Annotated in this window: 53 protein-coding genes and 1 tRNA gene (1 of these 54 only partly in view); 30 read left to right on the top strand and 24 right to left on the bottom strand. The window is 65.9% G+C overall.

Going from position 1 to position 55,241, the window contains the following annotated elements:
- Window positions 1–18 precede the first annotated feature (18 nt).
- On the top strand, window positions 19–1,308 hold the full coding sequence (locus CHX26_RS02505; RefSeq protein WP_104941008.1) for a histidine kinase: 1,290 nt from the start codon (window positions 19–21) through the stop codon (window positions 1,306–1,308).
- The gene (locus tag CHX26_RS02510; protein ID WP_104941009.1) at window positions 1,301–2,056 is read left to right on the top strand and encodes a LytR/AlgR family response regulator transcription factor; all 756 of its coding nucleotides are present in this window, start codon (window positions 1,301–1,303) and stop codon (window positions 2,054–2,056) included. The genes CHX26_RS02505 and CHX26_RS02510 overlap by 8 nt, the downstream gene beginning before the upstream one ends.
- 233 nt (window positions 2,057–2,289) lie before the next feature.
- On the opposite strand, the gene CHX26_RS02515 is transcribed toward CHX26_RS02510, so the two are convergent.
- Window positions 2,290–2,592 carry a UrcA family protein gene (locus CHX26_RS02515; RefSeq protein ID WP_172449656.1) on the bottom strand — a complete coding sequence of 101 codons (303 nt, stop codon included), beginning with the start codon at window positions 2,590–2,592 and terminating at the stop codon, window positions 2,290–2,292.
- A 250-nt stretch (window positions 2,593–2,842) separates the two neighbouring features.
- On the opposite strand from CHX26_RS02515, the gene CHX26_RS02520 reads away from it, so the two are divergent.
- The 3 genes from CHX26_RS02520 to CHX26_RS02530 all read left to right on the top strand — a co-directional run bounded on the left by CHX26_RS02520 (window position 2,843) and on the right by CHX26_RS02530 (window position 4,208).
- Window positions 2,843–3,115 (top strand): hypothetical protein, encoded by a 273-nt coding sequence (locus tag CHX26_RS02520; RefSeq protein ID WP_104941011.1) that lies wholly within the window; start codon window positions 2,843–2,845, stop codon window positions 3,113–3,115.
- Between the two features lie 7 nt (window positions 3,116–3,122).
- Window positions 3,123–3,899 (top strand): metallophosphoesterase family protein, encoded by a 777-nt coding sequence (locus CHX26_RS02525; protein WP_233997243.1) that lies wholly within the window; start codon window positions 3,123–3,125, stop codon window positions 3,897–3,899.
- A gap of 111 nt (window positions 3,900–4,010) precedes the next feature.
- The gene (locus tag CHX26_RS02530) at window positions 4,011–4,208 is read left to right on the top strand and encodes a hypothetical protein (RefSeq protein ID WP_233997244.1); all 198 of its coding nucleotides are present in this window, start codon (window positions 4,011–4,013) and stop codon (window positions 4,206–4,208) included.
- Between the two features lie 78 nt (window positions 4,209–4,286).
- Here the strand turns inward: CHX26_RS02530 and rpsI are convergent, their stop codons facing one another.
- From rpsI to CHX26_RS02555, 5 genes are all read right to left on the bottom strand, one after another.
- Window positions 4,287–4,802: a 30S ribosomal protein S9 gene (rpsI, locus tag CHX26_RS02535; protein WP_104941013.1), complete on the bottom strand. Its 516-nt coding sequence runs from the start codon at window positions 4,800–4,802 to the stop codon at window positions 4,287–4,289.
- A complete protein-coding gene (gene rplM, locus CHX26_RS02540) occupies window positions 4,802–5,281 on the bottom strand; it encodes a 50S ribosomal protein L13 (protein ID WP_104941014.1) in 480 nt (159 codons plus the stop codon). Before rplM ends, rpsI begins: the two co-directional genes overlap by 1 nt.
- Before the next feature lie 170 nt (window positions 5,282–5,451).
- Window positions 5,452–6,189 carry a hypothetical protein gene (locus CHX26_RS02545; protein WP_146107628.1) on the bottom strand — a complete coding sequence of 246 codons (738 nt, stop codon included), beginning with the start codon at window positions 6,187–6,189 and terminating at the stop codon, window positions 5,452–5,454.
- Between the two features lie 29 nt (window positions 6,190–6,218).
- A complete protein-coding gene (cutA, locus tag CHX26_RS02550) occupies window positions 6,219–6,569 on the bottom strand; it encodes a divalent-cation tolerance protein CutA (protein WP_104941016.1) in 351 nt (116 codons plus the stop codon).
- Window positions 6,569–7,642, bottom strand: a complete 1,074-nt coding sequence (locus tag CHX26_RS02555; protein WP_104941017.1) for a COX15/CtaA family protein — start codon at window positions 7,640–7,642, stop codon at window positions 6,569–6,571. The genes cutA and CHX26_RS02555 overlap by 1 nt, the downstream gene beginning before the upstream one ends.
- Before the next feature lie 135 nt (window positions 7,643–7,777).
- Here CHX26_RS02555 and CHX26_RS02560 point away from each other — a divergent pair, with 135 nt between their 5' ends.
- The 4 genes from CHX26_RS02560 to CHX26_RS02575 all read left to right on the top strand — a co-directional run bounded on the left by CHX26_RS02560 (window position 7,778) and on the right by CHX26_RS02575 (window position 10,193).
- A complete protein-coding gene (locus CHX26_RS02560; protein WP_104941018.1) occupies window positions 7,778–8,167 on the top strand; it encodes a MerC domain-containing protein in 390 nt (129 codons plus the stop codon).
- Window positions 8,168–8,232: 65 nt separating this feature from the next.
- Window positions 8,233–9,207 (top strand): sulfur carrier protein ThiS, encoded by a 975-nt coding sequence (thiS, locus tag CHX26_RS02565; RefSeq protein WP_104943208.1) that lies wholly within the window; start codon window positions 8,233–8,235, stop codon window positions 9,205–9,207.
- Between the two features lie 160 nt (window positions 9,208–9,367).
- Window positions 9,368–9,880, top strand: coding sequence for a hypothetical protein (locus CHX26_RS02570; RefSeq protein ID WP_104941019.1), 513 nt, complete (start codon window positions 9,368–9,370; stop codon window positions 9,878–9,880).
- Window positions 9,881–9,959: 79 nt separating this feature from the next.
- Window positions 9,960–10,193 carry a ribbon-helix-helix domain-containing protein gene (locus tag CHX26_RS02575; protein WP_104941020.1) on the top strand — a complete coding sequence of 78 codons (234 nt, stop codon included), beginning with the start codon at window positions 9,960–9,962 and terminating at the stop codon, window positions 10,191–10,193.
- A gap of 104 nt (window positions 10,194–10,297) precedes the next feature.
- Here CHX26_RS02575 and murA read toward each other — a convergent pair whose 3' ends face one another.
- Window positions 10,298–11,578: a UDP-N-acetylglucosamine 1-carboxyvinyltransferase gene (gene murA / locus CHX26_RS02580; protein WP_104941021.1), complete on the bottom strand. Its 1,281-nt coding sequence runs from the start codon at window positions 11,576–11,578 to the stop codon at window positions 10,298–10,300.
- 157 nt (window positions 11,579–11,735) lie between these two features.
- Here murA and CHX26_RS02585 point away from each other — a divergent pair, with 157 nt between their 5' ends.
- Window positions 11,736–12,614, top strand: a complete 879-nt coding sequence (locus CHX26_RS02585) for a UTP--glucose-1-phosphate uridylyltransferase (RefSeq protein ID WP_104941022.1) — start codon at window positions 11,736–11,738, stop codon at window positions 12,612–12,614.
- 38 nt (window positions 12,615–12,652) lie between these two features.
- Here CHX26_RS02585 and CHX26_RS02590 read toward each other — a convergent pair whose 3' ends face one another.
- The 8 genes from CHX26_RS02590 to glnE all read right to left on the bottom strand — a co-directional run bounded on the left by CHX26_RS02590 (window position 12,653) and on the right by glnE (window position 23,111).
- Complete coding sequence (locus tag CHX26_RS02590) at window positions 12,653–14,374, bottom strand: flotillin family protein (RefSeq protein ID WP_104941023.1); 1,722 nt, start codon at window positions 14,372–14,374, stop codon at window positions 12,653–12,655.
- Window positions 14,375–14,427: 53 nt separating this feature from the next.
- Entirely contained in the window at window positions 14,428–15,057 is a 630-nt protein-coding gene (locus tag CHX26_RS02595) for an OB-fold-containig protein (protein ID WP_104941024.1), read from the bottom strand.
- Between the two features lie 103 nt (window positions 15,058–15,160).
- The gene (locus CHX26_RS02600; RefSeq protein ID WP_104941025.1) at window positions 15,161–16,453 is read right to left on the bottom strand and encodes a cytochrome P450; all 1,293 of its coding nucleotides are present in this window, start codon (window positions 16,451–16,453) and stop codon (window positions 15,161–15,163) included.
- A complete protein-coding gene (locus CHX26_RS02605; protein ID WP_172449874.1) occupies window positions 16,450–17,985 on the bottom strand; it encodes an acyl-CoA synthetase in 1,536 nt (511 codons plus the stop codon). The genes CHX26_RS02600 and CHX26_RS02605 overlap by 4 nt, the downstream gene beginning before the upstream one ends.
- Before the next feature lie 234 nt (window positions 17,986–18,219).
- Entirely contained in the window at window positions 18,220–18,957 is a 738-nt protein-coding gene (locus CHX26_RS02610; protein ID WP_104941027.1) for a M23 family metallopeptidase, read from the bottom strand.
- A gap of 113 nt (window positions 18,958–19,070) precedes the next feature.
- Window positions 19,071–19,862, bottom strand: coding sequence for a ferritin-like domain-containing protein (locus tag CHX26_RS02615; RefSeq protein ID WP_104941028.1), 792 nt, complete (start codon window positions 19,860–19,862; stop codon window positions 19,071–19,073).
- 7 nt (window positions 19,863–19,869) lie between these two features.
- Entirely contained in the window at window positions 19,870–20,343 is a 474-nt protein-coding gene (locus CHX26_RS02620; protein ID WP_104941029.1) for a peroxiredoxin, read from the bottom strand.
- Window positions 20,340–23,111 (bottom strand): bifunctional [glutamate--ammonia ligase]-adenylyl-L-tyrosine phosphorylase/[glutamate--ammonia-ligase] adenylyltransferase, encoded by a 2,772-nt coding sequence (gene glnE / locus CHX26_RS02625; RefSeq protein WP_104941030.1) that lies wholly within the window; start codon window positions 23,109–23,111, stop codon window positions 20,340–20,342. The genes CHX26_RS02620 and glnE overlap by 4 nt, the downstream gene beginning before the upstream one ends.
- 149 nt (window positions 23,112–23,260) lie before the next feature.
- Between glnE and CHX26_RS02630 the strand changes: the two genes are divergently transcribed.
- The 3 genes from CHX26_RS02630 to CHX26_RS16145 are packed head-to-tail and all read left to right on the top strand — an operon-like array spanning window position 23,261 to window position 26,130.
- Window positions 23,261–24,964 (top strand): M28 family metallopeptidase, encoded by a 1,704-nt coding sequence (locus CHX26_RS02630; protein WP_172449657.1) that lies wholly within the window; start codon window positions 23,261–23,263, stop codon window positions 24,962–24,964.
- 6 nt (window positions 24,965–24,970) lie between these two features.
- Entirely contained in the window at window positions 24,971–25,960 is a 990-nt protein-coding gene (locus CHX26_RS02635) for an agmatine deiminase family protein (RefSeq protein WP_104941032.1), read from the top strand.
- 35 nt (window positions 25,961–25,995) lie between these two features.
- The gene (locus CHX26_RS16145; RefSeq protein ID WP_257790848.1) at window positions 25,996–26,130 is read left to right on the top strand and encodes a hypothetical protein; all 135 of its coding nucleotides are present in this window, start codon (window positions 25,996–25,998) and stop codon (window positions 26,128–26,130) included.
- A gap of 1 nt (window position 26,131) precedes the next feature.
- Here the strand turns inward: CHX26_RS16145 and CHX26_RS02640 are convergent, their stop codons facing one another.
- Both CHX26_RS02640 and thrS read right to left on the bottom strand, forming a co-directional pair.
- Window positions 26,132–26,875, bottom strand: coding sequence for a sulfite exporter TauE/SafE family protein (locus tag CHX26_RS02640; protein ID WP_104941033.1), 744 nt, complete (start codon window positions 26,873–26,875; stop codon window positions 26,132–26,134).
- Window positions 26,876–26,887: 12 nt separating this feature from the next.
- The gene (gene thrS / locus CHX26_RS02645; RefSeq protein WP_104941034.1) at window positions 26,888–28,888 is read right to left on the bottom strand and encodes a threonine--tRNA ligase; all 2,001 of its coding nucleotides are present in this window, start codon (window positions 28,886–28,888) and stop codon (window positions 26,888–26,890) included.
- 341 nt (window positions 28,889–29,229) lie between these two features.
- Between thrS and CHX26_RS02650 the strand changes: the two genes are divergently transcribed.
- The 3 genes from CHX26_RS02650 to CHX26_RS02660 are packed head-to-tail and all read left to right on the top strand — an operon-like array spanning window position 29,230 to window position 30,721.
- Complete coding sequence (locus CHX26_RS02650; protein WP_146107629.1) at window positions 29,230–29,652, top strand: hypothetical protein; 423 nt, start codon at window positions 29,230–29,232, stop codon at window positions 29,650–29,652.
- Window positions 29,649–29,852 (top strand): helix-turn-helix transcriptional regulator, encoded by a 204-nt coding sequence (locus tag CHX26_RS02655; RefSeq protein ID WP_104941036.1) that lies wholly within the window; start codon window positions 29,649–29,651, stop codon window positions 29,850–29,852. The genes CHX26_RS02650 and CHX26_RS02655 overlap by 4 nt, the downstream gene beginning before the upstream one ends.
- Entirely contained in the window at window positions 29,849–30,721 is an 873-nt protein-coding gene (locus CHX26_RS02660) for an alpha/beta fold hydrolase (RefSeq protein ID WP_104941037.1), read from the top strand. Before CHX26_RS02655 ends, CHX26_RS02660 begins: the two co-directional genes overlap by 4 nt.
- On the opposite strand, the gene CHX26_RS02665 is transcribed toward CHX26_RS02660, so the two are convergent.
- The gene (locus tag CHX26_RS02665; protein ID WP_104941038.1) at window positions 30,718–32,382 is read right to left on the bottom strand and encodes an alkaline phosphatase D family protein; all 1,665 of its coding nucleotides are present in this window, start codon (window positions 32,380–32,382) and stop codon (window positions 30,718–30,720) included. The two genes, CHX26_RS02660 and CHX26_RS02665, sit on opposite strands and share 4 nt — an antisense overlap.
- Window positions 32,383–32,463: 81 nt before the next feature.
- On the opposite strand from CHX26_RS02665, the gene CHX26_RS02670 reads away from it, so the two are divergent.
- The 5 genes from CHX26_RS02670 to CHX26_RS02690 all read left to right on the top strand — a co-directional run bounded on the left by CHX26_RS02670 (window position 32,464) and on the right by CHX26_RS02690 (window position 41,237).
- Window positions 32,464–33,198, top strand: a complete 735-nt coding sequence (locus CHX26_RS02670; RefSeq protein ID WP_172449658.1) for an alpha/beta hydrolase — start codon at window positions 32,464–32,466, stop codon at window positions 33,196–33,198.
- A gap of 8 nt (window positions 33,199–33,206) precedes the next feature.
- Complete coding sequence (locus tag CHX26_RS02675; protein WP_233997246.1) at window positions 33,207–34,070, top strand: tetratricopeptide repeat protein; 864 nt, start codon at window positions 33,207–33,209, stop codon at window positions 34,068–34,070.
- Window positions 34,067–35,062: an LLM class flavin-dependent oxidoreductase gene (locus tag CHX26_RS02680; RefSeq protein WP_104941040.1), complete on the top strand. Its 996-nt coding sequence runs from the start codon at window positions 34,067–34,069 to the stop codon at window positions 35,060–35,062. Before CHX26_RS02675 ends, CHX26_RS02680 begins: the two co-directional genes overlap by 4 nt.
- A 125-nt stretch (window positions 35,063–35,187) precedes the next feature.
- Window positions 35,188–39,906 carry an NAD-glutamate dehydrogenase gene (locus CHX26_RS02685; protein WP_104941041.1) on the top strand — a complete coding sequence of 1,573 codons (4,719 nt, stop codon included), beginning with the start codon at window positions 35,188–35,190 and terminating at the stop codon, window positions 39,904–39,906.
- 86 nt (window positions 39,907–39,992) lie between these two features.
- Window positions 39,993–41,237 carry an NAD(P)/FAD-dependent oxidoreductase gene (locus tag CHX26_RS02690; protein WP_104943210.1) on the top strand — a complete coding sequence of 415 codons (1,245 nt, stop codon included), beginning with the start codon at window positions 39,993–39,995 and terminating at the stop codon, window positions 41,235–41,237.
- Here the strand turns inward: CHX26_RS02690 and queG are convergent.
- Window positions 41,221–42,276 carry a tRNA epoxyqueuosine(34) reductase QueG gene (gene queG, locus CHX26_RS02695; protein ID WP_104941042.1) on the bottom strand — a complete coding sequence of 352 codons (1,056 nt, stop codon included), beginning with the start codon at window positions 42,274–42,276 and terminating at the stop codon, window positions 41,221–41,223. The genes CHX26_RS02690 and queG overlap by 17 nt on opposite strands.
- Before the next feature lie 46 nt (window positions 42,277–42,322).
- Here queG and CHX26_RS02700 point away from each other — a divergent pair, with 46 nt between their 5' ends.
- The 4 genes from CHX26_RS02700 to msrB all read left to right on the top strand — a co-directional run bounded on the left by CHX26_RS02700 (window position 42,323) and on the right by msrB (window position 46,616).
- Window positions 42,323–43,351, top strand: a complete 1,029-nt coding sequence (locus tag CHX26_RS02700; protein ID WP_104941043.1) for an ABC transporter ATP-binding protein — start codon at window positions 42,323–42,325, stop codon at window positions 43,349–43,351.
- Complete coding sequence (locus CHX26_RS02705) at window positions 43,348–44,601, top strand: ABC transporter permease (protein WP_104941044.1); 1,254 nt, start codon at window positions 43,348–43,350, stop codon at window positions 44,599–44,601. The genes CHX26_RS02700 and CHX26_RS02705 overlap by 4 nt, the downstream gene beginning before the upstream one ends.
- 103 nt (window positions 44,602–44,704) lie before the next feature.
- Entirely contained in the window at window positions 44,705–46,057 is a 1,353-nt protein-coding gene (locus CHX26_RS02710) for a cytochrome P450 (RefSeq protein WP_104941045.1), read from the top strand.
- Between the two features lie 70 nt (window positions 46,058–46,127).
- Window positions 46,128–46,616 (top strand): peptide-methionine (R)-S-oxide reductase MsrB, encoded by a 489-nt coding sequence (msrB, locus tag CHX26_RS02715; protein ID WP_104941046.1) that lies wholly within the window; start codon window positions 46,128–46,130, stop codon window positions 46,614–46,616.
- Here the strand turns inward: msrB and CHX26_RS02720 are convergent.
- From CHX26_RS02720 to CHX26_RS02735, 4 genes are all read right to left on the bottom strand, one after another.
- A complete protein-coding gene (locus CHX26_RS02720; protein ID WP_104941047.1) occupies window positions 46,613–47,260 on the bottom strand; it encodes a PilZ domain-containing protein in 648 nt (215 codons plus the stop codon). The two genes, msrB and CHX26_RS02720, sit on opposite strands and share 4 nt — an antisense overlap.
- Window positions 47,261–47,411: 151 nt before the next feature.
- Window positions 47,412–47,496, bottom strand: a tRNA-Leu gene (locus CHX26_RS02725).
- A 199-nt stretch (window positions 47,497–47,695) separates the two neighbouring features.
- Window positions 47,696–47,974 (bottom strand): integration host factor subunit beta, encoded by a 279-nt coding sequence (locus tag CHX26_RS02730; protein ID WP_104943211.1) that lies wholly within the window; start codon window positions 47,972–47,974, stop codon window positions 47,696–47,698.
- A gap of 210 nt (window positions 47,975–48,184) precedes the next feature.
- Complete coding sequence (locus tag CHX26_RS02735) at window positions 48,185–48,529, bottom strand: GntR family transcriptional regulator (protein ID WP_172449659.1); 345 nt, start codon at window positions 48,527–48,529, stop codon at window positions 48,185–48,187.
- Between the two features lie 300 nt (window positions 48,530–48,829).
- On the opposite strand from CHX26_RS02735, the gene CHX26_RS02740 reads away from it, so the two are divergent.
- From CHX26_RS02740 to CHX26_RS02760, 5 genes are all read left to right on the top strand, one after another.
- Window positions 48,830–50,497 (top strand): peptide MFS transporter, encoded by a 1,668-nt coding sequence (locus CHX26_RS02740; protein WP_104943212.1) that lies wholly within the window; start codon window positions 48,830–48,832, stop codon window positions 50,495–50,497.
- Between the two features lie 154 nt (window positions 50,498–50,651).
- The gene (locus tag CHX26_RS02745; RefSeq protein ID WP_104943213.1) at window positions 50,652–52,016 is read left to right on the top strand and encodes an amidohydrolase; all 1,365 of its coding nucleotides are present in this window, start codon (window positions 50,652–50,654) and stop codon (window positions 52,014–52,016) included.
- A complete protein-coding gene (locus tag CHX26_RS02750) occupies window positions 52,013–53,332 on the top strand; it encodes an amidohydrolase family protein (protein WP_104941049.1) in 1,320 nt (439 codons plus the stop codon). Before CHX26_RS02745 ends, CHX26_RS02750 begins: the two co-directional genes overlap by 4 nt.
- Window positions 53,332–53,820 (top strand): FKBP-type peptidyl-prolyl cis-trans isomerase, encoded by a 489-nt coding sequence (locus tag CHX26_RS02755; protein ID WP_233997247.1) that lies wholly within the window; start codon window positions 53,332–53,334, stop codon window positions 53,818–53,820. The genes CHX26_RS02750 and CHX26_RS02755 overlap by 1 nt, the downstream gene beginning before the upstream one ends.
- 32 nt (window positions 53,821–53,852) lie before the next feature.
- Window positions 53,853–54,530, top strand: coding sequence for an NnrU family protein (locus CHX26_RS02760; protein ID WP_104941050.1), 678 nt, complete (start codon window positions 53,853–53,855; stop codon window positions 54,528–54,530).
- Here the strand turns inward: CHX26_RS02760 and CHX26_RS02765 are convergent, their stop codons facing one another.
- Window positions 54,531–55,241 carry the 3' portion of a crotonase/enoyl-CoA hydratase family protein gene (locus tag CHX26_RS02765; RefSeq protein ID WP_104941051.1) on the bottom strand. The gene runs 96 nt beyond the window's last position, so only the last 711 of its 807 coding nucleotides appear in the window; its start codon lies beyond the right edge, outside the window; its stop codon occupies window positions 54,531–54,533.

Raw genomic sequence — 55,241 nt, forward strand, 5'->3', positions numbered from 1 at the left:
GTATCGCTGGTCGACATAATGACCACGACCTTGTCCAGCGAAACCGCATCCGGTGAATCCGCCGCCACCGTGCCTTTCCGCATGGTGCTGTTCTCGATGGTGGTGCTGTGGGCGACCTATTTCGCGCTGGCCACCGTGCGCAGCCTCGTGATGGATTTCGATTTCCAGTTCGAACTGGGCTGGAGACGGCTGGCGGTAACCGCGGCGGGCGTGGCGTTTACCGTGGTGTTATGGCTGTTGCTGCGGTTGTTCGACAATCGGGCGCTGTGGCTCAAGATTTCCGCCGCGATTGCTCTGGCTCTGCCGGTCGCGCTGGCCATCGGGCAGATCAATTACCTCGTCTTCAGGGACATGGGGTCGGCCTACGAGAAGGCTTACGCCGACCGGCTGAACCTCAATGTCCGGCGCGACGAGGCCGGCAATCTGCTGGTTGATGTGCCAGTGCGCCGCTTCGGCGCGACCGTGCCGGGGACGGCTCCGTCCGCCAACGACCAAGGCGAGGTGGTGGATTCGCAAAGCGTGATCATCGCCCCTGCCGAAACCTATGCCGATTTCTGGCGCAAGCTGCTCGACGTGGCGCTGGGACGCTATTTCCTGCTGCTGGCATGGGCATCGACCTATTTCGCCCTGCTGGCAGGCGTGCAGGCCCGCGCGGCCCAGCGCCGTGAAGAGCAATTCCGTTCCGCCGCCAAGGCCGCCGAATTGCGGAGCCTGCGCTATCAGGTGAACCCGCACTTCCTGTTCAACACGCTGAATTCGCTTTCCGCGCTGGTGATGACCGGCAAGGCTGACCGGGCCGAGCGGATGATCCAGACCATCAGCCGCTTCTACCGCCACAGCCTCGCCAATGAGCCGACTGCGGACGTCGCGCTGAAGGACGAGTTCGACCTGCAAAAGCTCTATCTCGATATCGAGGCGGTGCGCTTTCCCACCCGGCTGGTGAGCGAATTCGATCTTCCGCCTGATCTGGAGGAAGCGCGCGTGCCGGGCATGATCCTGCAACCGCTGGTCGAAAATTCGGTGAAGTATGCCGTCTCTGCCGTATCGCGCCGGGTGAAGATCACGCTGGCCGCGCGCGAGGAATTCGATCGGCTGGTGGTGACGGTCAGCGATGACGGGCCGGGTGTGCCGCCAGGCGAGCGCCATGGTTTCGGCATCGGGCTTGCCAATGTGCGTGACCGGCTGGAGGCGCGCTTCGGCCCCGATATCGGCTTCACCTCCGGCCCCGTGCCGGACGGCTATTGCACCGAGATCCGTATCCCGCTTACCCTGCCGCTCACCCCGAGGCTTGCAAACCACAATGCCTGAGACCGAGACCGAAACAGCCGCCCTTCGCACCCTTATCGTCGATGACGAACCGCTCGCGGTGGAGCGCGTGCAGGTCATCTGCGCCGAAATCCCTGCTGTGCGCGTGGTCGGCACCGCCAGCGATGGCGCCGCGGCCCTGCGGCTGGCCGAAAAGCTCGCGCCGGATCTTGTGCTGCTGGACATGACCATGCCCGAAATCGACGGGCTGGGCGTGGCACGTCGATTCGCCGAGCAGGAACAGGCCCCCGTGGTGATCTTCGTCACCGCGCATGATCATTTTGCGGTGGAGGCCTTCGATCTGGAGGCGGTGGATTATGTCCTGAAACCCGTTTCCGCCGACCGGCTCGAACGCGCGATCGAACGTGCTGTCGCTCGCCGCGGCCAGCGCCGCCAGAAGGCGAGCCGTTACCTTGACGAATTGTGGGTGCCACATCGTTCCGAGCTGCTGCGGATCGCGGTGAGCGAGGTGCATCAGATCGACGCCGAGCGTGACTATGTCCGCCTGCATGTCGGCGGGCCGGAGGCGGGACGATCCTATTTGCTGCTCCAGACCATCGCCGGGCTGGAGGAGCGCCTCGATCCCGAGCAATTCATCCGCATCCACCGTTCGACCATCCTGCGCCGTGACCATATCCGCGGGCTCAGGCACGATGGCCTTGGCGTGTGGTCAGCCGAGCTGGTCAATGGCGAGGCCTTGCGTATCGGCCGCACCTATCTTGCCCGTGTAAAGGCAATGGCGGGAAGGTAGACCCCTTGTTTGCGTGCCACGTTCGGTGGCGCAAACCGCCCGCCCCACCTCCCCACCCGGCCACCAATAGTACCACTATGTTATGGTGGCCGGGTGGGGAGGCGGGGCGAGAGGTCTGCTTCGCGCGCATGCGCGATCGGCACACAAAAAACGGCCCGAACCCCAGGGACTGGAAGGGTTCGGGCCGTATCGTCTGCACCGCGCGGGGGGCGATGCAGCGAAGCTGACGCGGTTCAGCCGCCGCGCTGCTCATTCGACATCAGGATAGCGACCTGGCGGTTCGCATCGGCGCGGGCCTTGGCGAGGCAGGCAGCCGCATCCATTGACAGCACTCGCGACCCGCCAGTGTGGCTCTGGGTGCGACACACCTGACGCACCGCCTTGGCGACCCGCTGGTCGAGCGTCTTCTGGCCCTCCGCCGTGGCGAGATCGAGGTCGGCCGTCTGAACCTTGATGGTCATCCGCTGCATCTCACCGGCGAGGGTGGGGCTGACCGCGGCGGCGGCAAGGCCGACAGCGGCAAGGGTATGGATCACTGTTTTCGCAAGGGGTTTCATGTCTTCATCCTCCATCTGCAGGGGCCTGGGATCGGATTGGGGGCGATCCGGGGGGGGATGTCAGGCATCCTGCTGAAACTCTGGATACCTGCCCGGCGCGAGGCCCGCATCCGGTGGTCGATGAACCCCGCCGGCCCACTCGACCGGTGCGCGGGGTACAAGACCAAGGGCCGCCAATGGCGGACAAATGGCGGTTTCCAATCGACCGGCGCGTCGCCATATTGCCGGTATGGGATTGGCCACGGTGATCATCTTCCTGCTCGGAATCGCCAATTTCGCGCTCAATCGGGCGGTGTTCGAAAGCGGACACCCGATGTTCGCCCGCTTGCCGCAGACCAGCCGCACCCTTGGTCGCCGGGCGGCGCTGGTGAGCGAATTTGCCGTGCTGTTCTTCGCGCTGCTGCTGTCGGTCGAAGGGTGGCCTGTGTTTGCCTGGGCCTATGGGGCCTATACGGTGTGCAACGGCGTTGCCGCGTGGCTTATCCTTGGACGGCGGCTATAGGGGCCTCATGCCGACCCGCCTGTTCCATATCAGCGATGTGCATTTCGGCGTGGAGGATCGCGCCGCGCTTGATGCTGTTGCGCGCGCGGTTGCCGATGAACGCCCCGACGCGCTCGTTTGCACCGGCGATCTCACCCAGCGTGCCAAGCATTCCGAATATGCCGCGGCGCAGGCATGGTTCGCTTCGCTCGGTGTGCCGGTGGTGCTGGAGCCGGGCAATCACGACATGCCATATTACAATCCGTGGGAGCGGTTCACCGATCCCTTTCGCCGCTATGAGAGACTGAAAGCGGCGGTGGGCGGAGGGTTCTGCTCGAGCGATGTGGTGCTGGTGCCGCTGCGCACGACGGTGAGCGCGCAGACCCGTTTTCCGTGGTCTGATGGCGTCGTGCGGCCTGCCGCGCTTCAGGCGACGCTCGACGCGCTGGCCGCGCTGAAGGGTGATCCCCGAACCATCATCGTCATTGCCCACCATCCGCTGCTGGGGCCGCAGGAGGCGCGCAAGAACCCGACCATCGGCGGTGACGAGGCCTTTGCCCGGATTGCCGCAGCAGGCGCCGATGCGGTGATTTCGGGCCATGTCCACGTACCGTTCGACGAACAGCGTGAAGTCGATGGCCGGTCAATGCGCATGATCGGTACCGGCACGCTCTCCACCCGCCTGCGGCATGGAGCGCCACCATCCTGGCGGGTCATCACCTGCGCGCCGGGAGGCGTGATCGAGACCCGCCTGCGCATCGCTGCAGCGACCACCGTTACGCAACCTGACGAGGCCGCGCTTTAACCTTTTCCCTATGATTGGCGTTAAGGTTTTGTTGGTGAAATCGGGTCGAGAGGCCGCGCTTGGCGTTCGTGGCGGCCTTCCTGTCCAACCCGCAAGCAGCAGGTGATGGCGATGGATATGATCAAGGCCTTGATATTCGGTGCGATCCTGGCGGCAACGATTGCGCTGGTGATTGGTTCGCAGGGCACCAGTGCCGGGCCTCTTGCAATCCACATCGTGCAGGTTGACCAGATCAGGATGTACTGGTCGTGGCCGATCTTCTTCTCGGGCAGCGGCCTCACATTCGGGATCATGCTGCTGCAACGCTGACGCTTGCCGAGCTGCCAAACCGAAAAGGGCGGCTCCCTTGCGGGGCCGCCCTTTCTGTATCCGTTATCGGACGCGCGATTAACGCTTCGAGAACTGGAAGCTGCGGCGGGCCTTGGCCTTGCCGTACTTCTTGCGCTCGACCACGCGGCTGTCGCGGGTGAGGAAGCCTTCGGCCTTCACTGCGCCGCGCAATTCGGGCTCATACTTGCTGAGCGCCTGCGCGATGCCGTGCTTCACGGCGCCCGCCTGACCCGAAAGCCCGCCGCCGCGCACGGTGGCGACGACATCGTACTGGCCGGCACGGTCGGTGACGGTGAAGGGCTGGTTGATCACCAGGCGCAGGGTCGGACGCGCGAAATAGGTTTCCTGATCGCGGCCATTGATGGTGATCTTGCCGGTGCCGGGCTTGACCCACACGCGGGCAACCGCGTCCTTGCGGCGACCGGTGGCGTAGGAGCGGCCCTGCGCGTCGATCTCACGTTCGCGCAGCGGCGCGGCCACGCGGGCGATTTCGGCAGCGTCGCCCTGCGGGACGCCAGCGGCGATGTCCTTCAGATCGGCGAGATCCGAGACGGTGGTGGTTTCATCAGCCATTATGCGGCCACCTTGTTCTTGCGGTTCATGGAAGCGACGTCGAGCACCTGCGGCTTCTGGCCGTCATGGGGATGCTCGGTGCCGGCATAGAGGTGCAGCGCCTTCATCTGCTGACGGCCGAGGGGACCGCGCGGAATCATGCGCTCGACAGCCTTTTCGAGCACGCGCTCGGGGAAACGGCCGCCCAGCACCTTGGCCGGGGTGGTTTCCTTGATGCCGCCGGGGTGGCCGGTGTGCTTGTAATAGACCTTGTCGCCCATCTTGTTGCCGGTGAACTTCACCTTGTCGACGTTGATGACGATCACGTGATCGCCGCAATCGACGTGCGGGGTGTAGCTCGGCTTGGTCTTGCCGCGCAGGATGTTGGCGATGATCGAGGCCAGACGACCCACGACGAGACCGTCGGCGTCGATGATGTGCCAGTTCTTTTCGACCTCGGCCGGTTTGATCGACCGGGTCTGCTTGGTGAGCGCCTTCATGGCATGTGTCCTTGGTTCAAAACTGTCTTTCGGATGCTGTCCGGAAGAATCGCCCCCCGATCAGCCGGCCGGGTGGAGAGGTGCGGCGCAAATGTCGTCCGACCCCGCGAAAGTCAAGCAAAAGCGGGAAATTCCGATAGGGTAAAATAATACCGCAGATGTGTGGGGGCTCAGATCGGTGCCAGTGACCAGGTCTCGCGGCTGGCCGAGCTGAGGTCGCCGAGCACGGTCTCCACCCGACGTTCGGCGTGATGCAACCATGGTGCGTCGGGCTGAGGCTCGGCCTTGTAGACCAGCCCAAAGCGCCCGGTCAGGCCATCTGGCAGGTTGACCGTCTCGCTGCGCTCGATCGTTTCCCCGGCAGGGAACAACAGATCCGTGGGCAGGGCATCGAGCGCGCCTGACCCGGCACGATGCATCTCGGCGAGATAATGGCGCAGCCGCGCGTGTTCGCTCGCCGGGCCGGGGCTGCGGGCAATCATGGCCTCGGCCAGACGCAGGGCGGCGGCGATCGACTCGCGATCCTCTCCACCCTTTCCCGGAACAAGGATTTCGCCGCTTTCCGACAGCATCAGCGGGAACATCCCCCCGGTATCGCGCTGCTCTTCGAGGCGAGCGAGACCGGCAAGCTGGGGCGGAGCGTTCACCTCGACCGCGTTCTGATGGCCGGTTGCGAGAATCCCGCGCGCCTGCCGGGAGAATTGCACCAGCCAACTGCGGCGCACGGTTATCGCGCCGCCACCCTGAAGTCCGCGTTCAAGCACGCGCATCAGCTGCAAGGGGGTGTCAGGTAGCCGCAAGGGCAAGGCGGGAGCGGCACGAAGCCGGGGCAGGCGTGGTCCCATCCCGATCGAAAGTCCCATGCCGAGCAGCACAGCCATCACCGATCGCCGGGTGCTCGCGCTCATGTCCATTCCTGCCCCCCAAAGTCGTTCCGTCACATGGCCGCGTCCGGCTCCGATCCGCATGCAGTGGCCAGCCACGCGAAGGTCGCCGGGTGTGCGGCATCGCTGCGCCAGCCGATGATGGCGGGTGTATCATAGGGATGCAGCGAGCCCAAACGGTTGATGACGAGCGGCAGATGGGTGTCGATAGTCTTGAACAGCACCCCGATCTCTCTGCCACTCGCGCGTGCGCCATCCCATACGAAGCGGGATTCGATGGCGCCGAAGATGTTGGCACAGGCGATCAGCTGTTCATCGAGCAGGGCATCGGCGGCGGCGCGGGCGCTGTCCATGTCGGGAAACGGGCACCACACCAGCGCGGCTCCAGCTCCCTCGTCCTGCATCAGGCCTCGCTCCGGGCCAGACCGTCGGAATGCATCGCCCGTATAGTCGCCGCCACGGTCAGCGCGCCGACCAGCTGGTGTGCAGCGGCGATCCACAGCGAGACGCCGCTCATTACCGTCGCGATGCCCAGCAGCACCATCGTCCCGAAAGCAGTGTGGACGGCGACCGAGGCGAAGCGATCATTCTTGCGCACACGGCGCGCGAGCCACACCAGTGCGGCGACCGCGACCCATGCCCACCAGCGGTGCATGAACTGCAGCAGGAAGGGATCATGAGTGAGCGTAAAGATAACGCCCGAAGACCAGTCCACCTCCGGCACCAGCCGACCGTTCATCAGAGGCCAGTCATAGGCGGCATGGCCTGCATTCAGACCTGCCACCCAGGCGCCCAGCAGCAATTGCACAAACAGCACCGCGCCAACGACAGCCGATCCAGCCGTCAGAGGGGCGGGTCGAGCCGCCGGATCGCGGACGAGCATCCTGAGATCGCGCGCTGTCCACACCAGCCCGGCGAGCAGGAACAGTGCCGTCAGCAGGTGGGCCGACAGGCGGAAATGGCTGACATCGGTAAGGTCGCTCTCGCCCACGCCGGAAGACACCATGTACCAACCCAATGCGCCCTGCCCGCAGATCAGCGCGAACATCGCCGCCAGCCGCCAGTCATAGCCCTGCGGGATCGCGCGCCGCAGCATGAACACGAGCCATGGCAGCAGGAAGGCCAGCCCGATCACCCGGCCAAGGATGCGGTGGAACCATTCCCAAAAGAATATGAACTTGAACGCCGCCAGATCCATCCCCGCCGGTCCGCTTTCGATCCGGTATTCGGCGGTGAGCTGATACTTGGCGAATTCGGCCTGCCATGCCGCCTCGGTCAGCGGCGGGAGGATGCCGGTGACGACGTTCCACTCGGTGATCGACAGCCCGCTTTCGGTCAGACGGGTAATGCCGCCGACCAGCACGATCGTGACCACCAGCAAGCCAACGCATTCAAGCCAGCGCGCCAGCGCCAGCGGGCGAGCGCGACTGTCCGGCGCTGCGCGGAACAGGTTCGATACGGAGGCGGAGGTGGCCATGACGTCCCGTCCTTTGTCTCCGCGCTGCCTCTGGCGCAAGCCCGTTTGCCGCAAACTCCGGTGCGGCCACTGCAAGATCAGCTGCACAAGTCCGCCTTGCACAATGTAACAACATTACATATGTGGGCAGGTGCAATGACCCCTGACGCTCTTCCTCCCGCGAGTCGGGCCTCGCTGCGGCGCCGACTCGATCAGATCGGGATTGCGCTGGCGGGGCTGTGCGCATTGCACTGCCTGCTGACCCTGGTGGTGATCTCGGCGCTGGGGCTGGGCGGACACTTCCTCCTTGATGAGAATATCCACCGCGTCGGTTTGCTGCTGGCCTTGATCGTTGCGGCTGTGGCGATCGGCTGGGGGATCCTGCGCCACCGCCGGATGCTGCCGTTCGCTGTGGCGGCGCTGGGGCTGGTGCTGATGGCCGCTGCTCTGTTCGTGCCGCATGGCACCAACGAACTGTTGCTGACGCTGGTGGGCGTGGCGGTGGTTTCTGTCGGTCATGTGCTGAACCTGCGCGCCGCGCGCTGAGCTTCCCCAAACTCATGGTTGCAGCCTTTGGCTGAGCGCCTATGTCGGCCAGCATGAGCACGACCATGAGCAAGAGCATCACCCTCAACGGCGCCCCGCATCGTTCGGCGGCCGCCACCATCGCCGATCTGGTGCGCGAACTGGAGCTTGCGCCGGAAAAGGTCGCGGTTGAACGCAATGGGGCGATCGTCCCGCGATCAACGCTGGCCGATGTGGCGCTGGGTGACGGCGATGTGCTGGAGATCGTGCATTTTGTCGGTGGAGGGGACCACGCCGATACGTGGACGGTTGCCGGCCGCACCTTCCGCTCGCGCCTGATCGTCGGCACCGGCAAGTACAAGAGCTTCGAGCAGAACGCCGCCGCGGTCGAAGCCAGCGGGGCGGAGATCGTCACGGTCGCGGTGCGGCGCGTGAACGTCTCTGACCCCAAGGCGCCGATGCTGACCGATTTCATTGACCCCAAGAAGATCACCTACCTCCCCAACACCGCCGGGTGCTTCACCGGTGAGGAAGCTGTGCGCACGCTGAGGCTGGCGCGCGAGGCGGGCGGCTGGGATCTGGTGAAGCTCGAAGTGCTGGGCGAGGCGCGCACACTCTATCCCGATATGCGCGAGACTCTGAAAGCCACCGAGGTGCTGGCCAAGGAAGGCTTCCTGCCGATGGTCTACTGCGCCGATGATCCGATTGCGGCCAAGCAATTGGAAGATGCGGGCGCGGTTGCGATCATGCCGCTGGGCGCGCCGATCGGCTCGGGGCTCGGCATCCAGAACCGCGTCACCATCCGCCTGATCGTCGAAGGTGCCAAGGTGCCGGTGCTGGTCGATGCCGGTGTCGGCACGGCCTCGGACGCGGCGGTTGGCATGGAGCTCGGCTGCGACGGCATCCTGATGAACACCGCCATCGCCGAGGCGAAAGACCCGATCCGCATGGCCCGTGCGATGAAACTCGCGGTCGAGGCCGGGCGCGAGGCCTATCTGGCCGGGCGCATGGCGCGGAGGATGTATGCCGATCCCAGCAGCCCGCTGGCCGGGTTGATCTGAGTCTTTTTCGCTCGCGGCCAGACGGCTTCGCCGTCGCCTCCGCGGGGGCGGGCGATCGCCCTTGCGGCCCGCCCGTTGGCGGACCGGGGCTGTTCTTCCTACCTAACGCTTAATTAACCATGTCGTGCGACGTTCTCTCCGTCCGAAGGAGAGACGCGCCATGATGATGCCGATTGCCGAGATGCGGGAATTCGCAGGGTTCGCCCCTGCCGAGCAGCGTTACATCAAGCGCAGCCTCGACATTGGCCTCGCCCGTACCGATGCCTTCCGGCGTTGGGGCCGCAGCGAGGGTGAGAATGTTGGGATCCGCCGGCAATATGTCGCCTATCAGGATCTCAAGGCCCTTCGCGCGCTGATCCCGCAGGATGACACGCCGGGCGAGGTCGAGCGTTTCCTCGGCAAGCTGGTGCGCCTCGCCGCCTTTGACCTGGAGCAGGAGCGACTGGCGAGCTTTTCGGCCTTCCGCTTCCTTTATGAACGCCTGCTGGGCGCCCGGGTGCGGCCTTATCTTCCGGCCGCCTTCTGCGCCGCTAGCGCCCTGCCGGTGATCCGCCCCGAACGGCGCAAGCTGTTGTTGCAGAGCCTCTCCGAAGCTGCCGCCACGGCGGCGGGCTGGTCGGAGCGCGAGCCGGTGTTCCTCCCCGAATATGTGGACGACTTCGAAGCGGCGTAATCCGGAGCTTTGCGCAGAAAAGTGGGAACCGGTTTTCCGCAAATAGCGATGCGACCACAAACGCTGCTAAAGTGCAGGCATGGAGACGCCCTCCCCCTATCACCCCCCGGTCAAACGCTCGCTGACCATCGCGGGCCATTCGACCTCGATCAGCCTTGAGCCGCTGTTCTGGGAAATGCTGCGCAACGCCGCCGCGCGCGAGGGGATGGCGATTGCCGCTCTCGTCGCTCGCATTGACGCCGAACGGATCAAGTCCCCCACACCCCCCGGTCTCGCCAGCGCAATCCGGGTATGGCTGGTGGTGAACGCCTGATTGTCGTCATTGCGAGCGGCGCAGCCGCGCGGCAATCCAGGGTGCGAGCAGAGCCGCTCTGGATTGCTTCGTCGCCGTGCTCCTCGCAATGACGGGGGGCGGGCCTAGTCGTCCACCCGCTCGATATCCGCGCCGACCAGCTGGAGCTTCTCCTCCAGCCGCTCATAGCCGCGGTCGAGGTGATAGAGCCGCCGCACGGTGGTCTCGCCCTCGGCAGCCAAAGCGGCGATCACGAGGCTCATCGAGGCGCGCAGGTCGGTGGCCATGACTTCCGCGCCGGTGAGACGCTCGACGCCCTTGACGATCGCGGTGCGGCCTTCGGTGGTGATGTCGGCGCCCATCCGCGCGAGTTCCGGCACGTGCATGAAGCGGTTTTCGAAGATCGTTTCCTTCAGCACGCTCGCGCCTTCGGCCTTGCACAGCAGGGCCATCAGCTGGGCCTGCATATCGGTGGCGAGGCCCGGATAGGGCGCGGTGGTGAGGTTGGTGGCTTTCAGAGCGCCGCTCGCGCCGACGGTGACGCTCTTGGCATCCCACGACACGTCGCAGCCGATCGCCTGCAGCGCATGGATGGTCGCCATCATCTCGTCAGCCCGCGCGCCTTCCAGACGCACTTCACCCCCGGTGATCGCCGCGGCGCAGGCATAGGAGCCGGCCTCGATGCGGTCGGGCATGACGCGGTAGGTCGCGCCGTGCAGGCGCTTGACGCCGTGGATGGTGAGGTTGGAGGTGCCGATCCCCTCGATCTCCGCGCCCATCGCGACGAGCATGTTGCACAGATCGACGATCTCCGGCTCGCGCGCAGCGTTGAACAACCGGCTGGTGCCGTTCGCCAGCACCGCGGCCATCAGCGCGTTTTCGGTCGCGCCGACGCTCACCACCGGGAAATCGAAATCGCCGCCCGGCATCCCGCCATCGGGCTGGGTGGCGCGGACATAGCCTGCCGCCAGTTCGATCTTTGCGCCAAAGGCTTCGAGCGCCTTGAGGTGCAGGTCGATGGGCCGGTTGCCGATCGCGCAGCCGCCCGGCATCGACACCGTCGCCTCGCCGGCGCGCGCCAGCATCGGGCCGAGCACGAGGATCGAAGCGCGCATCTTGCGGACGAGATCATAGGGCGCGACGGTGGAGGTGATACGGGTCGCCTCCATGCTCATCACCCGGCCGAAATCCTCTGGGCGCGTGCCCTGAATCACGGTGGTGACGCCGAACTGGTTCATCAGGTGCTGGAACCCGTCGATATCGGCGAGGCGCGGCAGGTTGCGCAGCGTCAGCGGCTCCTCGGTGAGAAGCGCGCACGGAATCAGCGTGAGCGCGGCGTTCTTTGCGCCGGAAATCGGGATGGTGCCGGAAAGGCGGTTGCCGCCGCGGATGATGAGCTTGTCCATGGCCAATCCCTTAGCCGAAAGTGACTTTCGCGCAACTCGTGGCCCGCAGGCGCGCGCATTATCGATTGCGCGATTGACCTTGTCCGGCTGGCGCGGCACGGCGAAAAGAAAAAACGCGGGCGGTCGACTTTCTGATCCGATCAAGCAAAGGCGTGCAATGTCTCCCAAGCCGATCCGTAAAGCCGTTTTCCCCGTGGCGGGGCTTGGCACCCGGTTTCTGCCGGCAACCAAGGTGGTGCCCAAGGAGCTGCTGCCGGTGGTTGACCGGCCGCTGATCCAGTACGCTGTCGATGAAGCGCGCGAGGCGGGGATCGAGCAGATGATCTTCGTCACCGGGCGCGGCAAGACGGGGATTGTCGAACATTTCGACATCGCCTTCGAACTCGAAAAGACCATGTCCGAACGCGGCAAGGATGCCTCGGTGCTCGATTGCACCCGCGCGACTCCGGGCGATGTGATCGCGGTGCGCCAGCAGGTGCCGCTGGGCCTTGGTCACGCGATCTGGTGCGCCCGCGCGATCGTGGGGGACGAGCCCTTCGCGATTTTCCTCCCCGATGAACTGATGGTCGCGCGTGAAGGCGGCACCGGCTGCATGAAGCAGATGGTGGAGGCCTACACCCAAGTCGGCGGGAATCTCATCTCGGTGCTGGAGGTGCCGATGGAGCAGGTTTCGTCCTACGGCGTGATCGACCCCGGCAAGACCGAAGGCGCGCTGACCGAGGTGCGCGGTCTGGTCGAGAAGCCCCCGGTGGCCGAGGCGCCTTCGAACAAGATCGTCTCGGGCCGCTATATCCTCCAGCCCGAGGTGATGCGCGTGCTTGAGAATCAGGGCAAGGGTGCGGGCGGGGAAATCCAGCTGACCGACGCGATGGCAAAGATGATCGGTCAGCAGCCGTTCCACGCCGTTACGTTCGACGGCAACCGCTACGATTGCGGCAGCAAGGTCGGCTTTGTCGAGGCGACGCTGGCAATCGCGCTCGCCCGGCCCGACATGGGAGCGGATGTCCGGGCGATTGCCCTGGATCTGCTGAAGTAACGGGCGAGGGGCAGCAGCGCCGCCCCTCGTGCGCTCCATTACTCCGCCGCTTCGACGCCCTTGGCATCATCCGCGTCATTGTCGCGGGGCTTGGTGGGCTTGGCGGCCTCGAGCGCAGCGGCCGGCTTGGCCGGCGCAGGCGAGGCAGGCGGCGGGGTCTCCACCGCGTCCGCTGCGCCCTTGACCAGACCCGACAGGTTGGAGCCATCCAGCCCCAGTTCCTTCATCAGCCCATCGAGCACGGGCGCCTGGGCGCGGTAGGCGAGCGCCGCTGCCACGGCATCGCTGGCGAGGTTGCCTGACCCGGCTCCGCCGCCGCCATTGCCGCCTGCACTGTCGTTCGCCGCGCGCCCGCCATTGGTGAGCCCGTCAACCTGCACGATCTTGATCGAATCGATCGCTTCCATCGGCTTGGCGCTTTCGCGGATGACCTCGGGCAGCACCTTGAGCAGCGCCAGCTTGGTCTGGAGGCTGATCTGCTCCATCGAGAGGATATTCGCCGCCTCGTTGATGGCGCGCTGGCCCGCGGCCTCAACCTCGAACCGCACCCGCGCGGCTTCGGCACGCAGCTTTTCGGCCTCGGCCTCACCCTGGGCTTCGAACTTGATCGCGTCGGCGCGGTTGGTCGCGGCGTCCTTTTCCGCTTCGGCCTGCACCTTGATCGCGATGGCATCGCGTTCGGCCTGCTTGGCGGCTTCGATCAGCTCGATCTTCTTCTGACGCTCGGCGATTTCGCTTTCGCGCGCGGTGGCGACCCGTTCCTCGGCCTCGACCGCCTTGGCGCGGGCGGCATCGGCTTCGGCCTTGGCCTGGCTTTCCTCGCGCGACTTGTTCTGCACAGCGATCTGCTGTTCCTGCCGGGCGATTTCGAGCGCGCGCTGCTGATCGATGCGGGCTTCCTCGACCAGACGGTCCGCTTCGATCTGCTGGGCATCGACCTGCTTCTTGGCGGTGATCCGGGCGACTTCGGCCTCGCGGTTGCGCTCCGCCTGTTCGCGGGCGATTTCCGCCGCCTGCGCCGCGCGGCGGATTTCCACCTCGCGTTCCTGTTCGAGCCGCGCATATTCCTGATCGCGCGAGATTTCGAAGCTCTTCTTGTCGGCTTCGAGGTTCTTCGTCTCGATCTGGACGCGGGTATCCTGCTCGATGTCGTTGCGCAGCTTCTTGCGCGCCTCGATCTGCTCGGTCAGCTTGGTCAGGCCTTCCGCGTCGAAGGCGTTGTTGGCGTTGAAGTGTTCGATGCTGGTCTGGTCGAGCCCGGTGAGCGAGACCGATTCCAGCTCCAGACCGTTCATGGCGAGGTCGTTGGAGCTGACCTGCTGCACCTTCTGCACAAAATCGGCGCGCTGTTCGTGCAGTTCGTTCATCGTCATCCCCGCCGCGACCGAGCGCAGCGCGTCGACGAACTTGCCTTCGACCAGATCCTTCAGCGCATCGGGCTGCATGGTGCGCATCCCCAGCGTCTGGGCGGCCATCGCAATGGCCTCGGCATCGGGGCGGACGCGGACGTAGAATTCCGCCTTCACGTCGATCCGCAGCCGGTCGAGCGTGATCAGCGCCTCGGCATCGCGGCGCACGACGCTGAGGACGAGGGTGTTCATGTTCACCGGCATGGCTTCATGGAACACCGGGAAGACCAGCGCGCCGCCGTTCATCACGACCTTCTCGCCGCCGAAACCGGTGCGCACGAAGGCGGTTTCCTTCGTCGCTCTGCGGTAGAGCGTGGTCAGGAAGGCGATGAAGATGACGAAGACGAGCAAGCCGCGCCCCCGCCGATGATGGCCATCGTGATCAAGTCCATGAGCGTGCTCCCTTAAGCATCGAGCCCGAGCAGCGGGCTTTCATAGTGGACGGCGAAGAAGATCTGGCCTTCGCGCCGGACGAGGAGGACGGTCTCGCCCTCTCGCAATTCGGTATTGGTGTCATGGGGTTCGACCATGACGAAGTGGGCCTGCCCGTGGCGGTCGGTCACGCGGGCGCGGGCGGGTGATCCGGCTCGTGCGGTGCCGATCTGGATTTCCGCATCGCGCCGCACCAGATCATCGAGGCTGACGGCGGTGGTTTCGTCACGCGGCATGATCGCGGCGAGCGGCCTGACAGTGAGGCCGTTGAGCGGCAGCGCGGCTCCTCCCGCCAGCAGAGCTGCGAGCGGCGCAGGCAGTGGTGTGCCGAGGATGCTCGCCAGCACGCCCTGACCGATGACGCCGATGGTGCCGAAGGTGAACAGCAGGCAGGCCAGCCACACCATCAGCGGCACCCGTCCCAGACCGAACAGCGCCGACAATGCCTCGCCAATACCGCTGGCGGCCAGTCCGTCAGGCGCGTCGAAATCGCCCGCGCCTTCCAGCGCTTCGCCCACGCCGGTCAGGGCCAGCAGCGCAACCAGCCCCAGCGCCCCGAAGGCGATGAGAAAGGGCAGATTGTGAGGCGCAAGCAGGCTCATGCCGAACGCGCCGGAAACGGAAGGCAAAAGCAGAATCCCATGCCCGCAAAACTAGGGCAAAGACCTTTGAAGACAAAGCGGAATCGGACGGAGTTTGTCGATTTCAGGCGGGGGTCACGCGCAGCGGCAAGGTCTTCAATCCGCCCACGAAAGTGCTGCTGGCGCGCTTGGCCTCGCCCGCCGGTTCGACCGCGGCAACCCGGTCGAGGATCGCCTCGAACAGGATCTTCATCTCCAGCCGCGCCAGATGGAGGCCAAGGCACTGGTGCGCCCCCGCCCCGAAGGCGAGATGGCGGTTGGGCGAGCGGGCCGCGTCGAAACGGCGCGGATCGGGGAACTGGGCGGGGTCGTGATTGGCGGCGACGTAGTTGATCATCAGCCAGTCGCCCGCCTTGATCTGCTGCCCGCCGATCTCGCAATCCTCGGCCGCGGTGCGCATGAAGTGCTGCACCGGGCTGGTCCAGCGGATCGCCTCTTCGACGATGCCGGGGAGCAGCGAGCGGTCGGCGCGGACGCGGGCATATTGTTCGGGATCGCGCGCCAGCGCCTGCATCGCCCCTGCCGTGCTTGCGCTGGTGGTGTCATGCCCGGCGGTGGCGACGATGATGTAATAGCCCGCCATGTCGCGCGGGGGGAGCGGCTGGCCGTCCACGGTGGCGTTGGCGATCACGCTGGCAACATCGTCGGTCGGGTTCTTCCGGCGATCTTCGGCTAGCGCCGCGAAGTAATCCTCGAAGGTCTTCACTGCACCTGCGACGATCTGCACCACCTGTTCCGGCGTCATCTGGTCCATGCCGCTGCCCGACAGGTCCTTGTCCTGCCCGCCGAACAATTGCTGGGTGAGCATCTGCATCCGGAATTCGTCCTCAGGCGGCACGCCGAGGATCTGCATGACCACGCGCAGGGGATAGGGGCCGGAGACTTCCTTGACGAAGTCGACCTCAGACCCCTGTTCCAGCATCCGATCCACCGTCGCCGCCGCCAGCGTCCGCAGCTCGCCTTCCAGCTGGGCGAGGTTGCGGGGCATGAACCATTCCTGCGTCAGCTTGCGGTATTTGGGGTGGATAGGCGCGTCGAACACCACCAGCGAATCGACCAGCATGTTCGATCCGGTCGCCGCGCGGCTGAATTCGATCGCCTGATTGAAGCTGAACACCACCGGGCGCGGGTTGTTGAGGAAGGCGGCATTGTCCTTCGAAATCCGCATGACGTCGTCATAGCGGGTGACGAGCCAGAACGGCTCGAACAGGCCCGGCGTGTCGGGCTGCACCTTGGCGACCGGGGTTTTCGCACGGATCGCGTCGAAGGTGTCGAGCAGCCCGTCCCACTGGGCATAGGCGTGGGGGTCGATCACCCGGCGGGCGATATCGCCCGGCAGAACGGCCTCACCACTCATGCCGCAGCCGCCTTCGCCGCGAATTCATCGCGCAGCTCGCGCTTGTAGAGCTTGCCATTGGCCTCGCGCGGGAGATCGGGGCGGAAGTCGAACAGCTTGGGCATCTTGATCTTCGACAGGCTGCCCGAGAGGAAATCGCGCAGCTCCGCTTCCAGCGCGGGGCCGGCATCCGCCATGTCGCGCGGCTGCACCACGGCCACCACCTTCTCGCCGAGATCAGGGCAGGGCGCGCCGATCACGGCGGCGTCCATCACCTTGGGGTGGGTGACGAGCAGGTTCTCGATCTCCTGCGGGTAGATGTTCACCCCGCCGCTGATGATCATGTGGCTCTTGCGGTCGGTCAGGAACAGGAAGCCGTCGGCGTCGAGATGGCCGATGTCGCCCAGCGTCATCCAGCCTTTCGGGTGCATCGCCTCGCGGGTCTTGTCGGGATCATTGTGATAGGTGGGGAGCAGGGCGTTCTCGAAATAGATCAGGCCATCCTCGCCCGGCCCCACTTCCTCGCCATCCGGCCCGCAGATATGGAGCGTGCCATAGATCGCCCGCCCGACGCTGCCCGGGTGGGTGAGCCAGTCGGCCGAGCGGATCATCGTCATCCCGATGCTTTCGCTACCGGCGTAGTATTCGTTCACGATCTCGCCCCACCAGGCGATCATCTCCTGCTTGATCGGCACCGGGCAGGGTGCGGCGGCGTGGAGCGCGCGCTGGTGGCTGGAGAGATCGTATTTCGTCCGGATTGCCGGATCGAGCTTGAGGAAGCGCACGAAATGGGTCGGCACCCACTGGCTGTCGGTGACCTTGTATTTTGCGATAGCGGCGAGCGCCTCCTCAGGATCGAATTTCTCCATCATCACCACGGTCCCGCCAAGCCGGTGGACGACCGAACACCAGCCAATCGGGGCGGCGTGGTAGAGCGGGGCGGGGGAGAGATAGACCATCGAACCATCGGTCGGCATCCCGGCGCCCATCACCGCGAGCCCCACCAGCGGCACCGCCGCCTGCGGGTCGGGATCTTCGGGCGGGGCGGGGCGGATGCCCTTGGGCCGCCCGGTGGTGCCGCTGGAATAGAGCATCACCATGCCCGCGCTCTGATCGGGAATCGGGCTGGGGGCCTGAGCGGCGAGGGCGGCGGCGAAGTCCTCCGCATCGCCTGCGTCCATGACCAGCACGGCAAGGCCGGGGCATTCCTTGCGGATATCCGCCAGCATCCCGGCGAAATAGCCGCTGGTGATGAGCAGCTTCGCCTGCGAATCGCGGATGATATAGGCAGCTTCCGGCGCGGTCAGGCGGCTTGAGATCGGCACCAGCATCGTGCCCGCGCGCTGCGAGCCCCAGATCAGGGTGAAGTACTCAATCCGGTTTTCAAGCAGCACCGCAAAGGCGTCGCCTGCCTTGATGCCATGGGCGCGCAGCAGGTGGGCGAAGCGGTTCGATTCCGCCTCCATCTCGCCATAGGTGATCTGCTTGCCCGACCCGGTCATGATGACGGCGGGATGATCCGGGCGGGTCGCGGCGTGCGCGATGGGGTGCATGCTCATGATTTTTCTCTCCCATGCCGCTGTAGCGGTTTGCGAGGGAAGTTACGCAAGCCGCGCGCCCTCGCAAGCAAAAACGGTATGGGAAATGCTACCGATTATGGCGGTCATGCCCGAGGAGTCGCCGACGCGCGGCGGGGACAAGAAAAAAGGCGGCGGGATAACCCGCCGCCATGTTCGGACACCCTCTCCAATGTCCGGCTCGCTTACAGCGAGCAATTTCTTCGAAGCTTACTCGCCGCCCTGACCCGTCAGGCGGGCATCCCGGGCGTAAGCAAGCTGTGCCTCGCTCTCCACCATATACGGAATCGGATTGACTGCAAGCCCGTCGACACGAACTTCGTAATGAAGGTGCGGGCCGGTCGAACGGCCGGTCGATCCGACATAGCCGATCAGATCGCCCTTCTTCACATTGTCGCCTGCGGCCACCGCGAGGCGCGAGAGGTGAGCATAGCGGGTTTCCATCGACGCACCATGGTTGATGCTGATGTAGAGACCATAGCTCGAATACCAGTCGGCGCGGCCGACGATACCGTCTGCCGTGGCATAGACCGGAGTGCCGGTCGGCGCGGCAAGATCAATGCCGTGATGCTGGCGGCGGCCACCGAGAACCGGGTGCGAGCGCATCCCGAAGCCGCTGGTCAGCTGGGCGCCTTCAAGCGGCATGCGCGACGGCACCGAAATCGCCCCGTTCGGCAGGGGCGACGAGAACGCGGCCACATCAGCGCCGGTGCCAAGCGTCGGGCTGGTGCGTTCAATCGCGGTCCAGCTAGCGAACAGCGACTTGAAGCGTTGATCGCCGTTCTCGGCCGCATCAACCTGCGCTTCGCGCACGGGATCAAGAATGTCGGCGCTGGCGGTGGTGGCGGAGTTGGCGGAATTCGCGAAGGCCGGCGCTGCGGCGGAAACGAACAGGGCAGCGCAGGCTGAGACAGCAAGCTTGACCACATGGCGCACGGCAAATTTCATATAAGACCCGGTTCCCGATTGCGGCCCGCCCATTTTCAGGAGCAGTACCGAAGGAGTGTTCCGGCACGTCTGCTGCGCGCCTTTCGCTGATCGTGGGTTATGCGGGTGAGTCGTTAATGCGCAATCTCTGCGTAGAATCCGCGCGACAAACCGGCAGCAAGACGCGCCGAGTCGTTGAATGGCGGCTTAATCGCACCGCGAAAGTGCCGTTTTACGAGATCTTGCCACAGGGATTCGGGTGCAAGCTGCGTCATTTCGGCACAGCGCAAAAAGTGCTTGGTGCCGATCCCGACATGGCGGATTTCGTCGTCAAGTATGCGAGCAAGAATTTTTGCACCGCCCGCATCGCCCGCTGCCCGCACCCGTTCGAGAGTGGCGGGCGTCACGTCGAGCCCGCGCGCTTCGAGCACCATCGGCACCACGGCCAGCCGTGCGGCGACATCGTGGCGTGTCGCGTGCGCGGCTTCCCACAGTCCCGCGTGCGCCGGGAGCGCGCCATAATGGCTGCCGAGCTGTTCAAGCTTCCGTGCCAGCAGCGCGAAGTGCATCGCCTCGTCTGCGGCAACGGCAAGGAAGTCGGTGACGAATTCCTCGCCCATGTCGTCCCCGAATCGCCCCGCCATGTCGAGCGCGAGGTCGATGGCGACGAATTCGATATGGGCGAGGGAATGCCACAAGGCGATTCGCGCCCGCTCGCTGCCGCCCTTCCCGCGCTTGGGCATCCGGTTCGGCGGGAGCAACTCCGGCGCGTCGGGCCAGGCGGGCTGGTCGGGCATCGCGACGTCGAATGCCCACGCCAGCTTCCCCGCCCGCCAGTCGCGTGCGAGCTGGCGGGTGGCGAAGCACTTGGCGCGCGGCTCTGCGGTCAGCAGCGCGGCGCGGATGGCGCGGGCGATAGTGGTCATGCGGGGATCAGAGCGCTTTCGCTGCCGCCAGCACGTCCTCGGCATGGCCTGCGACCTTCACCTTGTCCCAGATGCGCGCGATCTTGCCCTGCGCATCGACCAGATAGGTAGCGCGGACCATGCCCATGTAGGTCTTGCCGTACATCTGCTTTTCCGCCCACACGCCGAGCGCATCGGACAACCCGCCCTCTTCCGCGTCGGTGGCGAGCGGAGCGGTCAGGCCGTGCTTGGCGATGAACTTGGCGTGCTTCTTGGCCGGGTCTTTCGAGACTCCGAGCAGCTTGGTGCCTGCCGCTTCGAACTGCGCCTTCAGGGCCGAGAAATCCTTGTTCTCGGTGGTGCAGCCGGGGGTGTCATCCTTGGGATAGAAGAAGATCACCAGCTTGGAACCGGCGAAGTCCGAGGGCTTCACGCTCCCGCCTTCGGGAGTTTCCATGGCGATATCGGGGATGGCGTCACCGACGCCGGGAAAAGTGCTCATGCGGGGTTCTCCTGTTCAGTTTCGAGAATGTCCGTGCCGAGGATTTGTTTCCACGCTTCGGCGACCCTCTGGCGCGCGGCGGCGAAGGCGGCGAGCAGCGCATCGTAGCTTTCGAACCCGCAGGCCCGTGCCAGCGCCCGCGCGCCGCTGGGCGGGGGTTCGCGGCCATCGGGAGCGAGCAGGCGCCCTGCCACGAGCATCCGGCTCATCAGCGCGTGAGGATCGGCCAGATCGGCCGGGATCAGGCCCGCTTCGGCCAGACCGGCCATCGCCACGTCCAGATCGGGATTGAGTGCATCGGGCGCGGCCTCGGCCAGCGGGCGTCCATCCGCCGTCTTGCCCTTCAATTGCAGGTAGTGGACGAGAAATTCGATATCGACGAGGCCCCCGCGCGCCAGCTTGGCATCGACCGGGCCGGTGGCGGGCTTGTGCTTCGCCATCTCGGCGCGCATCTCCAGCACCGCCTCGCGCAGTTCGGCCTGCCCACGCGGAGCCTGGAGCACCTCGGCCAGCACGGCCTCGAGCTGCGCGCGCGCTTCGGGCGAGCCATAGAGCACCCGCGCGCGGGCCAGCGCCATGTGCTCCCATGTCCACGCTGCCTCGCGCTGATACTTGCCAAAGGCTTCACAGCTGACCGCCATCGGGCCCTGATTGCCTTGCGGCCGCAGCCGCGTGTCGACTTCGTAGAGCGCCCCTTGCGCGGTCGGCACCGAGAGGGCGGCGCTGACCCGGCTGGCGAGGCGGTTGTAATAGACTGTCGCCCCGAGCGGGCGCGGACCATCGGACTGTGCGGCAAAATCGCCGGTGAACAGATAGACGATATCGAGATCGGAGGCATGGGTGAGCGCGCCCCCGCCGAGCCGGCCCAGGCCCAGGATCAGCAACTCGCTTCCCGCAATCCGTCCGTGCTTGGCGACGAATTCCGCCACTGTCGCGTCGGTCGCCAGCTGCATTGCGGCCTCGGCGGTGCGCGACAGGGCGCGGGCGATGGCGAGCGGATCGGCCAGCCCTTCGATCAGCTGGATGCCGAGCGCGAAGCGGATCTCGCCGGTGATCACCCGGATCGCGTCAAGCAGCGCCTCATAGTCGTCACGCCCTGCCGCGCCCCGCATCCGCGCCATGATCGAGGTGACATCCCCCGGCAGATCGAGTGCATGCCGGTCGATCAGGGTGTCGAGCCGTTCGGGCTTGCGTGCAAGTTCGTCCGACAGCACCGGCGCAAGGGTCAGTGCCGCCACCAGCCGTTCGATCAGATCAGGCCGCGCGTCGAGCAGGCGGAAGGTGGTGATCGCCGATGGCACGCTTTCAAGGATACGCTCCCAGCGGGTGATCGCGCGCATCGGATCATCGCTCTGCCCCATCGCCTTCAGCAGCGCCGGGGCGAGCCTGTCCCATGCGGCCACGGCCTGAGGGGAACGGATCGCGGCATGGCGCCCGTCGCGCCAGGTCTCGATCCGCTCGGCTAGGGTATCAGGTTCGGCAAAGCCCCATTGGCCCAGTTCATGCACCAGCGTGCTGACCGGCATGGCGACCGGGGCCGGTGTCGCTTCGGGGCGGCCGATCAGTTCTTCATAGATGCGGGCCGTGCGCGCTGTCAGTTCGGTGAGCTCTGCCACCAGCGCCGCTCCGTCCGCCAGCCCGTCGAGCTGCGCGACATTGTCGAGCGCGGCGCCTTCGGGAAGGGCATGGGTCTGACGGTCGTTCACCATCTGCAAGCGATGTTCGACCTGCCGGAGCCGGTCATAGGCCTCGCCCAGAGTCACCGCGTGTTCGGGCGCGATCCAGCCACTGGCGGCCAGCACGTCGAGCGCATGGCGGGTTCCGCGCACCCGTAGCGAGGCATCGCGTCCGCCGTGGATCAGCTGATGGGTCTGCGCGTAGAATTCGATTTCGCGGATCCCGCCGCGCCCGCGCTTCACATCGAAGCCGGGGCCGGGAGCGGGCGGGCCCTCGTGGCTTTCGCGGATGCGCAAGGTCAGCGCGCGGATTTCCTCGACCGCGCCGTAATCGAGCTGTCCACGCCACACGAAGGGGCGGATCTGGCTCAGGAAATCCTCCCCCGCCGCCACGTCCCCTGCCGCTGCGCGCGCGCGGGTGAAGGCAGCCCGTTCCCACGCCAGCGCGGCGCTTTGATAATGGGTGAGCGCCGCACCTACAGGCACAGCCAGCGGACTGACCTCGCTTGCCGGGCGCAGCCGCAGGTCGACCCGCAGGGCATAGCCATCAGCGGTGTTCGATGCCAGCAGCGCCACCACCCGCCGGGCATAGCGTTGCGCCGCATCGCCCGGATCGTCCGAAGCGCGGCGCGGCAGGCGGTCGCGGTCGAACAGCAGGATCGGGTCGATGTCGGACGAGTAATTGAGCTCGCCCGCCCCCTGCTTGCCCAGCGCCAGCGCGATGAAGCCATCTGTGCTATCGGTGTCGGTGCGTTCGGTGATCGCGCTGCGGATCGCGCGGTCGAGGGCGCGGTCGGCGAAAGCGGTCAGTTCGCCCACCACCTGTGTCAGCGGGAAGGCACCGGCCAGATCACCCACCGCCAGCGCCGCCGCCAATGCCAGCCGTTCGCGCCGCAGGGCGATTTCGGTGTCGGGATGCGCAGCTTGAGCACGCGCCCACGTCAGCGCCCCTTCGCCATCGCCGCTGGACAGCAGCGCGGCCAGTTCGGGCTGGCGATCGAGCGCGCGTGCCAGAAATGGCGCATGGTGGCGGGCGCGGTGCAGCGCGTTGTCCCAGTCGGCCAGGCCGTGCAGGTGCCGGTTCTCTCCCATCCCCGCCTCTCTGGCCGCAGCGGGCGCGGCTCGCAAGAGGTGTCTGGTGGCCCTGCGGCTATGCCACAAGAGGGCGCGCTTGCACCCCGCCGCCGCCTCTGCAATTGAGGCCCGCATGGGAAGCGGTGAAGACGGCAAGGAATGATCGGATGACGAAGCGGTTTGCAGCTTTGGGGATGATGCTGGCCGGCGCGCTGACGCTGGCGGCGTGCGATGCGATCCCCGGCATGGGCGGCGGCGAGGCGGCGCTCGATATTCCCGAAATCGCGCCCGGAGAGCTGTCCGAAGCGACCATGAAGGATGTCACCCGGTTGCTTTCCAGCGATGCCTTCGAAGGTCGGATGCCCGGCACTCCGGGCGAGGAAAAAACCATCGCCCTGCTCACCGAACGTTTCAAGGCCGCCGGGCTTCAGCCGGGCAATGGCGAAAGCTGGGTGCAGGAAGTGCCGCTGGTCGAGATCACCGGCAGGAACTACGCCCCGCTCACCATCACCGGCAAGGGCGGCACTCAGAGCTTCGCTTTCGGCAAGGACTGGGTCGGCGTGACCTATCGCGAAGAGGCGAAGACCACGCTCAAGGACAGCGAGCTGGTGTTTGTCGGATACGGCATCAACGCGCCCGAGCGCGGTTGGAACGACTATGCCGGGCTCGACGTGAAGGGCAAGACGGTGGTGATCCTCGTCAATGATCCCGACTGGCAGAGCGAGGGCCTTGAAGGCACTTTCAACGGCAAGGCGATGACCTATTACGGGCGCTGGACCTACAAGTATGAAGAGGCCGCGCGTCAGGGCGCGGCCGGTGCGCTGATCGTGCATGACACTGCGCCGGCCAGCTATGGCTGGAACGTGGTCGAAAGCTCGTGGACCGGCCCGCAGGCCTATGCCCAGCGCGGCGACAACGCGCCGCCGCTGACACAGATGAACGGCTGGATCCAGAAGGACGCCGCGCGCAAGGTGCTGGAGGCCGCAGGGCAGGATCTCGACGCGCTGACGAAGGCGGCGCAGCAGAAGGGCTTCAAGCCGGTGCCGCTGGGCCTGACGGCCGCGACCAGTTTCGAAAGCACCTTCCGCAGCTTTGTCTCGCACAATGTCATCGGCATCCTGCCGGGCAGCGAGGCGCCTGAGGAATATGTGCTCCACACCGCGCATTGGGATCACCTCGGGCGCTGCACGCCTGCGCCTGATGGCGATGACATCTGCAATGGCGCGGTCGACAATGCCACCGGCACGGCGGCGCTGGTCGCGCTGGCCGAGGCCCATGCCAAGGCTGGCCCACCGCGCCGCAGCCTCGTGTTCCTGGCGGTGACGGCGGAGGAGTCCGGCCTGCTTGGCGCGACCTATTATGCCCAGAACCCGATCTTCCCGCTGGCGCAGACTGTGGGCGGGATCAACATGGACGCCTTCCAGATGGCGGGCCGTGCCAAGGACGTGACCGTGGTCGGCCCGGGCAAGTCGCAGCTTGATCTGTTCCTTGACGCTGCGCTCAAGGCCGATGGCCGCGCCGCGACTCCCAATCCCAAGCCGGAGGCGGGCTATTACTATCGTTCCGATCACTTCGCCTTCGCCAAGCTCGGCGTGCCGATGCTCTACATCGACGGGGGTGAGGATCTGATCGAGGGCGGACGCGAGGCGGGCGCGAAGATCGCCGCCGACTACACCGAGAACCGTTATCACGGGCCGAAGGACGAATTCGACGAGAACTGGGACTGGTCGGGCGTGATGGCCGACCTGCAGCTGTTCTTCCGCATTGGCCGGATGATGGCGACGAGCAGCAGCTGGCCCAACTGGAACGAGGGTGACGAGTTCAAGGCCATCCGCGACCAGAGCTGTGCCGCTTCGGCCAAGGGCTGCTGAGACCACATGACCGTTCTCATGCCGCCCGAATGGGCGCCACAGGACTGGATCTGGATCGGCTTCCCGCACCTCGCCGAGGAGTGGCCGGGCTGGCTGGAGCCTGCACAGGAGCAGATGGCGGCTTTCGCGAGCGCCGTGGCGACAAGTGGGCAGGAAGTGCGCCTGCTGGTGCGCGACGAGGCCAACGAGGCCCGTGCGCGCCAATTGGTCAGCAGCAAGGTGACGCTCGAACGCCGCGCCTATGGCGACATCTGGCTGCGCGATACTGGCCCGCTGGTAGTGTTCGATGGCGAGCAGCGCATTGCCCGCCGTTTCGGCTTCAACGGCTGGGGCGGGAAGTATCTGATGCCGGGCGATCAGGAGATCGGCGCCGAAATCGCGCGCGATGCGGGCCTTGCCGTGACGCAAAGGCCCATGATTCTCGAAGGTGGCGCGGTGGATGGCGACGGCACCGGGCTGGTCGCGACGACCGAGCAATGTCTGCTCAACCCCAACCGCAACCCGCATTTGAGCCGTCAGCAGATCGAGGCAGAGCTGGCGGCGCAGCTCGGCTTCACCCGCGTGCTGTGGCTGGGCGATGGGCTTATCAACGATCACACCGATGGCCACGTCGACAATCTTGCGCGGTTCGTCGCCCCTAACCGGCTGGTGGTGCCTGAGGCGACCGGCGCCGACGATCCCAATGCCGCGATCTATGCCGATGCGGCGGCGCGGGCGGCGGCGGCAGGGGTCGAGGTGGTGCGCATCCCCTCGCCCGGCCTCATGACCCGTGACGGCGTGGTCGAGCCTGCCAGCTATGTGAACTTCGCGATCACCTCGCATCTGGTGGTGGTGCCGACCTTCGGCTCGCCCCATGATGCCGACGGCGTCGCCGCGATCGCCGCGCTGTTTCCCGACCGGGACACGATCGGCCTGCCGGGCGAGGCGGTGCTGGCAGGTGGCGGGGGCTTCCACTGCGCCAGCCAGCAAATGCCCGCGCTGGCCGGCGCAAGTTAACGCTTCGTTAGGGAATTGGGGCGAGAGTGCGTGAGATGAACCGCGCTCAAGCCCTCGCTCTGCCGCTTGCTTCCGCAATCCACACGGATTCGCTTGACCTTGCGCGGCGGATGATCGTGCTTGGCTGTGCGGCGGCACTGATCCTTGCAGGTCCGGCGCTGCCGTTCTAGATCACATCAAGCGCAGCAGCGCTCCCAGCGCCGCGCCGCCGAGCACCAGCCCGACACAGGTGCGCCATGCCGGATCGCTGATCCGGCCCGACACTGCCGAGCCCATGCGGTTGCCCGCGATGATCACCGGCAGCATCACCAGCGCGAACAGCCCTAGCTCCCAGCGCAGGATGCCAAGCCATGTCGCCCCTGCCAGGCCGGCCGCGCCCGCGATGGTGAAGATCAGCAGCATCGACGCCTTGATCGTGATCCGCGGCAATTCGCGCCCGGCGTAATAAGGCACCACCGGCGGCCCCGGCATCCCGGCATAGCCTGTCATCAAGCCGCTGAGCACGCCCACCCCGCCGGTCACCAGCCTGCCCGGCACCGCGCTTCCCCGACGCGGCAGCAGGATCGCGATGAAGGCGCTGAAGGCGATCAGGGCGATGATCAGCCGGGCAATATCGGCGCTGGTCACCGACAGCGCCCACAGGCCGAGCGGCGTGGTGAGCACCACGATCCCCGCGATCACCCATGCGCTACGCTCCGCCTCGCGCACCAGCGTGCGGGCTTCGGTCAGTCCGATCAGCACCGACAGGCAATTGCCCAGCACCACCGCCTCGACCGGGGGCAGCGCCAGCGCAAGGATCGGCACCAGCAGGATCGCCATGCCGAAGCCCGTCAGCCCGCGCACGAAGGACGCGCCGAGTGCCGCGCCAAGCGCGACCGCGATTTGCAGCGCGGTGAAGCTGCCAAGCAGGTCCATGCTCAGCGCGCGTCAGTGGGCGGCAATATCGGGAGGCAGCACGTCTTCCGAAAGCCGGGCGATGACGTTCTGGTAATCGAGCACTTCCTGATCCTTGCCGCCTAGCGTGCGCAGTGCGACGGTGCTGGTTTCCGCCTCGCGCTTGCCGACCACCAGCAGGTAGGGGACCTTGGCGAGGCTATGTTCGCGGACCTTGTAGTTGATCTTCTCGTTGCGGGTATCGGGCTCGGCGCGCACGCCGACTTCGCGCAGCCGCTTGACCAGTTCGTGAGCGTAATCATCCGCATCCGAGGTGATGGTCGCCACCACCGCCTGCACCGGAGCAAGCCATGCCGGAAGCTTGCCGGCGAAATGCTCGATCAGGATCCCGATGAAGCGTTCATAGCTGCCGAAGATCGCGCGGTGGAGCATCACCGGGCGGTGCTTCTCGCCATCCTCGCCGATGTAATGCGCATCGAGCCGCTCGGGCAGCACGCGGTCGGACTGGATCGTACCGACCTGCCAGGTGCGCCCGATCGCGTCGGTGAGGTGCCATTCGAGCTTGGGGGCATAGAACGCGCCCTCGCCCGGCAGCTCCTCCCATTCGAGACCATTGGCGGTCAGCGCGTCGCGCAGTTCCTGCTCGGCCTTGTCCCAATCGGCATCGCTCCCGAACCGCTTTTCCGGGCGCAGGGCGAGCTTGATGTCATAGGTGAAGCCGAAGTCGCGATAGACGCTATCGGCCAGGGCGATGAAGGCCTGCACTTCGGACACCACCTGCCCCTCGGTGCAGAAGATATGCGCGTCGTCCTGCGTGAACTGGCGCACGCGCATCAGCCCGTGGAGCGCGCCGTGGGGTTCGTTGCGGTGGCAGCAGCCCATTTCGCCGAGGCGGATGGGGAGGTCGCGGTAGGAGGTGATCCCCTGCTTGAACACCATAACGTGCGCCGGGCAGTTCATTGGCTTGATCGCCATCCACGCCGCATCGTCCGCCACCTTGGGGGAGGCGACGCCGCTCTCTTCATCGACATCGGGGACGATGTCGGGCACGGCGAACATGTTCTGCGCATATTTGCCCCAGTGACCCGACTGCGTCCACTGGCGCACGTCCATCAGCTGCGGGGTCTTGATCTCGCGATAGCCCGCGCCGTCCATCTTGCGGCGCATGTAGCTCTCCAGCTCGCGCCAGATGCGGTAGCCCTTGGGGTGCCAGAACACGCTCCCGTGGGCTTCCTCCTGCAAGTGGAACAGATCCATCTCGCGCCCCAGCTTGCGGTGGTCGCGCTTGGCCGCTTCCTCGAGGCGGGTCAGATGTGCCTGAAGCTGCTTCTTGTTGAGCCAGCCGGTGCCGTAGATGCGGGTGAGCTGCGCATTGTTCTGGTCGCCGCGCCAATAGGCTCCGGCGGTCCGCATCAGCTTGAAGGCATCGGGATCGAGCTTGCCGGTGGAAGGCAGGTGCGGCCCGCGGCACATGTCGAGCCAGTCGTTGCCGCTCCAGTAGACCGTCAGTTCCTCGCCCTCGGGCAGTTCCTTGGCCCATTCGGCCTTGAACACCTCGCCTTCGGCCTCCCACTTGGCGACCAGCGCCTCGCGGCTCCACACTTCGCGGCGCAGCGGCTTGTCGGCGCGGATGATCTCGCGCATCTTTTCCTCGATCGCGGGGAGATCGTCCATGCCGAAAGGTTCGCGGCTGTCGGGCGCCTTCACGTCATAATAGAAGCCGTCGTCGGTTGCCGGGCCGAAGGTGATCTGCGTGCCAGGGTAGAGCGACTGCACTGCCTCGGCCAGCACGTGGGCGTAATCATGCCGGGCGAGTTCGAGCGCATCGGCCTCGTCGCGGCTCGTCACCAGCGCGAGTTCGGCGTCGCCCTCGAACGGGCGACCAAGATCGCGCAGTTCCCCGTTCACCCGCGCCGCAAGCGCCGCCTTGGCAAGGCCGGGGCCAATCGCGGCGGCGATGTCCGCGGGGGTCGAACCGGCAGGCACTTCGCGCACCGAGCCATCGGGCAGGCTGATCTTGAGCAGTTCGGTCATCGTTCAAATCCGTCTCGTTTGGCGCGCCTTAGGACAAAGGCCCCCCTAAGCAAACAAGAGGCGCACCGGAAGAGCGGTGTTGCGTCAAAAACCGGTTCGGGAAGGACACCGCGCCGCCCCGATCCGGGCGGCGGGCTGTCGGGCCTAAGCCGCGTGCCGCCGCCCCCGGATAGTCCGGGTGGTGGTCGTGGTGGTGCGGGTGGTGGCGAGCAGCTTGGCCATGCGAGGGGACATAGACGCTCGGGGGTTAAAAGTCACCTGCTGACGAATGGAAAGCATCCTTGACATATCGCGCGACTCGAATGTAAAGCACCCTTGCCATTATGCAAAAGGAACTTTCCATGACCCCCAACCCCTCCCGTGCGGCCATGAAGCGCTATGTCTGGCGGCTGATGGCGGTGATGACGGTCTATGCCGGTGCGCTTGTCGGCGGGCAGTTCGCCATGCAGGCCGGACTGCTCGGCCCGCAGGCGGCGGTCGCCATCGCGCTGGTGTGCGGCCTGTGCATTGCGCTCACCTTCGTCATCATGGGTCGATTGATGATCGAGACTGAGGACGAATTCATGCGCCTGCTGTTCGTTCGCCAGACTCTCATCGCATCGGGCTTCGCGCTCAGTCTAGCCGCCATTCACGGCTTTCTGAGCGATTTCGAGATCATTGCCCAGATCGACGCCTATTGGTGGCCGGTCCTGTTCTTTGCCGGACAGTTTATCGGCCAGGTCGCAAACCGCATGAAATATGGCACCTGGGGCACAATGAAATGAACAACCGCCTCAAGGTGCTCCGCGCCGAGCGCAGTTGGAGCCAGCAGGATCTCGCCGACCGGCTCGGCGTCAGTCGCCAGAGCGTCAATGCCATCGAGACCGGTCGCTACGACCCTTCCCTCCCGCTCGCCTTCACCATCGCCGATGTGTTCGGCCTGCCGATCGAAGCCATCTTCCTGAGAGACGGAGACCCGCAATGACCCGCGCCTTGCTTGCCGCGCTTGCTGCCCTGCTGCTTGCGCCCGCTACCGCCATGGCTGAAGATGCGCCGTGTCCCCCCTTCGAGGTGACCGGCTCCGGCCCTGATCTGCTGCTGGTTCCCGGCCTCGGTTCGTCTCCGGCGGTGTGGGACGGGGTGAAGGACAGCCTTGCCAAGGATTTCCGCCTGCACCTTGTCCATGTCGCAGGCTTTGCCGGGCGTCCGGCCGAGGGCGATCCGGCGACATTGGTCAACCGCACCAAGGCCGAGATCATCCGTCACCTCGATTGCCAGAAGGTCGAACGCGCCGCATGGGCCGGACATTCGATGGGCGGGTTTCTGGGGCTGATGACGGCCGCCGATCATCCTGACCGGATCGCGCAGGTGGTGGTGGTGGATTCGCTGCCGTTCTTCCCGCTGGTGTTCGATCCCGCCGCCACGGTCGATGCCGTGCGGGCGCAGGCTGACGGGATGCGCGCGCAGATCGCGGCGCAGGACGATGCCGGTTTTGCCGCCGGTCAGCGCATGGGCGTGCGCTCGCTGGTGCGCAATCCCGCCTTCCATGAACAGGTGGTGGATTGGTCGATCACCAGTGATCGCGCCACCTTTGCCAGCGCAATCCATGCCTTGATGACGACCGACATGCGCCCGCGTCTCGGGGAAATTGCCGCGCCGGTCAGCGTGATCGCCGCCGCCAATCCCTTCGCCCCGCGCAGCCGGATCGAACCGCTCTACGCCGCCGCCTATGCCGGGTTGCCGCAGATGAGGCTGACGGTGATCGACGACAGTTTCCACTTCGTCATGATCGATCAGCCAGAGGCGTTCGAGGCGGCGCTGCGGGAGGGCTTGCGCGCAGAGCTGGCGGATTAGACCACCAGCTTGCCGCTGCCCTTTTCCGTCGTGATCCGTTTCGTCCCCGCCAGCTGCGCCGAGCGTTGCCTGATCCCGGCGGAGAAGCGGTATTCGGTGGTGGCGCGGGCCGGGGTCAATTCGACCAGCATATAGCCGCGCTGGGCCGTGTCGGCCCACTTGAGCTGCTCGTTCTCAGCCACCAGCGCCGCCGCCAGATCGCCGGGCTTGATGAAGCCGAGATAGGTCTCGAACCCGGGCGAGCTGACTGAACACACGCCCAGCTCCACACCCACCTTCGCGCCATCCTGCGCCAGTTCGAAGGCCCAGCCATTATGCGTGTCGCCTGCCAGCACCAGCAGGTTGGCATCGGCGTTGAGCGCCGCCTTGAACACCCGTTCGCGTGCGGCGGGATAGCCGTCCCAGGCGTCCATGTTCGATGGCAGGCCGACCTGGCTGGCGACAACCGCGGCTGTCAGCCGCTCGCGGATGAAATCGGGCAGCCCGGCGCCCAGTTGCTCGGCGAGGCTGGCCGGGGTTCTGAGATTGCCGATCAGCACCTGCTGCACCAGCACCTGCCACGCTGTCCCGCGCGCGGTCGAAGCCTTGAGGCTCTCGGCCAGCCAGCTTTCCTGCGCGGCGCCCAGCAGGTGCCGTTCGGGATCGGCCCATGCACCATCCTTGAAGCGAACGAGCGCCTCCATCGCGCCCTGCGGGTCTTTCTGCCCGGCCAGAACCTTGCCCAGATCGAGCTGCTGGTCGCGTCCCTCGAGCCTGGTGTCGAGCCGGAACAGGGTGGCGAGGTCACCGACCTGATAGGCGGCATAGGGCGCATCCGAGACCGGCAGCCACTCGCGATAGGCCTGCTTGGCGGCGGCCTTGCGCGCCTCCCAGCTGCCTTCGCTGTCCGGCTGGTGGTTCTGCGCGCCGTCCTTCCAGCTGTCATTCGCGCTTTCATGATCGTCCCACACCGCGATCATGGGCAGCACCTGATGGAGGCGCTGCAAATCGGGATCGGTGCGGTAGGTGGCATAGCGCAGGCGGTAATCGGTCAGCGCGATAATCTCGGTTGTCGGCGCAAGCACACGCTCGGCCACGCCCTGCCCCGGATTGGGGTAATTATCCTCGCCATATTCGTAGATGTAGTCGCCCAGATGCACGGCGAGGTCGGCGTCATTGGCAAGCGCCGCGTGGCCATAGGCATTGAACCATCCGAACCCGAAGTTCGAACAGGAGAACACCGCCAGCCGGAACTTGGCCGAAGGGCCCTGGGGCAAGGTGCGGGTGCGTCCGACGGGCGAGATCGTGCCATCGGGTGCGATGAACCGGTAGAAATACCAGCGATCAGGCGCGAGGCCGGTGGCGATCCCCTTGGCACACCAGTCGCGGCTGGGCGAGGCGTTGACGCTTCCTTCCGCGACCGGACGGGCGAAATCCTCGCTCTCGCTCACCTGCCATGTCAGCGCGCTTTCGGCCTCGGCGACAAAGCGCGTCCACAGCAGCACCGACGTGGCCGAAGGCTCTCCGCTGGCGACATTATGGGTGAAGCCGCTGCCGAAGGAGCGCGCGGCGGCTGGCGCAGAGGCCAGCGCAGCGGAGGCGCCGGCAAGCGAGAACAACCCGCGGCGGGTGAGCGCGGAGGCGGAGGGGGCCGGTTGGGCGGCGGTGTCGGTCTTCAGCATGGCGGTGCGCGTAACCCTCTCCCGTTGCGCTGGCGTTACAATGCTTGCACAGCGGCCTGCGCGCAAGGCATGAAGGCGCGCATGACAGGGATCATGCATCACACACTCTACGACGGTCGCCGCATCGCTTTCCGCTACACCCACGGGATTGGCCCGTGCCTGGTATTCCTCCCCGGCTACATGTCCGACATGAGCGGCGGGAAGGCGACCGCGCTGTTTGCGGAGGCGCAGCAGAACGGCCGCGCCTGCCTGTTGCTCGACTATTCGGGCTGCGGGCAATCGGACGGCGATTTCGCCGAGGGGATGCTCAGCCGGTGGCGGGACGAAGTGCTGGCGCTGGTCGCATCCTATGTCAGCGGGCCGGTGCTGCTGGCGGGTTCCTCGATGGGCGGGTGGCTCATGCTGCTGGTGGCCGAGCATCTGAAGCACCGTCTCGCCGGGCTGATCGGCATTGCCCCCGCGCCCGATTTCACCCGCTGGGGTTACAGCGAGGAACAACGCGCGGCGCTCGCGGCGGGCGAAACGATCTACGAGCCGAACCCTTATGGCCCCGATCCCACGCCCACCCATGCAAAGTTCTTCGCCGACGCCGAATGCCATCTCCGGCTGGAGCGGGGAATCGACCTCGCCTGTCCAGTGCGCCTGCTGCACGGCAAGCAGGATGCCGATGTGCCGTGGGAGATCAGCCTGAAGCTGAAGGCGGCGCTCGGGTCGGCTGATGTTCAGGTGACGCTGGTAGAAGACGGGGACCATCGCCTGTCGCGTGACAGCGACATCACTCTGCTCAAGGCCATCGTGGCCGAATTCTACGGATAGGCTGCCGTTTGTCTCTGCTCCTCGCGCTGCTCCTGCAAGTCGGCCCCAACCCGCTCGCCGGGGGGATGCCCGATGATGATCTGATGCGCGACCGCCCGGCGCGCGCACGGGGTGAACTCAACGCCACCACCGCCTGGTTCGACAGCTGTTTCGACCAGATTGCGCAAGACCCGGCACGGGCGCATACTATGGCCCAGATCCGCCGCAGCGAGACGAAGGGTGTTGACCGGGTGCTGGCCAACCACTGTCTCGGCACGGCAGCAAGCGCGCTGGGCTTGTGGGAGGATGCCCGCAGCGCCTTCATTGCTGCGCGTGAGGAAACCCCGGCGGGCGAGGCGCGCACCCGCGCACGCTATGCCGCGATGGCGGGCAATGCAGCGCTGGCGGGGGGTGATGCCGAAGGTGCGCTCGCATGGCTGACCCGCGCCGAGACCGATGCCCGCGCTGCCGATGCCGCAACGCTGGAAGCCATTGCCGCCACTGATCGTGCGCGCGCTCTGGTGGCATTGGGCCGGGGCGATGAGGCACTGGCCGCGCTGGAAGCGGCCACCACCCGCGCCCCCGAACGCGCTGAGGGTTGGCTGCTCACGGCTACCCTCCTGCGCCGCATGGAACGCCTTTCCGAGGCGCAGGCCGCGATCGAACGCGCGGTGCTGCTTACCCCCACAAACCCCGATATCGGGCTGGAGGCTGGGGTGATCGCAGTGCTGGACGGGCGTGAGGATGCGGCCCGGGAAAGCTGGCAATCGGTAATCGAGCTTGACCCGAAAGGCCCCGCTGCTGCCACCGCCAGAGACTATCTTGCGCAGCTTGCCTCGACACAGGACATTGCCCCCGTCGCACAGGCCGAGGAGGAGGGAGCCCAGCCATGACCCGTTTTTCCGTGCTCGATCTGGTGCCGGTGCGCGAAGGCGGCACCCTGCCCGAAGCCTTCGCTGCCGCCACGGATCTTGCCCGCGCCGCGGAAGCTTTCGGATGTGACCGCTTCTGGGTCGCCGAACATCACGCGATGGACGGGATTGCGGGCGGGGCGACATCGGTGGTGCTCGCGCATATCGGCAACGCCACCAGCCGCATCCGCATCGGATCGGGCGGGATCATGTTGCCCAACCATACCCCGTTCCAGATCGCCGAGCAGTTCGGCACGCTGGACGCGCTGTTCCCCGGCCGGATTGACCTGGGGCTGGGCCGCGCGCCGGGGGCTGGCCCGGAGCTGCAACGCGCGCTGAGAAAGAACCTGCATCAGGCCGCCGAATATTTCCCGCAGGACGTGGTCGAACTGCGCGCCCTGCTGACCGGCGATATCGACCTGCCGATCCGCGCGACGCCGGGGCTGGGCGCGAAGGTGGAGCTGTGGATGCTCGGATCGAGCCTGTTCGGCGCGAGCCTCGCCGCAAAGCTCGGCCTGCCCTATGCCTTTGCGGCCCATTTCGCGCCTGATCACCTCGATGCGGCGCTCAGCGTCTACCGGCGCGATTTCCAGCCGTCCGAGGCGCTGGAAAAGCCGCATGTGATGGTGGCGATGAACGTGTTTGCCGCCGACACCGAAGCCGAGGCCCGCCTGATCGCATCGAGCCAGCAGCAGAGCTTTGTGCGGCTGAGGAGCGGCAATCCCGGCAAGCTGCCACCGCCGGTCGAAGGCTACACCGACACGCTCCCCGCAAGCGCGCAGGCGATGCTCGCCCATCTCGGGCAGGCCGCAGCGGTCGGCACGCCGGCACAGGTGCGTGCTGGGATCGAGGCTTTTGTCCGGCGCACCGGCGCGGACGAGATCATGCTGTGCGGCGCCACCCATGATCCAGCGGCGCGCATCCGCTCGCTAGAGCTGACGATGGACGCCTGCCAGAGCGTCCCGGCGAGCTGAGCCATCATCCCGCTTGCGCAGGGCAGGGGTAAAGGCGTATCGCGTCAGAACACGATAACAACAATCCGGCACAACAATATTACAGACCATCGGAGCCGGTACAGCAGGATGAGCAGGAGCCGAAAATGGGGTCCAAGACCGTCGCCGACGCGAAGCCGAAAACCGTGCAACCCGCGCTGATCAAGGCGCTGCGGCTTCACCTCGAAGCCTCGTTGCTGCCGGGCGAAGTCCCGCTCGAGAAGGCGGCGCTCGATGATGCCGCGGCCTGGTTGCTTGCTGCTGCCGAAACCCGAGCGCCGGGTGAACCGCTGGTGAAGCTCGAATCCGCGAATGGCGACAGGCGGCGCCTGAGGATCGCTGTCGTCAATGACGACCGGCCCTTTCTGGTCGATTCGGTAGCGGCGACGATTGCCGCGCGGGGGCTTGGCATCGACCTGCTGCTGCACCCGGTGATCACGGTCGCGCGTGATGCGGCCGGCAGGATTACGGGCTTGGGCAAGCCCGGTGCCAAAGAGGCTGGGGCGGGGCAGCGCGAATCGCTGATCTACGTCGAAACGCCGCGCGCCGATGCCCGCCAGCGGCGCGAGTTGATCGAGGCCTTGCGCGTCACCCTTGGCGATGTTCACGCAGCGGTCGGTGACTGGCCAGCGATGCAGGCGGCGATGGCCGAGGATGCGGCCCGGATCGCGGGCGAGGACGCTGAGGCGGCAACCTTGCTCGGCTGGCTCGGCGGTGGGATGCTGACTCAGATCGGCCACCTTGTGCGCAACCGCGATGGCAGCGCCGGGACGCGGCTCGGCATCTGCCGCGCGTCGAGCCCGGAACTGCTGGCCGAGGCGTCCTATGACAGGGCGTTCGAATGGTTTGATCGCAATGCCGCCGCCGGCACCCCGCGCGCGCTGCTGGCGATCAAGTCCAACATCGGATCGCGGGTGCATCGTGCCAGCCCGCTCGATCTGTTCATCGTGCCGGTGCGGGAAGGCGGCACGATCACGGCGCTGTCGATCCATGCCGGGCTGTGGACCAGCGCCGCGCTCAATGCTCGCCCTGGCGAAGTGCCAGTGCTGCGGGCTATGGTCGAACAGATGACTGCGCAGCTCGGCTTTGACCGGGCGGGCCACAACGGCAAGGCACTGGTCCATGCCTTCGCCTCGCTGCCGAATGACCTGCTCACCGCCTTCCCGCCCGCCCGGGTGAGCGAGCTGGTGACGGCCAAGATGGCGCTGATCGACCGTCCGCGCCCGCGGCTGGTGATGGTGCGTTCGACGCTGGAGCGGCACGTTTTCGCCTTCGTGTGGCTGCCGCGCGATCAGCTTTCGACGGATGTGCGCCTGCAGATTCAGGCCATGCTGCTGCAGGCGCCGGGCGCCGCGCTGCTTGATTGGAGCCTTGAGGTCGAAAGCTCCTCGCTGGCTTTGCTGCGCTTCTTGATCGACGTGCGCGCCTGTGCCGAACTGCCCGATGATGCCGCGATCGAGGCGCAGCTGGTCGATCTGCTGCGCGGCTGGAACGAGGCGGTTGCAGGCCAGCTTGCCGAAAGCGAGGATACAGGCCGCGCTGCCGCGCTGGCCGCGCGCTATGCCCCTGCCTTCCCGACCGGTTACCGCCTCGCCTATGGCGCGCCCGAAGCTGCCCGCGACATCGCCAAGCTGCGCACGCTCGCGCTGGCAGAGGGCGAGATTACCCGTGCGGTGCGCCTTTACCGGCTGGAGAGTGACGGGCCTGATACGCTGCGCCTGAAGGTCTATTGCCTCAAGGCCAAGCTGGCTCTGTCCGATGCGGTTCCGGCGCTGGAGAATTTCGGCTTCCGGGTCGCTGCCGAAGTGCCGACATTCCTGACCGATACCAGCCTAGGCTCGATCCATGATTTCATCCTTACCGTTCCTGCCGGGATGGAGGCGGGCGCGCTGCTGGAACGGGCGGCGCTGATCGAAGGTGCGCTGGCCGATGTGCTGAATGGCGCGGCCGAGGATGATCCCTTTAACCGCCTGATCCCCGCCGCAGGGCTGGAACCGCAGGCGGCGAACTGGCTGCGCGCGATCTATCGCTATCTGCGCCAGACCGGGCTGGCCTACACGATCTACACGGTGGTCGACGCGCTGGTGGCCGCGCCGCAGGTGACGCGGGCGATGATCGCCCTGTTCGCAGCGCGTCACGATCCTGCCTTCGCGGGCGACCGCGCCGAGGCTGCCGCCGCTGCCCAAGGGGCCTTCACCCGCGGGCTGGCGAAAGTCACCGCGATCAATGATGACCGCCTCTTGCGGCTTTACCGTGCGGTGCTGGATGCGGTGCTGCGCACCAATGCCTATGCCCCTGCTGCCGCCGAGGCACTGGCGTTCAAGATCGATTCGAGCCTCGTGCCGAACTTGCCCAAGCCGGTGCCGTGGCGCGAGATCTTCGTCTACAGCGCCCGTGTCGAGGGCATTCACCTGCGTTCGGGCGCAGTGGCGCGCGGTGGCCTCAGATGGTCAGATCGGCGTGACGATTTCCGCACCGAGATTCTCGGCCTGATGAAGGCGCAGCGGGTCAAGAACGCGGTGATCGTGCCGAGCGGGGCCAAGGGCGGGTTTTATCCCAAGCAGCTCCCCAGCCCCGCGCTCGACCGCGAAGGCTGGGCCGCCGAGGGCCGCGCGTCCTATGAAATCTTTATCCGCACGCTGCTGTCGGTGACCGACAACATCGTGGGTGGCAAGGTGATCCACCCCGAAGCGGTACAGGTGCTGGACGGGGAAGACCCCTATTTCGTGGTCGCTGCCGACAAAGGCACGGCAACCTTCTCGGACATTGCCAACGGCATCGCGCAGGCCTGCGATTTCTGGCTCGATGATGCCTTCGCCAGTGGTGGCTCGAATGGCTATGACCACAAGGCAATGGGCATTACCGCGCGCGGGGCATGGGTCAGCGTGCAGCGCCACTTCCGCGAGATGGGGATCGACGTGCAGTCGGATTCCATCACCGTCGCGGGCTGCGGCGACATGTCGGGCGACGTGTTCGGCAACGGGATGCTGCTGTCCAAGGCGATTAAGCTCGTCGCCGCCTTCGATCACCGCCATATCTTCATCGACCCCTCGCCCGATCCGGCGACCAGCTGGGCCGAACGCAAGCGGATGTTCGAACTCCCGCGTTCCAGCTGGGAGGACTATGACGCTTCGCTGATCTCCAAGGGCGGGGGCGTGTTCCCGCGCTCGGCCAAGGTGATCAAGCTGTCGAAGCAGGCGCGCGAGGCGCTTGGCATTGACGTCAAGGAGATCGAGCCCGAAGCGCTGATCACCGCGATCCTCAAGGCCCCCGTTGACCTGATGTGGTTCGGCGGGATCGGGACTTACGTGAAGGCCCCGCAGGAAAATCACATTCAGGTCGGCGATCCGGCCAATGACGGCTTGCGGGTGGATGCGACCGAAGTGCGCGCCAGGGTGATCGGCGAGGGCGCGAACCTTGCTGTCACGCAGGCCGGGCGCATCGCGTTCTCGCTCAATGGGGGGCGCATCAACACCGACTTCATCGACAATTCCGCCGGGGTCGATTGTTCCGACAACGAGGTGAACATCAAGATCGCGCTGGCCACCGCCACGGCGTCGGGCAAGCTTTCCGCCAAGAAGCGCAACACGCTGCTTGCCGCGATGACCGACGAGGTCGCCGCGCTGGTGCTGGAGGACAACCGCTTGCAGGCGCTGGCGCTGTCGGTCGCTGAAAGCGGCGGGCCGGGCGCGACGCCGGCCTATGTCCGTCTGATCGAGCGGCTGGAGGAAGTCAGCGATTTCGACCGGCGCACCGAAGGTCTGGCCGATGGCGAGGCGTTGTCGCGCCGCGCGGCGGACGGGCAGGGGCTGACCCGCCCCGAACTCGCCGTGCTGCTGTCCTCGGCCAAGCTGGCGCTGCAGGATGCCATCGAGGCGAGCGACCTGCCCGATGATCCGGTGCTTGAAGGGATGCTGCTGGCACGCTTCCCCGCGCCGATGCGCAAGACCTATGCGGAGGAAATCCGGTCACACCGCCTGCGGCGCGAGATGATCGCGACGAGCCTGTCCAACCGCATCGTCAACCGGCTGGGCATGGTGCATCCGTTTGAACTGGCAGAGGAAGAAGGCGTCGGGCTCGCGGAAGTTGCGGGCGCCTTTGTGGTGGCTGAACGGTTGTTCGGACTCGAACCGCTGTGGCGCGAACTTGATACGGCGGAGCTTCCCGAAGCCGCGCGGCTTGCTCTGTTTGATCGGCTGGCGGCGGCGGCAGGCAACCTCATGTCCGACGTGCTGCGCACCGCTTCGGGCAAGGTCGATACCGGCGTGATGATCGGCGAGCTTGCCGATGGCGTCGCCGCGCTGGTGGCGGGCCGCGAGGAGCTGCTTACCGATGAGCCGCGCGCGCTGTCCAAGGCCTTGCAGGCCGGCTTCGTGGATGCCGGTGCGCCGTCGGCCCTGGCTGCCAGGGTCGCCAACATGTTCGACTTCGATGGTGCGGTGGGCCTGGCGCAGGCCGCGCTTGCCACCGGGATCGACGCCAAGCGCCTGACTCATGCCTTCACCGATGTCGGCACCCTGCTGGGGCTTGACTGGGCGCAGGGGACGGCGGCGCACATGAGCCCGTCTGACGTGTGGGAGCGTCTGCTGGTGTCCGGCCTCGCGCGGGATTTCCAGCAGATGCGGATCGAATTCCTGCGGCGGCTGATGCGGCGCAAGGGCGGCAAGGAGGATCCGCGCGGAGTGGTCAGCGAATGGGCGGCGCGCAACGAGGGTGCGGTCAAGCAGTTCCGCAGCATGATCGCCCGCGCGCAGGCCCGCCCTCCCGTCGGCGCGGCGATGCTTGCCCAGATTGCCGGTCAGGCTCGGAACCTGCTGGAACGATAAGGTGGGTATCCAAACCACCAGCTTGACCCTTTGGCTGTTTGCGCCACATCAAGGGCCGCAGGCAGCCGGAGGGGCATAGCGACGACATGACATCCACAGCTCACCACGCGGACGTGGTCATCGTCGGGACAGGCCATGGCGGAGCGCAGGCGGCCATTGCGCTGCGCCAGCAGGGGCATGAGGCCTCGATCCTGATGATCGGGCGCGACAACGCACCGCCTTATGAACGTCCGCCGCTCTCGAAAGAGTATCTCGCCGGAGACAAGGGCTTCGAGCGAATCATGATTCGCCCGGAAAAATTCTGGGCCGAAAAGGACGTCGCCCTGCATCTTGGTGCGGCGGTGACGGCGATTGATCCGCAGGCCCATCGCCTGACCCTGTCGGATGGCGGCACGGTGACCTATCGCAAGCTGATCTGGTCGGGCGGTGGCGATCCGCGCCGCCTGCCGGTGCCGGGCGCGGTCCTCCCCGGCGTCTTCTATGTTCGAGACAAGTCCGATGCCGACGCGATGATGAAGGCGCTGGCGGATGGCGCGAAGCGGGCGGTGGTGATCGGGGGCGGCTATATCGGGCTGGAGGCGGCCGCTGTGCTGCGCAAGCTCGGCTGCGAGGTGGTGCTGGTCGAAATGCTCCCCCGCCTGCTGGCGCGGGTGGCGGGTGAAGAACTCTCGACCTTCTATGCCGAGGAACACCGCAGACAAGGGGTCGACGTGCGGCTGGAAACCGGGGTCGACGCCGTATTGGGCGAGGAAGCGGGCCGGGTGACGGGCGTGAAGCTCGACACGGGCGAGGAGGTGCCATGCGACATGGTGGTGGTCGGCATCGGCATCGTCCCTGCCGTCGCGCCGCTGATTGCGGCTGGGGCGGCGGGCTCCAACGGTGTGGATGTCGATTTCTGCTGCCGCACCACGCTTGATGATGTCTACGCCATCGGCGACTGCGCCGCCCACGCCAATCCCTTTGCCGACAATGCCGTGATCCGGCTCGAATCGGTCCAGAACGCGCATGACATGGCGAACACCGTGGCGAAGGCAATCATGGGCGAGAAGGAGCCCTATCACGCGCTGCCGTGGTTCTGGTCGAACCAGTATGATCTCAAGCTCCAGACCGCGGGGCTGAGCCTCGGCTTCGACCAGACCGTGCTGCGCGGCGATCCGGCGACGCGCAAGTTTACCGTGGTCTACCTGAAAGGCGGCGTGCCGATTGCCTTCGACTGCGTCGGGACGATGAAGGACTACGTGCAGGCGCGAAAGCTGCTCGAAAGCGGAGTCGGCAAGATCGATTCCGCGCTGTTGGCCGATCCCGAGGTGGCGCTCAAGGATCTGATCTAAGCCGACCCAGCGCCCATGCCGCCGCTTCGGCCACCACCGGATCCGGATCGCCGGTCAGCGCCTCCACCTGCGGAACCAGCCCCGCATTGCCGCTATTGCCCGCCGCATAGAGGCAGTTTCTGACAAACCGATCCCGCCCGATGCGCTTGATCGGGGAACCGCTGAACAGCGCCCGAAACCCCGCATCGTCCAGTGCGAGCAGCTCCGCCAGACGCGGCGCGACCAGTTCGGCGCGGGGGAGGAATTCCTTGATCGCCTGCGCTTCAGAGGCGAACTTGTTCCACGGACACACGGCAAGACAATCGTCGCAGCCATAGATGCGGTTGCCCAGCGCCTCCCGGAATTCCTCAGGCACTGGCCCCTTGTGCTCGATGGTGAGGTAAGAAATGCAGCGCCGCGCATCAAGCCGGTAGGGCGCGGGGAAGGCGTCGGTCGGGCAGGCGTCCAGACAGGCGCGGCAACTCCCGCACTGGTCGCGGTGCGGCTCGGCCGGTGCCAGTTCCAGCGTCGTGTAGATCGCCCCGAGAAACAGCCAGCTGCCATGGGTGGGGCTGACGAGATTGGTGTGCTTGCCCTGCCAGCCGATCCCGGCGGCCTCGCCCAGCGGCTTTTCCATCACCGGCGCGGTGTCGACGAACACCTTCACCTCAGCCCCCGGCACCGTCTCCACCAGCCAGCGAGCGAGCGCCTTCAGACGCTTCTTCACGACATCGTGATAGTCTTTCCCCTGCGCGTAAACCGAGATGCGAGCGTGAGTGTCGGAGCCCTCCAGCGCCAAGGGATCATGCGCCGGAGCGTAGCTCATGCCCAATGCGATGACGCTGCGCGCCTCAGGCCACAGGCCTTGGGGCGAACGGCGGTGGTCGAGACGCGTCGCCATCCACTCCATGGTGGCGTGATGTCCCTCGCCCAGCCATTCTTCCAATCGGGCGGAGCGCAGCGGATCCTCGCCTGCGCGGGCAAACCCGCAGGCGGCAAAGCCCAGCGCCTGCGCCTGTTCGGCGATCCGCTCGGCAAGCGTTGCGGGTGCGTTAACCATGTCTGGAGAGGCTCCCGTTTAATCCTGATGGCTAACCGCCTATGCCATGGATATGGCGGTAAGCGATCACACAATGTCGGGCAATCGTGCGCCCAATCCCTTCAGCAAGGACGGCTCCATCGCCGTTCCCGCCGATGCGCGCCCTCTTGCCATCGAGGCACGCGGGCTGGTCAAGAGCTTTGACGGCACGCGCGCCGTCGACGGCGTGGACATTTCGGTGCCCGAAGGCGCGATCTACGGGATCCTCGGCCCCAATGGCGCGGGCAAGACCACGACCTTGCGGATGCTGCTCGGCATCATCGACCCGGACGAGGGCGTGCGCCGCGTGTTCGGGCATGACCGCCCGCACGATATCGGCCGGTTGATCGGCTATCTGCCCGAAGAGCGCGGGCTCTACCCGGCGATGAAGTGCATCGAGGCGATCGCCTTCATGGGGGCCTTGCGCGGATTGCCGCTGAAAGAGGGGCGCAAGCGCGCGGTCGAACTGCTCGAACGCCACGGGCTCGGCCATGCCGCCGACCGCCAGATCCGCCAGCTGTCCAAGGGCATGGCCCAGACCGTCCAGCTGCTCGGCACGCTGGTGCATCGCCCGCGGTTGGTGGTGCTGGACGAGCCGTTCTCGGGTCTCGACGCGATCAATCAAGGCAAGCTGGAACTGATGATCCGGGCGCTGGCCGACGACGGGGTGACGGTGATCTTCTCGACCCACGTCATTCACCATGCCGAACGCCTGTGCGAAGGCGTGGCGATCATCGCCGGGGGCAAGGTTCCTTACGCCGGGTCGGTCGAGGCGGCGCGTGACCGCATTCCCGCACAGGTCCGGCTGGAGACACGGGCGCGGGAAGGGGCGTGGCTGTCCTTCCTCCCGCCCGAGACTCGCCGCAATGGCGACTTTTTCCACTTTCCCCTGCCCGAAAGCGGGATCGAACCTCTCTTGAAGGGCCTGATCGAAGGCGAGGCGGGGATCCTGTCTCTCTCGATCGAGCGCGCCGGCCTCCACGATGCCTTCGTCGCCATCGCGGGCGAGGCTGCCGCGCGCGCACTTGAGGCCGATAACGAGGAGAGCCGCGCATGAGCGAACACCTGCGTTCGCGCCTTTCGGCATTCGAGGCCGCCTGGGTAATTGCCCGGCGCGATTTCGTCGCGGTGCTGTTCAGCCGCGCCTTTCTGTTCTTTCTGCTCGGCCCGCTGTTTCCGGTGATCGTCGGCGGCCTCGCCGGCAGCATTGGCGGCGAGGTGCAGCGCGACGCGGTGAGCATTGAAGTCGGCCTTGCGCTGTCGCCGCAGGACAACGCCGCGATGATCGCCGCGGGCGAACGGCTCGCACCGCAACTGGGCTATGCCTTGCCCAGATTGCGGGCCGTGCCCGAAGCGGAGGGCAATCCCGCATTCGACCCGCGCGCCTTCATGGAAGCACGGCGCGGAAATTACGCCGCGATCATGGCTGGGACGCTGACCGCTCCGGTGCTGGTCGGCACCGAAGGGCAGGTGGCCCGCTGGCAAGGTCCGATCGGGCTGATCGCTGGCAGCGCGACCAGCGCAGCGCCCGCTACCTTCCCGCCGGTCACCACCGAAGTGGTTGCCACCAGCGCCGCTTCCGAACGCTCGACCCGGATCCAGACTGCGCAGATCGCACAGATGCTGCTGTTCCTCTTGACGATGCTGCTGGCCGGCATGGTGCTGTCCAACCTCGTTGAGGAAAAGGGCAACAAGATCATCGAAATTCTCGCCGCCGCCATCCCGATGGACGCGGTGTTCATGGGCAAGCTGTTCGCGATGCTGGCGGTGTCCTTCGTCGGTATTGCAGTATGGGGGCTGGCTGCCTTCGGCCTGTGGACGGCGGGCGGTGATGCGATCACGCAGGTGACCGGCTTCGATCTTGCCAACCTGCCCGCTCCTGCCGTCGGCTGGCCGCTGTTCGTGGCGCTGGGGGTGATCTATTTCGCCATGGCCTACCTGCTGCTCGGCGCGCTGTTCCTGACGATTGGTTCGATGGCGACTTCGGTGCGCGAAGTGCAGACCCTGTCGATGCCGGTCACCATGCTGCAGCTGATGGTGTTCTTTCTGGCCGCCTACACGATCAAGCAGCCCGGATCGACGCTGGAACTGGCCGCGGTCGCCTTTCCGCTGTCATCGCCTTTCGCGATGCTGGCACGCGCTGCGATGGAGCCGGAGCTGTGGACCCATGCGGTGGCGCTGGCCTGGCAGGCAGTGGCGGTGCTCGCGCTGGTCAAGGGCGGGTCGCTGCTGTTCCGCAAGCGGGTCATGAAGTCGGGCGGCGCGGGGCGTGACAAGACCCGCAAGGGCGCACGCCTCACGGCCTGATCGGTTCCGATTCGCAACCAATATTGACATTGCTGTAAGTTACGTCAGACTTGCGACTCGTACAAAGCAGCCCGCGAGAGAGGCTGCCTGACGGGAGAGAACCATGGCCACCATCGCCCCGCCGACCCCGGTGCAACGCCCGCAAGTGCGCCGCGAGCCGACATCCTACGAAGCGCTCAAGGCGCATTTCGAAACCCACCCGGAAGAACGCCCGCGTCACACTCACCCGTGGGACGTCAGCCGTTCGGACATCTATTTCGAGGACAAGTGGCAGCCGGTCTTCGCCGAGATGCGCAAGGCAGGCCAGCTCCACTGGATCCCGGAAAGCCCCTTCGGCCCGTACTGGGCGGTGGTCGGCCACAAGGCGATCCAGCATATCGAGGCTTTGCCAGAAACCTTCTCGTCGAGCTGGGAACATGGCGGGATCACGATCTTGAACCGCCTCACCGAAGAGGAGGCTGCTGCGGCCGGGATCGACGCGCCGCGCGAACTGCCGATGTTCATCGCGATGGATCGCCCGCAGCACACCGGCCAGCGCCGCACCGTCGCGCCCAAGTTCACGCCCACCGCGATTGCCGACATGGAGGCGGAAATCCGCCAGCGCACCGGTGAGCTGCTCGATTCGCTCCCGCGCGGGGAAGTGTTCGACTGGGTCGATACCGTCTCGATCGAGCTGACCACGGGCATGCTCGCGATCCTGTTCGGCTTCCCCTGGGAAGACCGCCGCTTGCTGACCTTCTGGTCGGACTGGTCGGGCGATACCGAGCTTGCCACGGTGCGCGAGCTCGATGAGCTGCGCTGGAGCATCCTCCAGGAAATGGCGGCCTATTTCCAGTCGCTCTGGGTCGAGCGCACCATGGACAAGGAACCGGGCAACGACCTCATCTCGATGATGATTCACTCGCCCGCGATGAACCAGATGCGGCCCGAGGAATTCATGGGTAATCTGGTGCTGCTGATCGTCGGCGGAAACGACACCACCCGCAACACCATGAGCGGGATCATCCACGCGCTCGACAAGTTCCCCGACCAGCGCAAGCTCTACGAGGAAAACCCCGAACTGATCCCCAATGCGGTGCAGGAAATCCTGCGCATGCAGGTGCCGCTCGCGCATATGCGCCGCACCTGTACCGAGGATACCGAAGTGTTCGGGCAGACCATCAAGAAGGGCGACAAGGTGGTGCTGTGGTACATCAGCGCCAACCGTGACGAGGAAGTGTTCGACAACCCCGACAAGCTCGACATCACCCGCGAGAACGCCCGGCGGCACCTGGCCTTCGGCTATGGCATCCACCGCTGCGTCGGCGCGCGGCTGGCGGAACTGCAATTGCGCGTGCTGCTGGAAGAGATGCACAAGCGCCGGATGCGGGTGCATGTCGCGGGCGATGTCGAGCGGGTGCGGGCCAATTTCGTCCACGGCTTCCGCAAGCTTGAAGTCGAGGTGACGACCTTCTGAGCCTACAAGGGGTGAAACCCGGGCGGGGTCTCGCGCGTATTGTCATGGCATGACGACGGAGAAACGCCCGATGCCCCTGCCCCAGCTTGACCGCCGCCGCCTGATAGCGGCCTGTGCGGCGCTGCCCTTCGTTGCGGCCTGCGGTGAAACACCCGCCGAGGCCAAGTCATGGCCCAAGGGCAAGACCGAGGCCGAATGGCGCCGGATCCTCACCAAAGAGCAGTATTACATCCTGCGCGAAGCAGGAACGGAACGCGCCTTTACCCATCCGCTCAACACGGAAAAGCGCAAAGGCACCTTTGTGTGCGCGGGCTGCGGCAATGCGCTCTATGCCTCGGCGCACAAGTATGACAGCGGCACCGGCTGGCCGAGCTTCTGGCAGGCGATCGACAAGGGGGCGGTCGGCACCAGCACCGATTACAAGATCGGCTATCCGCGCACCGAGGTGCATTGCGCCGATTGCGGCGGGCATCTGGGGCATATTTTCGGAGACGGCCCCAAGCCCACCGGCAAGCGGCACTGCATCAACGGCCTGGCGCTGAAATTCGTGCCTGCCTAAGCCCCTTCGCTCAGCAGTGCAGGGGCCTGGAGCAGCGCGGCAAGGCGCGCGAATTCCCCCAGTGTGAAGGTGTCGTCGAACACGACGCCATATTGATCGTCGCGCCGCCAGCGCACCTTGGCGCGCACTTCGCGTGGCTTGCCGTTCAAGCCGGGAAGCGCGATGCGCACGGTCTGGTCAATCGCCAGCAGCGTATCGCAGGTAATCCGCGCGCCCTGCTGCGACAGGTTCTCCACCACTGCCTCGAAACCGCCGGCCAGCGTCGCGACCTGCACCGGAAAGCACAGTGCCAGCCGCAGTCCGCGCTTGGGGTAATCGCCGGATTCATTGACGAGTTTCGCAACCTCGACCGGCTGATCGAAGGTGAAACCCGCCTCGTTGTTGCGGTCCCACACGCGGGCGATCTCGTAGACTGCGCCCGCGGGCATGTGCAGCGCGAAATTCTTGCAGCCGGGCAGGGCGTGGAACAGCCGCACGCTGACCCCGGTTTCCGATACGTCGCGGATGACGCAGACGAATTCTCCCTGCGCCGAAACCAGCTTGGCCGCGCGGATCAGCAGGGTAAAGCGCGGCGCCGCGCGCAGTTCCTCGCCCGCGCCTTGTGCAAGCGGCTCAAGCTTTGCCGTGCTGGTCGCCTTGTCCATGCCGTGTTGTCCCAACCCGTCAGCCCCTGATCCTGGCACTGGCGGGACGCGCCACTTGAACGCTGTTATCCCATGATCGAACCCGTGGCCTAACCGGCAATGGGTTAAGGCAGAGATAACGGGGGCTTGGCGCTTTTTCGGATGAGATCAGTGGTGCGGGCGGCGGGACTCGAACCCGCACGATCAAGGATCAGGGGATTTTAAGTCCCCGGCGTCTACCATTCCGCCACGCCCGCATCCGGCGTTCGCCTTGGCACAGAACAGCGCCCGATGGCCAGAGCCAGGGTGCGCGAACGGGCGGGTTGCTGCCCGTCACGGTTGCAAGGTCAGATTGTATACGAGATGCGGCAAAGCGCATTCGCCCGCACGCCCGGTGCGGCAGGCGAGAGTGGCGGTGCGGCGGAGCAGCAGCAAGGCGCCCCGCCGCCCCAGCCCTTACTTGTTCAGACGTTCACGGATTTCCTTGCCGGCCTTGAAATAGGGGACGCGCTTTTCCGGCACGTCCACCGTTTCGCCGGTGCGCGGGTTGCGGCCGCTGCGGGCCTCGCGCTCACGGGTTGAAAACGCCCCGAAACCACGCAGTTCGACCCGGCCCCCCTCGGCCAGACGCTGTGCGATTTCATCGAAAAAAATGTCCACGACCTGCTCGACTTCATCAGCGCGCAGTTCGGGATTGTCCTTCTGCAGTTCCTGCAGCAATTCGGATCTGATCATGGCGATCTCCCGGCGCCCATGGCTGATCACGCCCCATGATACGCCGCCAATGCGGGTTGCCCCGTCGTTTCCTGTCTTCGCCTCCGACCCGTGAGGCGCCCCCATTAATCGCAGTAGAGGATTGTATGCAATCCCGAACGTGCGACAGCATGCACACTGTCATAACGCGAGAAATTGCGCAACCTTCACAAATGTCAGTTAAGCCACCTATCAGCGCGCGAGCGTCAGCTCCGCCGGATCAAGGCCGAGCCGCCGCATCCGCGCGCGGATTTCGGGCCATTCCTGCCGCAGAAAGGCTTCCCGCTCGGCAGCGCGCAGGCGCTCGGCGGCGCCGCGTACGACATACATGCCCACGCCGCGCTGCACTTCGACCAGACCATCGTTCTGGAACTGCTGATAGGCCTTCGCCACGGTGAGCGGGTTCGCCCCCTGCTCCGCCGCCAGCGCCCGCACCGAAGGCAGCATCGCCCCTTCCGGATAGACCCCGTCAATGATCGCGGCGGCGATCTGGTCGCGCAGCTTGAGATAGACGGGGCGGTTGGAGTTGGTGCTCATCAGGTGCATCAGTGCCATAATACAGCCATGCGGTCAATTTGTTTGCGTGCCCGCCTACGCGGGCACATCCTCGGCGAGTCTCCGTCGCTGCGCGCCGGATCGCCTGCGGGCGCGCGGTCGCGCTTGCGGCCCGTCCGTTGGCGGGCCGGTGTTATGCGCCAACACTCTAGCGTAAACGGCATTCCGTTACGCGCCTACGCAACAAAAGCTTCACACGGGCGCAAGAGGCGCTAGGGTGCGCTCCCATTGCGGTGGTGTGGTGAGGCACCTCCCCCAAACCATTCGATGGGGATCGAATTCATGATGGATATTTCGCTGTGGGGTTACGGTGAGTGGGCCGCGACCGTGGCCACTCTCGTGCTCGGCGCCTTTCTGATCGGGGGCGCATGGGCCGTCACCCGTCCGGGCGAGGAGGTTCTGGGACACCCCAAGGGCCTCTACATGCTGTTCTTCGCCGAGATGTGGGAGCGTTTTTCCTACTACGGGATGCGCGCGCTGCTGACGCTCTATCTCGTCAAGCACTGGCTCTATTCCGACGGCAGCGCCAACCTGATCTACGGTGCCTATACCTCGCTGGTCTACGTGACCCCGGTGCTGGGCGGATGGCTCGCTGACCGCTATCTCGGGCAGCGCAAGGCGGTGGTGTTCGGCGCTGTGCTGCTGACGCTGGGCCATTTCTTCATGGCTTTCGAGGGCGACGGATCGGGTTACGGCAACGACCCCACGCTCAACGTCTTCTGGCTGGCACTGGCGCTGATCATCGTCGGCTCGGGCTTCCTGAAGGCGAACATCTCCGTGCTGGTCGGGCAGCTCTACAGCCGCACCGACATCCGCCGCGACAGTGCCTACACGATCTTCTACATGGGGATTAACCTTGGCGCGACCTGCGGCGTGTTGATCGCCGCCTTCCTGGGCGAAACGGTCAGCTGGGCGCTGGGCTTCGGTCTTGCCGGTGTCGGCATGTTGCTGGGTCTGGTCGTGTTCGTGGCGGGCAAGTCGCTGCTGCGCGGCAACGGGGAATCGCCGGTGCCTGCCAAGCTCAAGGAAAAGGTTGCCGGGATCAATCTCGAATGGCTGCTCTATGCGGTTGGTTTTGCCGGCGTTGCGGTGATCTGGGTGCTGATCCAGTTTCAGGAAACGGTCGGCTGGATTCTGCTCGCATCGGGCGCTGCCCTGCTGGTCTATGTGCTGATCGAAGCCTTCAAACTCGACAATGACGCGCGTGACCGGGTATTCGCGATGATCTTTCTGATCCTGCTGATGCCGCTGTTCTGGGGTCTGTTCGAACAGGCGGGCGGGTCATTGAACCTGTTTACCGATCGCCATGTCGATCGCGGCAGCGTGCCGACGACCTTCTTCCAGTCCATCAACTCGATCTACATCATCCTGCTCGGCCCGGTCTTCGTCGGGCTATGGCAGTTCCTCGCCCGGCGCGGGATCGAGCCTTCGACCCCGGCCAAGATGGGCCTCGGGATCGTGCAGATGGGCCTCGCTTTCGTTGTGATGGTGTGGGGGGCTGAAACCTTCAACGTCACCAATGCGGCGGGCGAAAACCTGATGCCGGTGCTGTTCCTGTTCATCTTCTACCTGCTGGCCACCACCGGCGAGCTGTGCCTGTCGCCGGTCGGCCTGTCGGCGATCAACCGCCTGTCGGCGCGCCACATGGCAAGCCTCATGATGGCGGCGTTCTTCTTCGGCACCGCGGGCGGCAATTTCGTCGCCGGCTTCATGGGCTCGCTGATGGGCGAGGGCGAAGGCGGCAACATGACCCGCGAGGGCGCGCTGGAGGCCTATTGGACCATGGGTCTGGTGGCGACCGGCATCGGCATCGTGATCGTGCTGGTCAGTCCGCTGATCAAGAAGCTGATGCACCTCGACACCCTGCGCGACGACAATCTCGCGGGCGATGCCGAACTGGGCGAGGCACAGGCGGCGGGCATTCATCCCGCTGCTCGTCCGGCCGAGTGATCAGCCTGACACGCTAATCGACAAGCGACATGGACACTCTCCCGTTTTCCCGTCACACCATGTGACCGGGAAACGGGAAGGGGCTATAATGTCGTCACATCATCCGCTGCGAGCGCGCATGAGCGCGCTTGTCACGTTCGCCAGCGCATTGGCCATGGTCGCCAGCGCCTCCGGGATCAATGCCCGCGAGAAAGACAGGAAGAAGGACAAGGACGAGGCCGCCCCGCCCACTCTTGTCGCCAAGAAGGAATCCGAGGGCGTCTTCCCCTCGACCTACAGGCCCTATCCCAACATCGCCACCGCGATCCGCGGCGCGACGATCTATGACGGCAAGGGCGGCAAGATCGAAAACGGCGTGGTGTTCATGTCCGGCGGGAAGATCGTTTCTGTCGGCGGGCCGGACACCGCGATCCCGGCCGACATCGCGGTGTTCGATGGCGCGGGCAAGTTCGTCACCCCCGGCATTATCGACATCCACTCGCACCTTGGCGATTACCCCTCGCCCGGGGTCGATGCGCATTCGGATGGCAACGAGGCGACCAGCCCGACCACGCCCGAAGTCTGGGCCGAACATTCGGTCTGGCCGCAAGACCCCGGCTTTGCCCGCGCGCTCGCCAATGGCGGGGTGACGGCACTGCAAATCCTGCCCGGATCGGCCAACCTGATGGGTGGACGCTCGGTCACGCTCAAGAACGTGCCGGCGCGCACCATGCAGGGCATGAAGTTCCCCGGCGCGCCCTATGGCCTCAAGATGGCCTGCGGGGAGAACCCCAAGCGTGTCTATGGCAGCCGTGGGCGGATGCCCTCGACCCGGATGGGCAACATCGCCGTCAACCGCGAAACCTGGCTGGACGCGATCGACTACGCCAACAACAAGGACGCCAAGCGCGACATCGGCAAGGAGACGCTGGTCGGCGTGCTGAAGGGCGAGATCCTCGTTCACAACCACTGCTACCGCGCCGACGAAATGGCGCTGGTGATGGATATGGCCAAGGAGATGGGTTACCGCGTCTCGACTTTCCACCATGCGGTTGAAGCCTACAAGATCGGCGACCTGCTGCGCGAAAACGGCGTGTGCAGCGCGATCTGGGCCGATTGGTATGGCTTCAAGATGGAAAGCTATGACGGCATCCTCGAAAATGCCGCCTTCCTCCAGCGCGAAGGTGCCTGCGTGGTGATCCATTCGGATGACGCGAACGACATCCAGCGATTGAATCAGGAAGCGCGCAAGGCGCAGAAGGCGGGCCTTCGCCTTGGTATCGACATCTCCGATGCGACCGCGATCCAGTGGATCACTCTCAACGCGGCCAAGGCGATGGGCATCGACCATCTCACCGGCAGCCTTGAACAGGGCAAGATGGCCGACGTGGTGCTGTGGAACGGCGACCCGCTCAGCGTCTATTCGCGGCCTGAAAAGGTCTGGATCGACGGCGCGCTGATGTTCGATGCGCTCGATCCCAAGATGCGTCCGGTGAGCGATTTCGAGCTCGGCCAGCCCGGTGAAGGAGATGTGAAATGAAGCGGTTTGCGAGCTGTGGCCTGAGCGCCCTTGCCGTTTTCACTGCCATCACCGCCCCGGCGATGGCGCAGGACGTGACCATCACCAACGCCCGGCTGGTGCTGGGCGATGGCGGTGCGCCGATCGACAATGGCACCGTGGTGGTGCGTGGGGGCAGTGTGGTCTATGCTGGCCCGGCAAGCGGCGCTCCGGCGGGCGGCACGGCGGTGGACGCCAAGGGCGCGTGGGTCACCCCCGGCCTGTTTGCCACCTTGACCACGCTGGGTCTCGCCGATGTTTCGGCGGTGGGCGAAAGCAACGACATCACCGCTGGCGGTGCGCCTTTCAGCGCGGCGCTGGATGCGGCGACGAGCATCAACCCGACGTCGCAGCACATCCTCGTCCACAAGGCCGCCGGGATAACCCGCGCCGCGACGACGATGCGCCCTTCGGGCTCGATCTTTGCCGGGCAGGGTGCGATCATCGACCTTGATGGCGATCCGCGCCCGGTGATTCAGGCGCGCGCCTTCCAGATGATCAATCTCGGCGAAGGCGGAGCCGCCCGCGCCGGTGGCAGCCGCCCGGCGGCGCATGCGCTGCTGCGCGCTGCCTTGCGCGAGGCGCAGGCGCTGGCGGGCAAACCCGGCCTGCCAGAGACCACGGAAATCGCCAAGGGCGACGACGTGCTGCTCAGCCGGTTCGATGCCGAGGCGCTGGTGCCGGTGGTGACAGGGCGGCAGAAACTCTACGTCGAAGTGGACCGCATGGCCGATATCCGCGCCGTGCTGGCTCTGAAGCAGGAATATCCCCGCCTTGATCTGGTGCTGGTCGGCGCGACCGAAGGCTGGCTGGTGGCGCGTGACATTGCTGCGGCAGGCGTACCGGTGATTGCCAACGGGTTGACCGACCTGCCCGAGACTTTCGAGCAATTGGGCGCGACCCAGTCCAATGCCGGCCGGTTGGCCCGTGCCGGGGTGAAGGTGGCGATCAATGCTTCGACCATGCAGGATCCGCGCCGCTTGCAGCAGGTGGCGGGCAACCTTGTCGCCCTGAACCGCGTGCCGGGGGCGGCAGGGATGGAGTGGGGCAAGGCCTTCGCCGCGATCAGTTCCGTCCCCGCCGAAATCAGCGGCATGGGCGGAAAGGCCGGCGTGCTCACGCCCGGTGCGCTGGGTGACGTGGTGATTTGGGACGGTGATCCGCTCGAAGTCGGTTCCGTCCCGACCCGGGTCTGGATCGGCGGGATCAGTCAGGATCTCACCAACCACCAGACCCGCTTGCGTGATCGCTACAACGACCTTGACGAAAGCGCCCGGCCCAAGGCTTACGACTGGTAATGATGCCGAACCTCAAGCTCCTTTCCGCCGCGCTGGGCGGCGCGCTGCTGCTCGCGGCGCAACCGGCTGCAGCGCAAGACGATCATGCCCAGGACCCCGCCTGGCATACGCAGCAGCAGCTCTATCTGCTGGGCCTGACCCCGGCTGATGGCTGGCACTTCATCGATGGCGGGGTGCGCTGGCGCTGGGTGAAATACCTCGCATCCGACCGCAAGCCCACTGTCGCCGATGTCGTTACGGTGCATTATGAAGGCCGCCTGATCGACGGAACGGTGTTCGACAGTTCCTATCCGCGCGGGGAGCCAGCCACCTTCCCGCTGGGGCGGCTGGTCAAGGGCTGGCAGATGGCCATCCCGCAAATGGGCGTGGGCGAGACGATCGAAATCGCGATCCCTGCCGATCTCGCCTATGGGCCGGTCGGACGCGGGCCGATCCCCGGCAATGCGACCCTGGTTTTCACAGTGGAACTGATCGCCATCGCAGAGTAGCCTCGCTCCCGCATTTGGGGGAGGGATCGACCATGGACGAAGGCATCTGGAATCTCGTTGCGGCAAATGTCGCCTTTGTCGGCAGTCACTTTGCCATGTCGCACCCGCTGCGGGCGCCGATGGTGAAGGCGCTGGGCGAGAAAGGCTTTTCGCTCGCCTATACCGCCGTCAGCTTCGCCGCGCTGGGATGGGTCTATTTCGCCTTCCTCGCTGCACCGGGATCAGACTTGCCGGGTTCGGGCGAGGCGGGCTGGATCATCGCCACTGTGCTGACATGGCCCGCAATGGTGCTGCTGGCGGGCTCTTTCGTGGGCAACCCCGCGCTGCCCACCCCGATGGCGGAACAGCAGACCCGCGCCGAGCCCAAGGGCGCGCTGCGCGTCACCCGTCACCCGATGATGTGGGGGATCGGGTTATGGGCGATATCCCACATGGCGCTGTTCTGGAGCACGCGGACAATGATCACCGCGCTCGCGATGGGCGTGCTGGCGCTGGTGGGCGCCCGGCTTCAGGACGCCAAGAAGGAAGCGCTGATGGGCGCGGCCTGGGCCGAGTGGGAGCGCAAGACGAGCTACTGGCCGCGCTGGGGCCAGCTTTTCCGCGTCGGCGCGGTACCGCTGATTGCCGGGACCGTGCTGTGGCTGGCGGGAAGCTGGATGCACCTGTGGCGTGCGGACATCCCGGCAGGGGTGTTCCGCTGGCTGGGTTGACTACTCGCCCCTGAATACCGCCGCGCGCTTTTCGATCAGCGCGGCAACCCCCTCGGCATGGTCGGCGGTGGTGTGCATCATCGCCTGCGTATTTGCTGCCATTTCCAGCGCGGTGTCGTAGCTCACCTGTTGTCCCTGCCGCAGCAGGTTCTTGGTGTGGCGCAGCGCGTGGGGCGGGAGCAGGGCGATCTTCGCCGCCAGCGCGCGGGCTTCGTCCATCAGCGCCTCAGGGGCGACCACGCGGCTGGCCAGACCCCACTCCTTCGCGGTCGCGGCGTCGATCACGTCGCCGGTGTAGAACAGTTCTGCCGCGCGGCTCATCCCGATCACGCGGGGCAGGATCCAGGTGCCGCCATCGCCGGGGATGATCCCCAATTTGAGGAAGGTCACCCCGAACTTCGCCGTTTCGCTGGCGATGCGGATATCGGCAAGGCAGGCGACATCGCAGCCCAGCCCGATCGCCGGGCCGTTGACCGCCGCGATTACCGGCACGCGCAGGCCATAAAGGGCGCGCAGCATCTGGTGGATATTGTCGCGGTAGCCGTCGGAAATCGCCGGGGTGGTGCCGCCGAAAGTGCCGGTCTTGTCGCGCATCGCCTTGATGTCGCCGCCCGCGCTGAAGGCCCGCCCCGCGCCGGTCAGAATCACCACCCGGCATTCCATGTCGCGGTTGATCGCGTTCGCCACACGCACAAACTCATCCCCGTCGCC

The organism is Porphyrobacter sp. HT-58-2 (genome assembly GCF_002952215.1).
In the GTDB taxonomy this organism is placed as follows: Bacteria; Pseudomonadota; Alphaproteobacteria; order Sphingomonadales; family Sphingomonadaceae; genus Erythrobacter.

What these genes read in the sequence shown, in the direction of transcription:
- CHX26_RS02505 (WP_104941008.1), top strand. Translation starts at nt 19, where the DNA reads ATGACCACGACCTTGTCCAGCGAAACCGCATCCGGTGAATCCGCCGCC.
- CHX26_RS02510 (WP_104941009.1), top strand. Translation starts at nt 1,301, where the DNA reads ATGCCTGAGACCGAGACCGAAACAGCCGCCCTTCGCACCCTTATCGTC.
- CHX26_RS02520 (WP_104941011.1), top strand. Translation starts at nt 2,843, where the DNA reads ATGGGATTGGCCACGGTGATCATCTTCCTGCTCGGAATCGCCAATTTC.
- CHX26_RS02525 (WP_233997243.1), top strand. Translation starts at nt 3,123, where the DNA reads ATGCCGACCCGCCTGTTCCATATCAGCGATGTGCATTTCGGCGTGGAG.
- CHX26_RS02530 (WP_233997244.1), top strand. Translation starts at nt 4,011, where the DNA reads ATGGATATGATCAAGGCCTTGATATTCGGTGCGATCCTGGCGGCAACG.
- rpsI (WP_104941013.1), bottom strand. Translation starts at nt 4,802, where the DNA reads ATGGCTGATGAAACCACCACCGTCTCGGATCTCGCCGATCTGAAGGAC.
- rplM (WP_104941014.1), bottom strand. Translation starts at nt 5,281, where the DNA reads ATGAAGGCGCTCACCAAGCAGACCCGGTCGATCAAACCGGCCGAGGTC.
- CHX26_RS02545 (WP_146107628.1), bottom strand. Translation starts at nt 6,189, where the DNA reads ATGAGCGCGAGCACCCGGCGATCGGTGATGGCTGTGCTGCTCGGCATG.
- cutA (WP_104941016.1), bottom strand. Translation starts at nt 6,569, where the DNA reads ATGCAGGACGAGGGAGCTGGAGCCGCGCTGGTGTGGTGCCCGTTTCCC.
- CHX26_RS02555 (WP_104941017.1), bottom strand. Translation starts at nt 7,642, where the DNA reads ATGGCCACCTCCGCCTCCGTATCGAACCTGTTCCGCGCAGCGCCGGAC.
- CHX26_RS02560 (WP_104941018.1), top strand. Translation starts at nt 7,778, where the DNA reads ATGACCCCTGACGCTCTTCCTCCCGCGAGTCGGGCCTCGCTGCGGCGC.
- thiS (WP_104943208.1), top strand. Translation starts at nt 8,233, where the DNA reads ATGAGCAAGAGCATCACCCTCAACGGCGCCCCGCATCGTTCGGCGGCC.
- CHX26_RS02570 (WP_104941019.1), top strand. Translation starts at nt 9,368, where the DNA reads ATGATGATGCCGATTGCCGAGATGCGGGAATTCGCAGGGTTCGCCCCT.
- CHX26_RS02575 (WP_104941020.1), top strand. Translation starts at nt 9,960, where the DNA reads ATGGAGACGCCCTCCCCCTATCACCCCCCGGTCAAACGCTCGCTGACC.
- murA (WP_104941021.1), bottom strand. Translation starts at nt 11,578, where the DNA reads ATGGACAAGCTCATCATCCGCGGCGGCAACCGCCTTTCCGGCACCATC.
- CHX26_RS02585 (WP_104941022.1), top strand. Translation starts at nt 11,736, where the DNA reads ATGTCTCCCAAGCCGATCCGTAAAGCCGTTTTCCCCGTGGCGGGGCTT.
- CHX26_RS02595 (WP_104941024.1), bottom strand. Translation starts at nt 15,057, where the DNA reads ATGAGCCTGCTTGCGCCTCACAATCTGCCCTTTCTCATCGCCTTCGGG.
- CHX26_RS02600 (WP_104941025.1), bottom strand. Translation starts at nt 16,453, where the DNA reads ATGAGTGGTGAGGCCGTTCTGCCGGGCGATATCGCCCGCCGGGTGATC.
- CHX26_RS02605 (WP_172449874.1), bottom strand. Translation starts at nt 17,985, where the DNA reads ATGCACCCCATCGCGCACGCCGCGACCCGCCCGGATCATCCCGCCGTC.
- CHX26_RS02610 (WP_104941027.1), bottom strand. Translation starts at nt 18,957, where the DNA reads ATGAAATTTGCCGTGCGCCATGTGGTCAAGCTTGCTGTCTCAGCCTGC.
- CHX26_RS02615 (WP_104941028.1), bottom strand. Translation starts at nt 19,862, where the DNA reads ATGACCACTATCGCCCGCGCCATCCGCGCCGCGCTGCTGACCGCAGAG.
- CHX26_RS02620 (WP_104941029.1), bottom strand. Translation starts at nt 20,343, where the DNA reads ATGAGCACTTTTCCCGGCGTCGGTGACGCCATCCCCGATATCGCCATG.
- glnE (WP_104941030.1), bottom strand. Translation starts at nt 23,111, where the DNA reads ATGGGAGAGAACCGGCACCTGCACGGCCTGGCCGACTGGGACAACGCG.
- CHX26_RS02630 (WP_172449657.1), top strand. Translation starts at nt 23,261, where the DNA reads ATGACGAAGCGGTTTGCAGCTTTGGGGATGATGCTGGCCGGCGCGCTG.
- CHX26_RS02635 (WP_104941032.1), top strand. Translation starts at nt 24,971, where the DNA reads ATGACCGTTCTCATGCCGCCCGAATGGGCGCCACAGGACTGGATCTGG.
- CHX26_RS16145 (WP_257790848.1), top strand. Translation starts at nt 25,996, where the DNA reads ATGAACCGCGCTCAAGCCCTCGCTCTGCCGCTTGCTTCCGCAATCCAC.
- CHX26_RS02640 (WP_104941033.1), bottom strand. Translation starts at nt 26,875, where the DNA reads ATGGACCTGCTTGGCAGCTTCACCGCGCTGCAAATCGCGGTCGCGCTT.
- thrS (WP_104941034.1), bottom strand. Translation starts at nt 28,888, where the DNA reads ATGACCGAACTGCTCAAGATCAGCCTGCCCGATGGCTCGGTGCGCGAA.
- CHX26_RS02650 (WP_146107629.1), top strand. Translation starts at nt 29,230, where the DNA reads ATGACCCCCAACCCCTCCCGTGCGGCCATGAAGCGCTATGTCTGGCGG.
- CHX26_RS02655 (WP_104941036.1), top strand. Translation starts at nt 29,649, where the DNA reads ATGAACAACCGCCTCAAGGTGCTCCGCGCCGAGCGCAGTTGGAGCCAG.
- CHX26_RS02660 (WP_104941037.1), top strand. Translation starts at nt 29,849, where the DNA reads ATGACCCGCGCCTTGCTTGCCGCGCTTGCTGCCCTGCTGCTTGCGCCC.
- CHX26_RS02665 (WP_104941038.1), bottom strand. Translation starts at nt 32,382, where the DNA reads ATGCTGAAGACCGACACCGCCGCCCAACCGGCCCCCTCCGCCTCCGCG.
- CHX26_RS02670 (WP_172449658.1), top strand. Translation starts at nt 32,464, where the DNA reads ATGACAGGGATCATGCATCACACACTCTACGACGGTCGCCGCATCGCT.
- CHX26_RS02680 (WP_104941040.1), top strand. Translation starts at nt 34,067, where the DNA reads ATGACCCGTTTTTCCGTGCTCGATCTGGTGCCGGTGCGCGAAGGCGGC.
- CHX26_RS02685 (WP_104941041.1), top strand. Translation starts at nt 35,188, where the DNA reads ATGGGGTCCAAGACCGTCGCCGACGCGAAGCCGAAAACCGTGCAACCC.
- CHX26_RS02690 (WP_104943210.1), top strand. Translation starts at nt 39,993, where the DNA reads ATGACATCCACAGCTCACCACGCGGACGTGGTCATCGTCGGGACAGGC.
- queG (WP_104941042.1), bottom strand. Translation starts at nt 42,276, where the DNA reads ATGGTTAACGCACCCGCAACGCTTGCCGAGCGGATCGCCGAACAGGCG.
- CHX26_RS02700 (WP_104941043.1), top strand. Translation starts at nt 42,323, where the DNA reads ATGGATATGGCGGTAAGCGATCACACAATGTCGGGCAATCGTGCGCCC.
- CHX26_RS02705 (WP_104941044.1), top strand. Translation starts at nt 43,348, where the DNA reads ATGAGCGAACACCTGCGTTCGCGCCTTTCGGCATTCGAGGCCGCCTGG.
- CHX26_RS02710 (WP_104941045.1), top strand. Translation starts at nt 44,705, where the DNA reads ATGGCCACCATCGCCCCGCCGACCCCGGTGCAACGCCCGCAAGTGCGC.
- msrB (WP_104941046.1), top strand. Translation starts at nt 46,128, where the DNA reads ATGCCCCTGCCCCAGCTTGACCGCCGCCGCCTGATAGCGGCCTGTGCG.
- CHX26_RS02720 (WP_104941047.1), bottom strand. Translation starts at nt 47,260, where the DNA reads ATGGACAAGGCGACCAGCACGGCAAAGCTTGAGCCGCTTGCACAAGGC.
- CHX26_RS02730 (WP_104943211.1), bottom strand. Translation starts at nt 47,974, where the DNA reads ATGATCAGATCCGAATTGCTGCAGGAACTGCAGAAGGACAATCCCGAA.
- CHX26_RS02735 (WP_172449659.1), bottom strand. Translation starts at nt 48,529, where the DNA reads ATGAGCACCAACTCCAACCGCCCCGTCTATCTCAAGCTGCGCGACCAG.
- CHX26_RS02740 (WP_104943212.1), top strand. Translation starts at nt 48,830, where the DNA reads ATGATGGATATTTCGCTGTGGGGTTACGGTGAGTGGGCCGCGACCGTG.
- CHX26_RS02745 (WP_104943213.1), top strand. Translation starts at nt 50,652, where the DNA reads ATGGTCGCCAGCGCCTCCGGGATCAATGCCCGCGAGAAAGACAGGAAG.
- CHX26_RS02750 (WP_104941049.1), top strand. Translation starts at nt 52,013, where the DNA reads ATGAAGCGGTTTGCGAGCTGTGGCCTGAGCGCCCTTGCCGTTTTCACT.
- CHX26_RS02755 (WP_233997247.1), top strand. Translation starts at nt 53,332, where the DNA reads ATGATGCCGAACCTCAAGCTCCTTTCCGCCGCGCTGGGCGGCGCGCTG.
- CHX26_RS02760 (WP_104941050.1), top strand. Translation starts at nt 53,853, where the DNA reads ATGGACGAAGGCATCTGGAATCTCGTTGCGGCAAATGTCGCCTTTGTC.